Origin of the sequence: Amycolatopsis deserti, assembly GCF_014653945.1 — a bacterium.
Lineage (GTDB): Bacteria > Actinomycetota > Actinomycetes > Mycobacteriales > Pseudonocardiaceae > Amycolatopsis_E > Amycolatopsis_E deserti.
On sequence record NZ_BNAU01000001.1, the window covers coordinates 1 to 56,626 of the forward strand.

General features: G+C 71.8%; 55 protein-coding genes, 1 tRNA gene and 1 pseudogene (1 of these 57 cut by a window edge). 35 read left to right on the forward strand and 22 right to left on the reverse strand.

All coding sequences use genetic code 11. The features are described from left to right. The 10 genes from IE290_RS00005 to IE290_RS00050 form a co-directional block, all read right to left on the reverse strand. The coding region (locus IE290_RS00005) for an MFS transporter (protein WP_191242403.1) at positions 1–770 on the reverse strand (770 nt) is incomplete at its 3' end. A 133-nt stretch (positions 771–903) separates the two neighbouring features. Continuing rightward, complete coding sequence (locus tag IE290_RS00010) at positions 904–2,604, reverse strand: VanW family protein (RefSeq protein ID WP_229873960.1); 1,701 nt, start codon at positions 2,602–2,604, stop codon at positions 904–906. Positions 2,605–2,739: 135 nt separating this feature from the next. After that, positions 2,740–4,995, reverse strand: a complete 2,256-nt coding sequence (locus IE290_RS00015; protein ID WP_191242405.1) for a heavy metal translocating P-type ATPase — start codon at positions 4,993–4,995, stop codon at positions 2,740–2,742. 20 nt (positions 4,996–5,015) lie between these two features. Continuing rightward, a complete protein-coding gene (locus tag IE290_RS00020) occupies positions 5,016–5,948 on the reverse strand; it encodes a DUF8832 domain-containing protein (protein WP_191242406.1) in 933 nt (310 codons plus the stop codon). Positions 5,949–5,974: 26 nt separating this feature from the next. After that, positions 5,975–6,181, reverse strand: a complete 207-nt coding sequence (locus IE290_RS00025; protein WP_191242407.1) for a heavy-metal-associated domain-containing protein — start codon at positions 6,179–6,181, stop codon at positions 5,975–5,977. Between the two features lie 22 nt (positions 6,182–6,203). Next, complete coding sequence (locus IE290_RS00030; protein WP_191242408.1) at positions 6,204–6,485, reverse strand: metal-sensitive transcriptional regulator; 282 nt, start codon at positions 6,483–6,485, stop codon at positions 6,204–6,206. 417 nt (positions 6,486–6,902) lie between these two features. Beyond that, entirely contained in the window at positions 6,903–8,273 is a 1,371-nt protein-coding gene (locus IE290_RS00035) for a flavin monoamine oxidase family protein (RefSeq protein ID WP_191242409.1), read from the reverse strand. A 5-nt stretch (positions 8,274–8,278) separates the two neighbouring features. Next, positions 8,279–9,343, reverse strand: coding sequence for an alpha/beta hydrolase (locus tag IE290_RS00040; RefSeq protein WP_191242410.1), 1,065 nt, complete (start codon positions 9,341–9,343; stop codon positions 8,279–8,281). After that, on the reverse strand, positions 9,340–10,869 hold the full coding sequence (locus tag IE290_RS00045) for a flavin-containing monooxygenase (RefSeq protein ID WP_191242411.1): 1,530 nt from the start codon (positions 10,867–10,869) through the stop codon (positions 9,340–9,342). The genes IE290_RS00040 and IE290_RS00045 overlap by 4 nt, the downstream gene beginning before the upstream one ends. A 14-nt stretch (positions 10,870–10,883) precedes the next feature. Continuing rightward, on the reverse strand, positions 10,884–12,305 hold the full coding sequence (locus tag IE290_RS00050) for an APC family permease (protein ID WP_191242412.1): 1,422 nt from the start codon (positions 12,303–12,305) through the stop codon (positions 10,884–10,886). A gap of 236 nt (positions 12,306–12,541) precedes the next feature. On the opposite strand from IE290_RS00050, the gene IE290_RS00055 reads away from it, so the two are divergent. Genes IE290_RS00055 through IE290_RS00080 form a run of 6 tightly spaced genes read left to right on the forward strand, consistent with a single transcriptional unit; the run spans position 12,542 to position 20,348 of the window. Then, on the forward strand, positions 12,542–13,210 hold the full coding sequence (locus tag IE290_RS00055) for a hypothetical protein (RefSeq protein WP_229873961.1): 669 nt from the start codon (positions 12,542–12,544) through the stop codon (positions 13,208–13,210). After that, positions 13,200–14,546: a glutamine synthetase family protein gene (locus IE290_RS00060; protein ID WP_191242414.1), complete on the forward strand. Its 1,347-nt coding sequence runs from the start codon at positions 13,200–13,202 to the stop codon at positions 14,544–14,546. The genes IE290_RS00055 and IE290_RS00060 overlap by 11 nt, the downstream gene beginning before the upstream one ends. Positions 14,547–14,569: 23 nt before the next feature. After that, the gene (locus tag IE290_RS00065) at positions 14,570–15,352 is read left to right on the forward strand and encodes a gamma-glutamyl-gamma-aminobutyrate hydrolase family protein (RefSeq protein WP_191242415.1); all 783 of its coding nucleotides are present in this window, start codon (positions 14,570–14,572) and stop codon (positions 15,350–15,352) included. After that, positions 15,349–17,715 (forward strand): AMP-binding protein, encoded by a 2,367-nt coding sequence (locus tag IE290_RS00070; RefSeq protein ID WP_191242416.1) that lies wholly within the window; start codon positions 15,349–15,351, stop codon positions 17,713–17,715. The genes IE290_RS00065 and IE290_RS00070 overlap by 4 nt, the downstream gene beginning before the upstream one ends. A 46-nt stretch (positions 17,716–17,761) precedes the next feature. Next, complete coding sequence (locus tag IE290_RS00075) at positions 17,762–18,859, forward strand: Zn-dependent alcohol dehydrogenase (RefSeq protein WP_191242417.1); 1,098 nt, start codon at positions 17,762–17,764, stop codon at positions 18,857–18,859. Positions 18,860–18,884: 25 nt separating this feature from the next. Continuing rightward, positions 18,885–20,348 (forward strand): aldehyde dehydrogenase family protein, encoded by a 1,464-nt coding sequence (locus IE290_RS00080; RefSeq protein ID WP_191242418.1) that lies wholly within the window; start codon positions 18,885–18,887, stop codon positions 20,346–20,348. A 4-nt stretch (positions 20,349–20,352) separates the two neighbouring features. Here IE290_RS00080 and IE290_RS00085 read toward each other — a convergent pair whose 3' ends face one another. Beyond that, positions 20,353–20,961 carry a TetR/AcrR family transcriptional regulator gene (locus tag IE290_RS00085; RefSeq protein ID WP_229873963.1) on the reverse strand — a complete coding sequence of 203 codons (609 nt, stop codon included), beginning with the start codon at positions 20,959–20,961 and terminating at the stop codon, positions 20,353–20,355. Positions 20,962–21,147: 186 nt separating this feature from the next. On the opposite strand from IE290_RS00085, the gene IE290_RS00090 reads away from it, so the two are divergent. Both IE290_RS00090 and IE290_RS00095 read left to right on the forward strand, forming a co-directional pair. Then, positions 21,148–21,834: a transporter gene (locus IE290_RS00090; protein WP_191242420.1), complete on the forward strand. Its 687-nt coding sequence runs from the start codon at positions 21,148–21,150 to the stop codon at positions 21,832–21,834. An 11-nt stretch (positions 21,835–21,845) separates the two neighbouring features. Beyond that, positions 21,846–23,204, forward strand: a complete 1,359-nt coding sequence (locus IE290_RS00095; RefSeq protein ID WP_191242421.1) for an NAD(P)/FAD-dependent oxidoreductase — start codon at positions 21,846–21,848, stop codon at positions 23,202–23,204. Here IE290_RS00095 and IE290_RS00100 read toward each other — a convergent pair. Further along, a complete protein-coding gene (locus IE290_RS00100; RefSeq protein WP_191242422.1) occupies positions 23,180–23,824 on the reverse strand; it encodes a response regulator in 645 nt (214 codons plus the stop codon). The genes IE290_RS00095 and IE290_RS00100 overlap by 25 nt on opposite strands. Beyond that, on the reverse strand, positions 23,821–24,357 hold the full coding sequence (locus IE290_RS00105) for a sensor histidine kinase (RefSeq protein WP_229873964.1): 537 nt from the start codon (positions 24,355–24,357) through the stop codon (positions 23,821–23,823). Before IE290_RS00105 ends, IE290_RS00100 begins: the two co-directional genes overlap by 4 nt. Positions 24,358–24,796: 439 nt before the next feature. Between IE290_RS00105 and IE290_RS00110 the strand changes: the two genes are divergently transcribed. After that, complete coding sequence (locus IE290_RS00110; RefSeq protein WP_229873965.1) at positions 24,797–25,387, forward strand: alpha/beta fold hydrolase; 591 nt, start codon at positions 24,797–24,799, stop codon at positions 25,385–25,387. A 289-nt stretch (positions 25,388–25,676) separates the two neighbouring features. Here the strand turns inward: IE290_RS00110 and IE290_RS00115 are convergent, their stop codons facing one another. Beyond that, on the reverse strand, positions 25,677–26,450 hold the full coding sequence (locus tag IE290_RS00115; protein WP_191242423.1) for an SDR family NAD(P)-dependent oxidoreductase: 774 nt from the start codon (positions 26,448–26,450) through the stop codon (positions 25,677–25,679). Between the two features lie 86 nt (positions 26,451–26,536). Between IE290_RS00115 and IE290_RS00120 the strand changes: the two genes are divergently transcribed. Next, complete coding sequence (locus tag IE290_RS00120; protein WP_191242424.1) at positions 26,537–27,151, forward strand: TetR/AcrR family transcriptional regulator; 615 nt, start codon at positions 26,537–26,539, stop codon at positions 27,149–27,151. Between the two features lie 34 nt (positions 27,152–27,185). Here IE290_RS00120 and IE290_RS38450 read toward each other — a convergent pair. From IE290_RS38450 to IE290_RS00130, 3 genes and pseudogenes are all read right to left on the reverse strand, one after another. Then, a pseudogene (locus IE290_RS38450) lies at positions 27,186–27,272 on the reverse strand (hypothetical protein); the annotation flags it as partial. 60 nt (positions 27,273–27,332) lie between these two features. Next, positions 27,333–27,968, reverse strand: coding sequence for a fasciclin domain-containing protein (locus tag IE290_RS00125; RefSeq protein WP_191242425.1), 636 nt, complete (start codon positions 27,966–27,968; stop codon positions 27,333–27,335). 14 nt (positions 27,969–27,982) lie between these two features. Then, a complete protein-coding gene (locus tag IE290_RS00130; protein ID WP_229873966.1) occupies positions 27,983–29,557 on the reverse strand; it encodes a molybdopterin-dependent oxidoreductase in 1,575 nt (524 codons plus the stop codon). 125 nt (positions 29,558–29,682) lie between these two features. Here IE290_RS00130 and IE290_RS00135 point away from each other — a divergent pair, with 125 nt between their 5' ends. The 7 genes from IE290_RS00135 (at position 29,683) to IE290_RS00165 (ending at position 34,954) form a co-directional block, all read left to right on the forward strand. After that, complete coding sequence (locus IE290_RS00135; RefSeq protein ID WP_191242427.1) at positions 29,683–30,252, forward strand: dienelactone hydrolase family protein; 570 nt, start codon at positions 29,683–29,685, stop codon at positions 30,250–30,252. 139 nt (positions 30,253–30,391) lie between these two features. Continuing rightward, positions 30,392–31,366, forward strand: coding sequence for an L-threonylcarbamoyladenylate synthase (locus IE290_RS00140; RefSeq protein ID WP_191242428.1), 975 nt, complete (start codon positions 30,392–30,394; stop codon positions 31,364–31,366). 14 nt (positions 31,367–31,380) lie between these two features. Next, entirely contained in the window at positions 31,381–32,010 is a 630-nt protein-coding gene (locus IE290_RS00145) for an IMPACT family protein (protein ID WP_191242429.1), read from the forward strand. 54 nt (positions 32,011–32,064) lie between these two features. Then, entirely contained in the window at positions 32,065–32,292 is a 228-nt protein-coding gene (locus IE290_RS00150) for a type II toxin-antitoxin system Phd/YefM family antitoxin (protein WP_191242430.1), read from the forward strand. Then, the gene (locus IE290_RS00155; protein WP_229873968.1) at positions 32,289–32,687 is read left to right on the forward strand and encodes a type II toxin-antitoxin system VapC family toxin; all 399 of its coding nucleotides are present in this window, start codon (positions 32,289–32,291) and stop codon (positions 32,685–32,687) included. The genes IE290_RS00150 and IE290_RS00155 overlap by 4 nt, the downstream gene beginning before the upstream one ends. Positions 32,688–32,742: 55 nt before the next feature. After that, complete coding sequence (sigJ, locus tag IE290_RS00160) at positions 32,743–33,687, forward strand: RNA polymerase sigma factor SigJ (protein ID WP_191242431.1); 945 nt, start codon at positions 32,743–32,745, stop codon at positions 33,685–33,687. A gap of 85 nt (positions 33,688–33,772) precedes the next feature. Continuing rightward, on the forward strand, positions 33,773–34,954 hold the full coding sequence (locus IE290_RS00165; protein WP_191242432.1) for an NAD(P)/FAD-dependent oxidoreductase: 1,182 nt from the start codon (positions 33,773–33,775) through the stop codon (positions 34,952–34,954). A gap of 164 nt (positions 34,955–35,118) precedes the next feature. Here the strand turns inward: IE290_RS00165 and IE290_RS00170 are convergent, their stop codons facing one another. After that, positions 35,119–35,709, reverse strand: a complete 591-nt coding sequence (locus IE290_RS00170) for a TetR/AcrR family transcriptional regulator (RefSeq protein ID WP_191242433.1) — start codon at positions 35,707–35,709, stop codon at positions 35,119–35,121. A gap of 56 nt (positions 35,710–35,765) precedes the next feature. Here IE290_RS00170 and IE290_RS00175 point away from each other — a divergent pair, with 56 nt between their 5' ends. Then, entirely contained in the window at positions 35,766–36,707 is a 942-nt protein-coding gene (locus IE290_RS00175) for an alpha/beta fold hydrolase (RefSeq protein ID WP_191242434.1), read from the forward strand. A gap of 58 nt (positions 36,708–36,765) precedes the next feature. On the opposite strand, the gene IE290_RS00180 is transcribed toward IE290_RS00175, so the two are convergent. From IE290_RS00180 to IE290_RS00190, 3 genes are read right to left on the reverse strand one after another with little or no spacing between them, the layout of a single operon-like run. Beyond that, on the reverse strand, positions 36,766–36,990 hold the full coding sequence (locus tag IE290_RS00180; RefSeq protein WP_191242435.1) for a hypothetical protein: 225 nt from the start codon (positions 36,988–36,990) through the stop codon (positions 36,766–36,768). Continuing rightward, positions 36,987–37,445, reverse strand: a complete 459-nt coding sequence (locus tag IE290_RS00185) for a cupin domain-containing protein (protein ID WP_191242436.1) — start codon at positions 37,443–37,445, stop codon at positions 36,987–36,989. Before IE290_RS00185 ends, IE290_RS00180 begins: the two co-directional genes overlap by 4 nt. Then, complete coding sequence (locus tag IE290_RS00190) at positions 37,445–38,107, reverse strand: hypothetical protein (protein ID WP_191242437.1); 663 nt, start codon at positions 38,105–38,107, stop codon at positions 37,445–37,447. Before IE290_RS00190 ends, IE290_RS00185 begins: the two co-directional genes overlap by 1 nt. Positions 38,108–38,248: 141 nt before the next feature. Between IE290_RS00190 and IE290_RS00195 the strand changes: the two genes are divergently transcribed. The 12 genes from IE290_RS00195 (at position 38,249) to IE290_RS00250 (ending at position 50,593) form a co-directional block, all read left to right on the forward strand. Beyond that, a complete protein-coding gene (locus tag IE290_RS00195; RefSeq protein WP_191242438.1) occupies positions 38,249–40,852 on the forward strand; it encodes a helix-turn-helix transcriptional regulator in 2,604 nt (867 codons plus the stop codon). Between the two features lie 127 nt (positions 40,853–40,979). Then, entirely contained in the window at positions 40,980–41,354 is a 375-nt protein-coding gene (locus IE290_RS00200; protein WP_229873970.1) for a DUF190 domain-containing protein, read from the forward strand. 14 nt (positions 41,355–41,368) lie between these two features. Beyond that, a complete protein-coding gene (locus IE290_RS00205; protein ID WP_191242440.1) occupies positions 41,369–41,704 on the forward strand; it encodes a DUF190 domain-containing protein in 336 nt (111 codons plus the stop codon). A 326-nt stretch (positions 41,705–42,030) separates the two neighbouring features. Then, a tRNA-Arg gene (locus IE290_RS00210) sits at positions 42,031–42,090 on the forward strand. A gap of 453 nt (positions 42,091–42,543) precedes the next feature. Next, positions 42,544–43,668, forward strand: coding sequence for a CaiB/BaiF CoA transferase family protein (locus tag IE290_RS00215; RefSeq protein WP_191242441.1), 1,125 nt, complete (start codon positions 42,544–42,546; stop codon positions 43,666–43,668). A gap of 231 nt (positions 43,669–43,899) precedes the next feature. Continuing rightward, the gene (locus tag IE290_RS00220) at positions 43,900–45,444 is read left to right on the forward strand and encodes a serine hydrolase domain-containing protein (protein WP_191242442.1); all 1,545 of its coding nucleotides are present in this window, start codon (positions 43,900–43,902) and stop codon (positions 45,442–45,444) included. 43 nt (positions 45,445–45,487) lie between these two features. Beyond that, positions 45,488–46,705 carry a serine hydrolase domain-containing protein gene (locus IE290_RS00225; RefSeq protein WP_191242443.1) on the forward strand — a complete coding sequence of 406 codons (1,218 nt, stop codon included), beginning with the start codon at positions 45,488–45,490 and terminating at the stop codon, positions 46,703–46,705. A 155-nt stretch (positions 46,706–46,860) separates the two neighbouring features. Further along, positions 46,861–47,478, forward strand: a complete 618-nt coding sequence (locus IE290_RS00230) for a TetR/AcrR family transcriptional regulator (protein WP_191242444.1) — start codon at positions 46,861–46,863, stop codon at positions 47,476–47,478. Between the two features lie 40 nt (positions 47,479–47,518). Then, positions 47,519–48,484 carry an amidohydrolase family protein gene (locus IE290_RS00235; protein ID WP_191242445.1) on the forward strand — a complete coding sequence of 322 codons (966 nt, stop codon included), beginning with the start codon at positions 47,519–47,521 and terminating at the stop codon, positions 48,482–48,484. 80 nt (positions 48,485–48,564) lie between these two features. Further along, positions 48,565–49,308: an SDR family NAD(P)-dependent oxidoreductase gene (locus IE290_RS00240; protein ID WP_191242446.1), complete on the forward strand. Its 744-nt coding sequence runs from the start codon at positions 48,565–48,567 to the stop codon at positions 49,306–49,308. 29 nt (positions 49,309–49,337) lie between these two features. Beyond that, complete coding sequence (locus tag IE290_RS00245; RefSeq protein ID WP_191242447.1) at positions 49,338–50,198, forward strand: SDR family NAD(P)-dependent oxidoreductase; 861 nt, start codon at positions 49,338–49,340, stop codon at positions 50,196–50,198. Between the two features lie 65 nt (positions 50,199–50,263). Next, on the forward strand, positions 50,264–50,593 hold the full coding sequence (locus IE290_RS00250) for a hypothetical protein (RefSeq protein ID WP_191242448.1): 330 nt from the start codon (positions 50,264–50,266) through the stop codon (positions 50,591–50,593). Here IE290_RS00250 and IE290_RS00255 read toward each other — a convergent pair. After that, positions 50,506–51,726, reverse strand: a complete 1,221-nt coding sequence (locus IE290_RS00255; RefSeq protein ID WP_191242449.1) for an acetyl-CoA acetyltransferase — start codon at positions 51,724–51,726, stop codon at positions 50,506–50,508. The genes IE290_RS00250 and IE290_RS00255 overlap by 88 nt on opposite strands. Positions 51,727–51,897: 171 nt before the next feature. Here IE290_RS00255 and IE290_RS00260 point away from each other — a divergent pair, with 171 nt between their 5' ends. The 5 genes in view from IE290_RS00260 to IE290_RS00280 are tightly spaced (at most 9 nt apart) and all read left to right on the forward strand, a layout consistent with a single transcriptional unit that may run on beyond the window. Next, positions 51,898–53,133, forward strand: a complete 1,236-nt coding sequence (locus IE290_RS00260; RefSeq protein ID WP_191242450.1) for an ABC transporter substrate-binding protein — start codon at positions 51,898–51,900, stop codon at positions 53,131–53,133. Further along, positions 53,130–54,014, forward strand: coding sequence for a branched-chain amino acid ABC transporter permease (locus IE290_RS00265; protein ID WP_191242451.1), 885 nt, complete (start codon positions 53,130–53,132; stop codon positions 54,012–54,014). Before IE290_RS00260 ends, IE290_RS00265 begins: the two co-directional genes overlap by 4 nt. Then, on the forward strand, positions 54,007–55,794 hold the full coding sequence (locus IE290_RS00270; RefSeq protein WP_191242452.1) for a branched-chain amino acid ABC transporter ATP-binding protein/permease: 1,788 nt from the start codon (positions 54,007–54,009) through the stop codon (positions 55,792–55,794). The genes IE290_RS00265 and IE290_RS00270 overlap by 8 nt, the downstream gene beginning before the upstream one ends. Beyond that, positions 55,794–56,555, forward strand: a complete 762-nt coding sequence (locus IE290_RS00275) for an ABC transporter ATP-binding protein (RefSeq protein WP_191242453.1) — start codon at positions 55,794–55,796, stop codon at positions 56,553–56,555. The genes IE290_RS00270 and IE290_RS00275 overlap by 1 nt, the downstream gene beginning before the upstream one ends. Before the next feature lie 9 nt (positions 56,556–56,564). Beyond that, positions 56,565–56,626 carry the beginning of an AMP-binding protein gene (locus IE290_RS00280; protein ID WP_191242454.1) on the forward strand. The gene runs 1,528 nt beyond the window's last position, so only the first 62 of its 1,590 coding nucleotides appear in the window; the start codon lies at positions 56,565–56,567; the stop codon falls past the right edge of the window.

Here is a 56,626-nt window from a genome sequence, read left to right on the forward strand (position 1 = left end):
CCCAGCCGCACCAGCGGGACCCGGCGGGCGCGCTGGATGGCCAGGAAGATGCCCAGCAGCGCGATCCCGCCGGCCAGCGCGCCGAGGGTGGCCGCCGATCCCCAGCCCTGCTCGGGGGCGCGCACGATGGCGAACACGGTCAGTGCCAGACCGGCGGTGACCGCCACCGCGCCCGCCACGTCCACCACGCCGCGCCGTGCGGGGGTGGCGGGCATGAGGGCGGGGGTGGCCGCGATCGCGATCAGTGAGATGGGGACGTAGAGCCAGAAGATCCACGGCCAGGACAGCCATTCGGTGATCACGCCGCCCAGGAACACCCCGGCGGTGCCACCGGCCGGCGCGGCCGCCCCGTACAGCGCCAGTGCCTTGGTCAGCTCCTTCGGGCGGGCGCCGAACAGCACCATCAGCAGGGTCAGGGCCGACGGCGCGATCAACGCCGCTCCGGCGCCCTGCAACACGCGACCGGTCAGCTCCACCCCGGCGCTGCCCGCCAGCGCCGCGACCACCGAGCCGCCCAGGGTGATCACCCAGCCGGCGGCGAACATCCGCCGCGCGCCGAGCAGGTCGGACAACCGCCCGCCGAGCAGCAGCAGCCCGCCGAAGGCGACCACGTAGGCGTTGAACACCCAGGACAGGCCGTCGGGGGAGAAGCCGAGATCGGACTGCATCTTCGGCAGCGCGACCCCGATGATCGAGGTGTCCATGATGACCATGAACTGGGCGAGCGCGAGGAACCCCAGCGCCCACCAGCGGCGGGAATCGGTTCTCATCACCGGTCCACTCCAATACCTATAGGGGGTATCTGTATGACCGAGAAGTTAGCCGCGGTCGAGGTTGTCGCGCAAGTACCCCTAGGGGGTATTCATGTGATCCGGCTCCCGTCCCGTTCGGAGACGCGTTCGGTCAGCCCACGCAGCGCACCGTGGGTTCCGGGTCGTAGTGGACGGTCCGCGTCGTGCGGCTGAGCTCCGTGCCGCTCAGGTCGCGGACGACCCGGGTGTCCGAAGTCGTGAAGCCCGGCTTGCCCCGGGCCGCTTTGCACGAGGGGCCGGCCGGTTTGGTGACCGTGTACGGGTTGACGTAGTCACCGCGCGGGCCGGTCACGGATTCGACCGCGACGTGCTTGGTGCCCCACAACCGCACGGTGATCGACTTCGGCGTCCAGATCGTCTGGATCGCCACCCCGGTGGGGTATTCGTTGCCGAACTTCAGGTCGATCACGCTGCTGCCGTCCGGGTTCTGGAACACCGTCGCGTCGCGTGCGACCGGGTAGCGGCTGATGTAGAAGCTGTGCTCCTTGTGCTCGACGTCGGTCATCCCGGCGAAGTACGCGGCGTTGTACAAGGTGGTCGCGAACTGCGAGATCCCGCCACCCACCTCACGGTCCGGCACGCCCTCCTCGATCACACCCGCTTCCACGTACCCCTGCGCGGCCTCGCGCGGGCCGGTGTATCCGTTGAGGCTGAACGTGTCCCCTGGCAGCACGATCGCGCCGGCCACCTCCTCGGCGACCACCCGGATGTTCACCCCGGAATCGGGGGCGAAGCCGCTGGTGGTGAACTCGCCGATCACCTCGGTGATCCCGAGCTGCCCGGCCCGCTCGGTGGTGATCCGGGCCGGCACCGCCCTGTACCGCGCGTCGGTGGTCCGGCTGCCGCCGGGCCCGATGGCCTGCAGCAGCCCGGCCAGGGTCTGGTCCCAGTCGACCGCCCGGCCGTCAACGGACGGCACGACCATCGGCCGGTCGTTGTCGAACCGCATCCGCGCGTCCTGACCCGGCTTCTCCGTCGGTGCGAGCTGATCGGCCAGGGCGCCGAGCTTCGCCCGGTCCAGGCGGGGGACGAGCGTGCCGGTGTCGCCGGGCTGGAACGTCAGCGCGGCCGCGATCTGCGGGGGCTCGACCGTGGCGTCCCGGCCGTCGCCCCGGACCGTCGCGGGACCGGCCACGGCGGGCCGGGCGACCTGATCGAGTGCCGCCCGCACACCCTCCGGGGTGGTCTTCGGCGCCAGCGGCAGCACCGGAAGCGGCAGCCGCGGCGAGATGGCCCACCCGGTGCGCAGCACGTCCTCGGCCCGCGCGACGTCGAGTGTCTGCCCGGCCTGGGGATCAACGGGGACCGGGGTGGTGCCGTCGAACCGGATGCCGCCCTCCACGGCCGGGCGGTCGACCGCCGCCCTGGCCTGGTCGAGCGTGGTGGTCAGCGAGCCCGGGTCCGCCTCGGCCACGAGTGGGGCTTCGCGGTCGCGGAACAGCGACACCAGGCGGGTCCACGGGTTCAGCGGCTGCGATCCGGCTCCCGCGACGGTCGCCGCGAAATCGACGCGCACACCGGCGTCGGCGGGCACGAACGGGATCTCCCGGTCCCCGGCCAGCACCTGAACCGGCCGCTCGAGCCGGGGCGTCAGCTCGTCCCGCAGCTTCTGCTCGGCCGCGGACTCGCTCAGCCCGCCGATCGGCACACCCGCCACCGTCGTCCCCCGCGGCACGTCCCCCGAGCTGAGCGCGAGGTCGAGCACGTACAGGACGGCGAGCGCGAGCAGGACCGCCGCCACGGCGATCGTCCCGGGCCGCCGCCACCACGGCTTCGGCCGCGAGGGTTCCACCTCACCGACGCTCGGGAGGTACTCGGTGGGATCGGGCGTCGAGGAAACCACCAGGTCGTAGTTGACCGAAACGGACGGTTCAAACCAGCGGCGGCCGGCGCTCACCTGCCGTGAGCGCCGGCCGCCGCCGGTGGATCATCCGATGGTGCTGCGGAAGGCACGCAACCGCAGGCTGTTGCTGACCACGAAGACCGAGCTGAACGCCATCGCGGCGCCGGCGATCATCGGGTTGAGCAGGCCGGCCGCGGCCAGCGGGAGGGCGGCGATGTTGTAGGCGAAGGCCCAGAACAGGTTGCCCTTGATGGTGCGCAGGGTGCGGCGGGACAGGCGGATCGCGTCCGCGGCCACCCGGAGGTCGCCGCGCACCAGGGTCAGGTCGCTGGCCTCGATGGCGACGTCGGTGCCGGTGCCCATCGCCAGGCCGAGGTCGGCCTGGGCGAGCGCGGCGGCGTCGTTGACCCCGTCGCCGACCATCGCCACGACCTTGCCCTCGCCCTGCAGCCGCTTGACCACGTCGACCTTGTCGGCGGGCAGAACCTCGGCGATCACCTGGTCGATGCCGACCTCCGCGGCGACCGCCTTGGCGACGGCCTCGTTGTCCCCGGTGAGCAGGACCGGGGTGAGGCCGAGCCCGCGCAGCTGCCGGATGGCTTCGGCGGAGGTGGGTTTGACGGTGTCGGCGACCACCAGCACCGCCCGCGCCTGCCCGTCCCAGCCGACCGCGACCGCCGTCTTGCCCTGCTGTTCGGCCGCGGCCTTGGCCGCGGCGAGATCGGAGGAGAGGTGCTGGCTCCACTCGGCCAGCAGCGCGGTCCGCCCGACGAGCACCGCCTTGCCGTCCACGATGCCTTGCACGCCGAGGCCTTCGACGTTGGTGAAGCCCTCGACGGCTGGCAGGTCGCCGACCTTGTCCCGCGCGCCGGTGGCGATGGCCTGGGCGATCGGATGTTCGGAGGCGTTCTCGAGCGCCCCGGCCAGGCGCAGCACCTCGGTGGTGTCGACGTCGTCGGCGGTGTGGACCTCGGTCAGGGCCATCTTGCCGGTGGTGACGGTGCCGGTCTTGTCCAGCACGATGGTGTCGACGCGGCGGGTGGATTCCAGCACCTCCGGGCCCTTGATCAGGATGCCCAGCTGGGCGCCCCGCCCCGTGCCGACCAGCAGCGCGGTGGGGGTGGCCAGGCCCAGGGCGCAGGGGCAGGCGATGATCAGCACCGCCACCGCCGCGGTGAACGCCGCGGACACGGTGCCGCCCGCGCCGAGCCAGAACGCCAGGGTGCCGGTGGCGAGGGCGATGACGATCGGCACGAACACCGCGGAGATCCGGTCCGCCAGCCGCTGCACCGCGGCCTTGCCGGTCTGGGCCTCCTCCACCAGTTTCGCCATCTGCGCCAGCTGGGTGTCCGCACCGACGCGGGTGGCCCGCACGATCAGCCGGCCGCCGGAGTTGACGGTGGCGCCGGTGACCGGGTCGCCCGGCCCCACCTCGACCGGGACGGATTCGCCGGTGAGCATGCTGGCGTCGACCGCGGAGCTGCCTTCGGTGATCACCCCGTCGGTGGCGATTTTCTCGCCGGGCCGGACCAGGAAGGTCTCGCCCACGGCGAGCTGGTCGACCGGGATGCGTTCCTCCCGGCCGTCCCGCAGCACGGCCACGTCTTTGGCGCCGAGTTCGAGCAGGGCGCGCAGCGCGGCCCCGGCGCGGCGCTTGGAGCGGGCCTCGAAGTAGCGGCCGGCGAGGATGAACGTGGTCACCCCGGCCGCGACCTCGAGGTAGATGTTGCCGTCCCCGCTGAGGCGTTGGATGGTCAGCTCGAACGGATGCGTCATGCCGGGCACCCCGGCGCTGCCGAACAGCAGCGCGTAGAGCGACCAGGCGAACGCGGCCAGCGTGCCCAGGGACACCAGCGTGTCCATGGTGGCCGCGCCGTGCCGCAGGTTGGTCCACGCGGCCTTGTGGAACGGCCACGCGGCCCAGACGATCACCGGCGCGGCCAGCGTCAGCGAGATCCACTGCCAGTAGGTGAACTGCAGGGCCGGGACCATCGCCAGCGCGATCACCGGCACCGACAGCACCAGCGAGCCGATCAGCCGCTGCCGCAGCGGCGCCGTCGGGTCCTCCTCGACGGCCTCCGGCTCCACGGCCTTGGGCTGGGGGACGGTGGCCGTGTAGCCGGCCGCCTCGACCTGGGCGACCAGGGTGGCCGGGTCCAGGTCGGCGGGGAAGGTGACCTTCGCCTTCTCGGTGGCGTAGTTGACGGTCGCGCTGACCCCGTCGAGCTTGTTGAGCTTGCGCTCCACCCGCATCGCGCACGAGGCGCAGGTCATGCCCCCGATCGCCAGCTCGATGTCGCGCGCCGCGGTCGCCGGGGAGTTCTGCACATCCGAAGTCATCGTGGTGTCCCTTTCCTGGATCAGCCGTGGCTGTGGCCGTGGCCGTCGGCGGGCGCCGGCGGGGTGGCCGGCTGGGGCCCGGTGGGGACGGTGAATTCGGCGGTGCGGACGGTGCCGGCGTGCTGGAAGTCCAGGAACAGCCGGTAGGTGCCGGCCGAGGGGACCTCGGCGTAGAAGGTCACGGTCGGGCCCGGCCGGGTCACCCCGTCGCCGGGTGCGCCGACGGGGTGCACGTGCAGATAGGCCAGATCACCCTCGCGAAGGGCCACCAGGTGGCCGTAGGCGCCCAGGTAGGGCTGCAGGTCGGTGACCTCGTGGCCGTCCTTGCTGACGGTGAGCGTGAGCTTCGACGTCTGTCCCGGGGCGAGGTCGCCGTCCAGGCGCACCTGGTAGCCGTCCACTTCCGCCACCCGCGAGGGGGCGTAGGTGCGGGGCTGGAAGTCGCCGGCCGCGGCCAGGTCGACGCCCAGGGTGGTGGCCTGACCGCCGGTGGGCGTGAAGTCGGCGAAGGCGCGGTAACTGCCCGCGTCGGCGACGTCCAGCGGCACCGTCCAGGTGCCATCGGGCGCCATCTCCGGGTGCACGTGCTGGAATCCGGCGGTGTCGCGGCGCACCACGATCAGGTGCATGCGCTTGTCGTGCTCGACGTCGAACGCGGTGACCGCGTTGCCGTCGGGGCCGGTGATCCGGAAGGCGAACTGGTTGGTGGTCCCGGTGGTCAGCGTCGCGTGGGTGGGCGTGAGGGTGTAACCGCCCCTGGACGACGCCAGCCCCGCGGGCAGGCCGGTCTCCGCGACAGTGCCGCTGTGACCGTCCCCGTGCGCGGCGTCCTCGCCGCCGTGCGCGCCAGCTTCGCTGGTGACGGGACCGACAGCGGTGCCGATCGCCCAGGCGCCACCGGCGACCAGGACGAGCGCCGCACCGTAGGCGGAGAGCTTCGTGGCAGTGTTCATGACAATCCTGTCCTCGGGCCGCCGCGCTACGCGGTCAGCTGGTATCCGGCTTCTTCGACGGCGGCGCGCACCGCGTCGGTGGTCAGCTCCTGCTCGCTGGTGACGGTGACCTTGCCGGTGGGCAGATCCACCGCGACGTCGGTGACGCCGGGGATCTCACCGACCTCTTCGGTCACCGAAGCCACGCAGTGCCCGCAGGTCATGCCGGTCACGGTGTAGGTCTGCTGAGTCATCTCTGTCTTCCCTTTCTCCTGGTCAGGAACGCACCAGCCGGGCGATGGCCTCACTGGCCTCGCGCACCTTGGCGTCGGCGGTGTCGCCACCCACGGCGATCGCCTCGGCCACGCAGTGCTTGAGGTGCTCGTCCATCAGCCCCAGCGACACCGACTGCAGCGCCTTGGTCGCCGCCGCGATCTGCGTCAGCACGTCGATGCAATACTCGTCGTTCTCGACCATCCGCTGCAGCCCGCGGATCTGCCCCTCGATCCGGCGCAGCCGCGTCAGGTAGCCGTCCTTGTCGCTGGCGTATCCCCGCATGTCCCTCTCCTCAATCCGGTCGACGATTCCGACTATACCCCCTACCCGTATGCCTCGGGTCGAGGTCGCCGTCGCCGCCGATGAGGAATGTATACCCAAGGGGGGTATCCTTGGTCAAGGGGGATACCCGCAAGGGGTAGGAGGCATGTGATGACGGCGGAGAAGTCCCGCGCGCTGAGTGAGAAGCTCGCGATCGCGGTGCGGGAATGGATCGGCTGCGCCGCCTGCCTGGAAGCGCACATCGAAGCCGCGACGGACCGGCGCGACGCGGCGCTCGAACCGGCGTCACTGACCGACGACGACGTCGCCGGACTCCGGGCGCACGGCTGGAGCGAGCGCGTCATCGCCGAGGCGTGCCCGGGCCGGTCCGCCAATCGGACCGGCCCGGGCAGGGCTGACTCGCCGGGGCGGGGAGGGTCAGCCGCGGCGGGACAGGCTCGCCAGAACCTGCCGCGCGGCGCGCTCACCCGAGGCGGCCGCGTCGGCGAGGGAGGGCATGTCCAGCTGGTAGTCGCCGGCCAGGTGGACCGGGCCGAGGTGGTCGCGCAGCGTCGGCAGGGTCGCGCGTCCGCCGGGCGCCCAGAACGGCACGACCCGGGGGTGACGCCGCACGAACGTTTCGCCGAGCTTTCCCTCGAGCTCGGGGTAGAGCGCGAGGAGGTCGGCGGTGAACCGGGCGAGGATCTCGGAGTCGCTGAGTTCGAACAGCCGGTCGGCCACCGCGCCGCCGGCGAAACAGGCCAGCGCGCCGCCCGGCTTCCGCGGGCCCGGACCGCGCAGGGCGGCGGCGTGGTTGAACATCGCCTGGAACGCCATCCGGGGCGTCGACACGGCGATGAAGTCGTCCCACCGCTGCGGGCCTTCCTCGTGGGTGAAGAAGCCCACGACCACGTACCGTCCGTAGTGGATTTCGTCGAACGCCGCCCGGTACTCCGGCGGCAGGCCGGGCATGATCTTCACCGCGACGTCACCGGGCACGGTCACGATCGCCCGGCGGGCGCGGATCCGCGCCGGTCCGTTGTCGTCCTCGTAGTCCACGACCACGCTGTCGTCGGTCCACTCGACCGACCTCACCGGGGAGTTCAGCCGCAGGCGGTCACCGAGGTCGGCGGCCAGGATGTCGGTGAGGGTCTGGTTTCCGCCTTCGGGCAGGGTCAGGTTCGGCACCTTCGCCGGATCGGTCAGCAGGATCCCCATCGAGAGGGCGAACTGCGTCGCGGCCGTCTCCTCCGGCTCGCACCCCATCCACTGCCCGGACCAGGACCGGACCATGTCCCGGGCGACCTCGGAGCCGACTCCGCGGAGCACGTACGACGCGGATCGGGCGTCCAGCTTGGCCCGGACCCGCTTCGCCAGGCGGTTGTCCGGGTTCATCGCCAGGAACGGCACCGCCGCGAGGATGCGGGCGCCGACCGCCGCCAGCCCGGCCCGGTCCGCCCAGCTCATCCCGGAGCGGAACATCAGGGCGAACGGGTTGGAGGTGTCGACCTGCTTGCCGTTCAGCGCCAGCGCCACCTTCTTGCCCGCCAGGGACCCCATCGCGACCCGGTGGCGTTGGAGGGCTTCGATCAGCGGCCCGGTTCCCTCGGTGAACTGGGTGCCGAGGTTGATCCAGTATCCGCCCCGGCGAACCGACTCCACCCGGCCGCCGGCCCGGCCGGCGGCTTCGAGCACGACGACGTTCTGCTCGGCCAGGGTGGTGGCCGCCATCAACCCCGCCATGCCGGCGCCGACCACGACGACGTCCGCTTCGAACTCGTGCCGGGTGTTCTTGCGTGATGCGGTCACGGCACTCAGCCTGCTTTCGTGATGGTGGTGGAGTAGGAACGGTCGAGCGCGGCGGCGATGGCCCCGACCAGTCGCTCGGTCGCCTGCCGGCTGCTGGGGCTGATGCCCGTGTAGGAGAGGTATCCGTGCACTAAACCCGCCTCGCGCGTGACCTCGACCGGCACGCCGGCCTCGAGCAGCGCGGTCGCGTAGGCCAGCCCGTCGTCGTGGAGCGGGTCGAAGCCCGCCAGGTTGACGATCGCGGGCGGGAGCCCGGTCAGGCTCGGCGCGCGGTACGGGGAGACGCGGGGGTCCGCGGGGTCGGTCCCCTCGGGGAGGTAGTTCTGGGCGAACCAGGCGATCTGCTTGGCCGAGAGGGCGGGTGATCCCGCGAACTCGTCCTGGGAGGGACGGTGCTCCACGAGATCGGTCACCGGCTGGATCAGCACCTGGAGCAGCGGCTGCACCGCCTCGCCCCGCACCTGCTGGCACAGGACGGCCGCGATGTTGCCCCCGGCGCTTTCCCCGGCCACGACGATCCGATGTGGACTGATGCCCCAGCCGGCCGCGTGCTCGGCGGCGTACCGCCACGCGGCGAGCGCGTCGTCGTGCGCGGCCGGGAAGGGGTGCTCCGGAGCGAGGCGGTACTCGACCGAGACGACGTCCGCACCGGTGCCGTGCGCGAGCATGCGCGCCGGCGCGGTGTAGCTGGCGCGGCTGCCGATCACGAAGCCGCCACCGTGGAAGAAGAGGATCAACCCCCGCGAGGGCGTGCCGGTGCTGTAGCGCGTGGCGAGCACGCCGTCCGCGACCTCGATCTCCTCCTCGATCGCGCAGGCCGGAACCCGGGCCGCGAAGAGGGCCAGGTCGCTTTCGGTGACCTCGCGGGCCTCGGCGGCCGGCAGGTCGCTGTAGTCGGGGCCGGACTCGCTCAGCTTCATCAGGAGCGCGACGTCGGGTGCCATGCCCTCGCCCGCGCTGTTGACCGGCGGCCGGGCGAGGAGCCGCTGGACCGCGGCCGGCAGGCGGCTCAGGCTGATCAGGAAGGCCCGCTGGAACCGCTGGGCCAGGGTGAACCGCGGGGCGCTCATGACGCGGCTTCCACGCTCGCGAGCCGGTCCGGGGTGGCGATCCGGGTCGAGAAACGAATGTGGTCGTCGTCGACGAGCCGGCCCTTGAACAGCCGGTTGTCCTTGATGAACGTGGTGTGCATCTTCCACGGCAGTTCCGTGCCCTGGCGCGGAAGCTCGTGCTTGGCCCGCTGGATGTAGCCCGCGCTGAGGTCGAGCAGGTCCACTGTGGGCATGCCCTCCGGCGGGACCGGCACGGCGATGTCGTAACCCTTCGCGTCCATCGTGCGGATCACCTCCGCGGCGAGGCGGCACACGTTGCGGATGCGCAGGGTCCACGTCGCCTTGGTGTAGCCGAGCATCATGGCCCAGTTGGGCACGCCCGAGATCAGGGCGCCGCGGTACAGCACCGTGTCGCCCAGGTTGACCGGGGTGCCGTCCACCGTCGGCTTGATGCCGCCCAGCATCTGCATGACGAGGCCGGTCGCGGTGACGATGACGTCGGCCTCGAGCGTCCGGCCCGACTTCAGCAGGATGCCTTCGCGGGTGAACCGCTCGATCTGGTCGGTCACCACGTCGGCTTTCCCCTCGCGGATCACCTGGAAGAACTCGTTGTCCGGCGTCGCGCACAGGCGCTGGTCCCAGGGGTTGTAGGGGGGTGCGAAGTGGGTGTCGACGTCGAATCCGGCCGGCAGCTGCTTGGCCGTCCACTTGCGCAGCAGGTTGCGGCCGAAGTTCGGGAACTTGCAGAGCACGCTCACGATCAGGTGGTCGGACCACATGTTCTTGAACCGCGTGGCGGCGTACCCGCGCTCGACGCCGAAGAGCTTCATGAGCCGCTGGGCGAGCTTGTCCACCCTGGGGACCGACGCGACGTAGCTCGGCGTGCGCTGCAACATGGTGACGTGGGCTGCCGCGCCCTCGCCCGTCAGCATCGCGGGGAGCATGGTGACGGTGGTCGCGCCGCTGCCGATGATGACCACGCGTTTGCCGCTGTAGTCGTAGTCCTCCGGCCAGTGCTGCGGGTGGAGGATGTCGCCCTGGAAGTCCTCCCGGCCCTCGAAGCGGGGCTCGTAGCCCTTGTCGTAGCGGTAGTAGCCGGTGCCGCTGACGACGAACCTGGCCCGGATGGACTTGTGGGTTTCGTTGCCCGCCTCGTCCGTCGCGGTGACCCGCAGCGTCCACCGCGCCTCCTCGCTGGACCAGTCGGCAGCGGTGACCCGGTGGCGTAGCCGCAGGATCTTGTCGAGACCGAACTCGGTGACGGTCTCGGCCACGTAGTCGCGGATCAACGGGCCGTCGGCGATCGCCTCCTTGTGCAGCCACGGCTTGAACTCGTACCCGTAGGTGTGCACCGAGTCGTCGGACCGGACGCCCGGGTACTTGAACAGGTCCCAGGTGCCGCCGACCGCGCCGCGGCCCTCCAGCAGGAGGATCTTCTTGTCGGGGAAGTCGCTGGTCAGGTACTTCGCCGCACCGATGCCGGACAACCCGGCGCCGATGACGACGATGTCCGCCGACTCCGTCCTGTGGTCGTGGTGCTGCATGCTGCGCATTCCTCTCAGTGATGGGTGTCGTCCGAGGCCGGAGCGCTCGTCAGACGGTGGGTGATCAGGAAGACCGCGAAGACCGCGGCCAGGGCGACGAGAGCCACGTACGACATCGCGTCCAGCGGTGCGGCGGGCGGATTGATCAGGCCGTTCAGGTACATCCAGGCCATGGCCGCCGCACCGGCGACGGCGCTGACGACCGCGGTCACACCGAGCCGGCCCTCTCGCGCCAGCAGCTTCACGGCACCGGCGCAGATCAAGAGGTAGGGAATCACCCAGAAGTAGACGATGAGCGTCGCTACCGAGTTGTAGACGTCGACGATGTCGTCCGGGTTCGCGGCCGCCATGACGAGGATCGCGCCGAGACCGAGGACGCTGATCGTGACGACGGCTGTCGCGGGACTCCGGTGGCGCGGGTGGATCCGGCCGGTGCGCGCGGGCAGCAGCCGGTCGGTGGCGAGCGTGGCGACGAACCGGGAACCGTAGTTGACGAAACCGATCAACGCGGCGAACGTCGCGATCGCGAGGACCAGGTCGGTGGCCGTGGCCACGGTGCTGCCGAGGCCGCCTTCGATGGCCAGTGCCGCCGCGGGGGAGGTTCCGGCCGCCAGCGCGTCGCTCGCGGCGGTCAGGGCAGGCACCTGGAGGAAGGTCGCGACCACGTACAGGGCGCCGAGGCCGGCCGGGACGCACATCACGGCGAGCGGAACCGCGCGCTTGGCGTCGCGGGTCTCCGCGGCGAGTGCGGTGCTGCTCTCGAATCCGACCAGGAAGACCGCGCCGGCGGCGACGCCCTGGAAGATGCCGCTGGTGGTGGCTCCCTCGAACGACAGCTGCGCGCCGAGGTCGAGGCCGGAGTGCGCGGCGGCGGCCACGGTGACGACCACCATCAGCGGGACCGAGACGGTCGCGAGCGTGACCGCCGACCGCACGGACGTGCCGAGGCCGCGATAGGCGATCGCCGCCGCGATCAGCACGGCACCGCTGTAGATGATCATCTGGACGCCGATGTCGAAACCCGATCCGACGCCCACGGAGAGCAGGAAGCTTCCGGAGAAGAGCCCGACGAGGAAGGCGATGGCCCCGACCTGGGCGACGTAGCCGAGGAACAGCGCGGCGCCGGTGAGGATCCGCGCCCACGGGCCGAACACGTGGGAGATGTAGGAGTAGAGCGAACCGGTGACCACGTAGCGCCGGGCGAAGCTGATGATCGACAGGCCGACCAGGCTGGTCCCGAAGGCGGCGATCAGCGCGCCGAGCCAGCTTCCGTTGCCCGCCGTGGTCAGGATGAGGGCCGGGACGGCGGCCAGGCCGACCGGCGGGACGTAGGAGGCCAGCGCCAGGCCGACCAGCTGGCTCCGGCTGAGGTGGCCGGTCACCTCGGGAGGTTCGTCGGGTGCGGGGCGGCTGGTGGCCTCGAGGTGGTCGCTCATCGTTGGGGACCCTTCTGGCGGCACATGCATTAATCGGTCATCTGATTAAGTCAAGCGATTCAGTGAGTGTGTGCGAAGTTGCCCGAGTCGTCAAGAGAGGGCCTCGCCTGCCGTCGGAGACCGGTGTTGACACGGGGCGACCCGGCACCCATCATCTTCGTCAAGCGATCGAGTCAACTGACTAACTACGGTCGCGCGATGCCACCTGGCCGAGAGGGTCAAGGATGACCGAAATCATGACGTTCCCGGAGGTGCCCGCGAGGCGCCCCGGAGTGTCCGAACGGGACGGCTCGGCCTTCCCCATCACGATCGAGGACGATGCGACTCCGCTCGTCCGGCTGATCGGGCGCACGTTGCGTGACTCGTCGCGAACCGGGCACGCCCACGAGGTCCTGGGCCGGTCCGCCGGCACCGTGGCGGTCCGCTCCCACGACACGCCGCAGGCCGCGACGATCGTCTTCGGCGGCGACGCCGCTGCGGTGACCAGCGGAGTCCGGGCCGAGCCGGACGCGACGGTCGTCGTCGATCTGCACGCACGCTTCGCCCCGGTGGGGGAGCCGTCCGGTGATGCCGCCCTGGCCGCCGGCGCCTTGCGCGCGTTGCGGCCGCCGCTGCCCCACTGGCGCGAGGCCGCCCAGCGCTTCTGGGACGCGACCCGCGACATCCCGGGCGTCCCCGAGGTCCTGATCGTCGACGCCGACGGCGCCGAAGGCCCGGAGCGTGGTCAGTTCGGCGCCGGTTCGACCGAGTACCTGATGGCCGGACCGGCCGACCTCCTCGCCGGTGTCTTCACCGGGGCCGACGACTTCCTCGCCTCCTTGGCGGCCGGCCTGCGGGTCAAGGGCACGTTGGCGCAGGCGTCGGTCATGACCGCCGCGTCCTGGAGGGTTCGTTATGGGATCTGACCTCACCCGGCCCGCCCGCGCCGTCCGCCTCGAAGCGACCAACCACGACGGCAGCTTCCTGGGCAAGACCGTGTCGGACGCGAAGTTCGCCGCGGGCAAGGATGCCGGGTTCGCCTTCGCCGACATCCTGTTCGCGATCGACCTGGGCACCGAGATCGTCTTCGGGGACGCCTACCCGGACTGGCGCGGCAACCTCTACGACATCCAGATGATCCCGGACCCCTCGACGCTCGTGGAGTGGAAGCCGGGCCTGGACTCGGTCATCGGCGACTACTGGCTCAAGGACGGCACACCGGTGCCGATCTGTCCGCGGAACCTGGCGCGGAAGATGGTGGACCGGCTGGCGTCGCTGGGATACACCGCGACCACCGCCGTGGAGATCGAGGCGACCCTGTTCGAGGAGTCCATCCAGGAGGCGCGCAAGCTCGGGTACCGGGATCTGACGCCGCTGGGCGGCAGCACGGGTGCCACCTACCACCTGGCGAGGTCCGCGGACTGGGGCGGGTACATGGAAGCGGTTGTCGAGCGCCTCGATCGCGTCGGCATCGCGTGGGAGGCCTGGACCGACGAGGCCGCCCCCGGGCAGACGGAGCTGAACCTGGCGCCGGCGGATCCCATCACCCTGGCCGACTCCTGGGCCCGCACCAAGCAGATCATGCGTGAGGTCGCGTTCGACCAGGGCCACACGGTCACCTTCATGGCCAAGCCGACGGCCGGCTTCGGACAGGGCGCCCACCTCAACCTGTCGCTCCACAGCGGTGGGGTGAACCAGTTCTTCGCCGCCGACGGCCCGTCCCCGCTCATGCGGCACGCGGTCGGCGGACTGCTGGCGACGATGCCGGGCAACACCTCGATCGCGTTGCCGCAGATCACGTCCTACCGGCGGCTGGTGGACCTGACCGGACCGCCCACCACCGTGACGTGGGGCGTCAACAACAAGACCGCCGCGGTGCGCGCCATCACCGGCCACCCGAAGTACTCGCGCCTGGAGTACCGGCTGCCCGGCGCCGACGTCAACCCCTACCTCGCTGTGGCCGGCGTCCTGGCCGGGGTGCTGGCCGGCATCGAGCGGAAGATCGAGCCACCGGAGCAGGTCACGGACATGGCGTGGTGCCTGCCCGACGGCCACGGCGTGACCCGGATCCCGGACACGATGTCGAAAGCGGCCGCGGCCCTGGACGCCGATCCGCTCCTGCGGGAGTACCTCGGTGACGAGTTCGTGGACTTCTGGGTCGCGTCCCGGCGCTGGGAGTGGATGGAGTTCCACACCAAAGGCGGCGATCCGTTCGCCGAACTCTCCCAGTGGGAGTCCACCCGCTACTTCGAGTTCCCGTGAGCACGCCCGAGGAGACCACGCTGATGAAACCACTGATCGGCATCACCGGGCGGCGGTTCCGGCTGGCGCTGCTCCGGGGAGCCGACGAGCGGTACGGCGACCGCTGCATCGACACCGCCATGTCGGACTTCGCGACGCGGATCGCCGACGCCGGCGGGCTGCCGGTGCACCTGTCCTACGACACCGGCGCGACGGACGTGTGCCAGTGGCTGTCCGGGGTCGTGATCACCGGCGGACAGGACGTCCACCCGGCGTGCTGGGGACGCGAGGTGTCGGTGGTCCGCGAGGTCGATCCCCGCACCGACCCGATGGTGCACGACGCGGCCCGGGACACCTACGAGCTCGCGCTCGTGCGGGCCGCGCTGGAGCAGGGGATTCCCGTGCTCGGCGTGTGCCGGGGCCTGCAGGTGCTCAACGTCGCGCTCGGCGGCACGCTCGTCCCGGATCTCGCGCCCGGCTCCGTGCGGCACCTGTCGGCCGAGGCCGCGCCGACCGACGGCACCGCCGATCACGTGGTGACCTTCGAGCCCGGCTCGCTCGCCGCCGGCCTGTTCGGCGAGCAGGTGATGACCAACTCCTGGCACCACCAGGCCGTCGACCGCTGCGGCACCGGACTGGTGGTGACCGGGCGGACCGGTGACGGCGTGATCGAGTCGGTCGAGCTGCCCGGGGCGCCGGTGCTCGGCGTCCAGTGGCACCCGGAGTGGATGAAGAGCACGGACCCCACGCTGACGTGGATCGTCCGCGCCGCGGCGGAGCGGCTCGCCGCCGGCCGCGGCGACGAACAACAGAGGAGCTTGCGATGACCGCGAACGTGGCCCGCCCGGAACCGGTCGTGCCGGCCGGGCGGATCGGCGACGATCCCGCCATCCCGACGCTGACCGGACTGCTGGCGCGGCGCGCGCAGGACTCACCGGACCGCGAGTTCCTGCGCTTCGGCGAATGGTCGTGGAGTTTCGCCGACATCGACGCCTGGACCTCCCGGCTGGCGCACCGGATGATCGACACCGACGGCGTCCGGCCGGGGGACCGGGTGGCGATCATGCTGCCGAACGTCGTGCACTGGCCGGTCGTGTGGCTCGCGGCCCTGAAGGCCGGGGCGATCGCGGTGCCGGTCAACTGCTCCTACCAGCGGGCCGATCTCGCCTTCGTCCTGCGGGATTCCGGTGCGCGCCTGGTGTTCACCGACGCCGAGCGGTCCGGGCTGGTCGCCGACGTCCGGGCGGCCGAGGCCGACCTCGCCGACGTTCGCGTCGTCGACGTGGCCGACGACGGGTCCGAACCGTTCCCGGCGACGGCGCCCGCGGTGCCGGTCGAGGCAGGTACGCTCGCGAACCTGCAGTACACCTCGGGAACCACGGGCTTTCCGAAGGCGTGCATGCTCACCCACGACTACTGGGCCCGGCTGGGTTGGGTGTGCGCCGCGGCGGCCGGGCTTTCGCGCGAGGACGTGATCCTGACCGCGCAGCCGTTCTCCTACATGGATCCACAGTGGAACGCCGCGCTCGCCCTCACGGTCGCCGCGCCGCTGGTCGTGCTGCCCCGGTTCTCCGCGTCGACCTTCGTGGCCGACGTCCGCCGCCACCGCGCGACCTTCTGCTACGTCCTCGGATCGATGCCGACGCTGCTGTTCAAGCAGCCACCCACCGACGAGGACCGCGACAACGACCTCCGGCTGGTGTTCTGCTCGGGCATCCCGGCCGGTCTGCACGCCCGGCTGGAGGAGCGGTGGGGCGCCCCGTGGCGGGAGATCTACGGGATGACCGAGTCCGGAGTGGACCTGTTCAGCCCGCCGGGCGACACCGGCGCCGTGGGCAGCGGGAGCCTCGGACGGCCGTTGCCGTCCAAACAGGTCCGCATCGTCGGCCCCGACGGCACCGAGGTGCCCGACGGTGAGCCCGGCGAACTGATCACCGCGGGCAAGCCGATGATGAACGGCTACTGGAACCGGCCGGAGGACACCGCCCGGGTGCTGCGGAAAGGTTGGCTGCACACCGGCGATCTCGTCGTCCGCCACCCCGGCGGCGGCATCCAGCTGGTCGGGCGGATCAAGGACATGGTGCGGCGCGGCGGTGAGAACGTCGCGAGCGTCGAGGTCGAGACCGTGCTGGAACGCGACGACAGGGTGGTCGCGGCCGCGGTCGTCGCCGAACCCGACGAGATCCTCGGCGAGGAGGTCAAGGCGTTCGTGCAGCTGGCGCCCGGGGTGCCGGCCGAGCGTGCGACGGCGGAGGAGATCGTCGAGCGGGCCGGCCGGGAACTCGCCCGCTTCAAGGTGCCGCGCTACATCGAGTTCGTCACCAGCTTCCCCCGCACGCCGTCCGAACGCATCTCCAAACCGGCCCTCAAGGCCCGCGCCGCGGCCGAGCCGGGCGTCACCTACGACTTCGGTAAGCGGCGCACCAGCACGGCCGCGTCCGGATTCCTCGACGCCGAGGTCGTCCGGGACGTCGCCGTGCTGACGTTCCGGCGTCCCGACAAGCTCAACGCCCTGGACGTGCCCACCCGGCTCAAGCTCGCCGCGGCCATCCGCGAGTACGGCACCGGCGAGCGCGTGCGCGGGATCGTGCTCACCGGCGCCGGCCGGGCCTTCTCCGCCGGGCAGGACCTGCAGAGTCCGATGTCCACCGATGCCGAGGTCGAAGAGGCGTTCGCGAGCTTCCACGACATCACCCGGGCCATCCTGCAGACCCGGGTTCCCGTGGTCGCGGCCGTCAACGGTCTCGCCGTCGGCGGAGCCTCGGAGATCACCCTGTGCTGCGACGCCCGCATCGGAACCCCGGCGACGGAGTACTACCAGCCGGAGAACATGCGGGGCCTCACGATCTCCAACGCCTCCAGCGTGCTGCTCAGGCGCCTCGTCGGCAACCACGCGATGCGCATGGTCCTCGGGTCCCCGCGGATCGGGTCCGCGGAGGCCCTGCGGATCGGGCTGCTGGACGAGATCGTCGAGCCCGGCACGTTGATCGACCGCGCGATCGACACGGTCCTCGAGTGGACCCCGGAGGGCAACACGACAGCCCTGCACCTGGAGCTCCTCCGGCCGGAGAGCGAGGAGATCGAGAAGGCGTTCGCCCGGGAGGACGCGGCCGCGAAGGCGGCGTGGGAGAGCGGAGCGCTCACCGCCGGCGTCCAGAGCTTCCTGGCGGCCAGGAGCGCCGGCGCGTAACCCGGACTCGCACCACCCGCACCACAACGACGAGAGACGAGCCGAGATGATCGACACCCAGGCCGCGGTACTGACCGCGTTCACCAAGCCACTCGAGCTGACCACCATCCGGGTGGACGACCCCGAACCGCACGAGGTGCGGGTCGCGGTCACGAACGTGGGGCTGTGCCACAGCGACCTGCACTACCTGAACGGGGCGGTGCCGACCGGCCTGCCCGCCGTGCTCGGGCACGAGGTGGCCGGCGTGGTCGAGTCCGTCGGCTCCCAGGTGACCGGGCTGCGGCCCGGCGACCGCGTGGTCGGCGCGCTGACTCCGCCCTGCGGCAGCTGCACCAACTGCGACGCCGGATGGTCGACCCAGTGCCTGCGTCTCGAACAGGTGCGCCGCCGCCGGCGGCCCGCCTTCCAGAGCGCGGACGGGCGGCCGATCGAACGGCTCGCCGGCATCGGGGCGTTCTCCCAGCACATCCTCCTCCGCGAGAACGCGCTGGTGAAACTCCCGGACGACGTGCCGCTGCACGTCGGATGCCTGCTGGCCTGCTGCGTCATCACCGGCGTCGGCGCCGTCTTCCGCGGCGCACGCGTGCGGCCCGGCAGCACGGTCGCCGTCATCGGCTGCGGCGGCGTCGGATCGGCCATCATCCAGGGCGCCCGGCTCGCCGGCGCCTCGGCCATCGTCGCGATCGACCTCGACGAGGCGCGCCTGGAAGCCGCGCGCGGCTACGGCGCCACCCACGTCATCAACGGCGCGGACGGCGACCCGGTCACCGAACTCCACCGCCTGCTGGGTGACGGGGTGGACTACTCCTTCGAAGCGGTCGGCTCCGCCGGCACCGCGGAAACCGCCCTCGCGCTGGTGCGCCCGACGGGCACCGCGTGCCTGGTCGGGATCGCGCCCGATGGCGCCCGGCTCAGCATCCCGGCGTCGGACTTCTTCTTCGAGGAGAAGCGGCTCATCGGCTCCTACATGGGCTCGGGGCAGGCGCGGCAGGACATCGGCCAGCTCGCGCTGCTGTACCGGCAGGGACGCCTGCTGCTCGACGAGATGGTCACCCGCGTCATCCCGTTCGCCGAGATCAACGACGGCTTCACGGCGATGAAGTCCGGCGACGTGACCCGGATCGTCGCCGATCTCCGGTCCTGACCCCCTGAGCGCGGAGGGAATCCCCATGGCGAGCAACGAGATGACGATCCCGCGGCCGGTGAACTACATCGCCGACGAGTGGAGCGAATGCGCGGCGGTCGAGGACACCTGGAACCTCGACCCCAACACACGCGAACCCCTGCACCGCACGGTCACGACCGCACCCGCCGACCTGGAGCGCGCGCTGCGGCACGCCGAGCGCGTGTACGACATCGGCCGCTGGGACGACGACGCCCGGCGCGAGCGCGCCGAGATGCTCGACCGCGTCGCCGCGATCGTCGAGACCCGCGCCGAGGACATCGCCCGCACGGACTCGCTGACCAGCGGCACGCCCATCAGCGTCACCCGCGCGGTCGCGGCGTTCCTGCCGGCGCGGATCCGGGCCGCGGCGGCGGATCTGGTGACCATCCCGCGCGTCACCGCGCTGGCGGCCGGCGGCCGCGACGTCCGCCTGCACAAGGTGCCGTGGGGGCCGGCCGCGATCCTCACCCCGTGGAACGGCCCGAGCTTCATCCCCGCGGCCAAGGTCACCAGCGCGATCGCGGCGGGCTGTCCCGTCATCCTCAAGCCCTCGGAGCACGCGCCGAGCAGCGCGCAGATCATCGTCGAGTGCTTCGTCGAGGCCGGCCTGCCCAGCGGCGCGCTGCAGCTGGTGCACGGCGGCGGTGACGTGGGCGCCCGGCTGACGGCCGACCCGCGCGTCAAGATCGTGTCGTTCACCGGCGGACCGGGGGCCGGCCGGGCCATCGCGCGGGCCGCCGCCGAGGACTTCAAGGTCCTGCAACTGGAGCTGGGCGGCAACAACCCGGCGCTGGTGCTGGACGACGCCGACCTCGACGTCACCGCCGACGGGATCCTCGACGGCATGACCAAGCTCAACGGCCAGTGGTGCGAGGGGCCGGGCAAGGTCCTCGTCCACCGCACGCTGGCCGACCCCCTCCTCGAGGCGCTGACCGTGCGGATCGCCAAGCTCGTGGTCGGTCACTCCCTGGACGAGGGCGCCGAGATCGGCCCGATCTCCAACGCGCCGCACTTCCAGACCCTGCGGAGCCGGATCGAGGGGCTGCGTGCCCTCGGGGCGAGCATCCGGCAGCCCGCCCGGCTGCCCGGCCTCGGCGGTTTCTTCCTGTCGCCGACGATCGCCGCCGGCGCCGATCCCGCCCGGGCCACCGCGGAGCTGTTCGGTCCGATCGTCTCGCTGCACGCCGTGGACTCCGCCGAGGAGGCGTTGCGCATCGCCAACGCTCATCCCTCGGGCCTGGACGCCTACGTGTTCGGCGCCGACACCGACCGCGCGATCGACATCGGCTCCCGCATCGTGGCCGGCGAGGTGCGCGTCAACGGCGCCAAGCTCGCCGACCTCGGTGACGACTCGGCGCAGAGCTTCTGGGGTCCGGCCGGCATCGGCGGGCACGGACCGGCCGAATCGGTGCGGGTCTTCTGCGGCGACCGGGTCGTCGGCGTCGACTCGCCCGATCTGCCGCTGTGACGGTTCAGGTGGCCGCGGGTGCGGTGCCGAGCCGGGCCGCGAGCCAGCTGTCGAGCACCGAGACGGTGACCTCCATCTGCTCCACCGCGACGGCGCGATCCCCGTAGGTGTACCAGTTCACGGCGAAACCGTCGGCCAAGGTGGCGATCACGTACGCGATCTGCTCGATCGTCTCCGGTTCGACCGGGTGGTCCGAGCGGGCGGCGCGGAGCGTGGCGCGCAGGGTGTCCAGTGCCTGGTCGTACACCGCGATGCCGCGGCTTCCGTGCTGGCGCCGCGCCCAGGTGACCAGTTCCATCGCCGCCGCGGCGAAGTTGGGGGAGTCGAGGTAGAACTCCATGATCCCGCGCAGCACCCGGCGGGCGGTGTCCGTCAGGTCGCCGTGCGGGTCGTTGGCGATGATGACCTCGCGGTACTGGCCGGCCACGTAGTCGTAGACGTCGGCGAAGAGGTCTTCCTTGGAGTCGTAGCAGTAGTGCAGCATCGCCAGGTTCGCCTGGGCCTGCTCGGCGATCCGCCGGGTCGTCGCGCCCTCGATGCCGTGGGTCGCGATGACTTCCACGGCGGCCTTGATGAAGTCGCTACGCCGTTGTGCGGCGGAGATCCGTGGCACGAGGCCCTCCCAAGTGCGCGCCCACATAGTTGGACGTTTGATTAAGTCAACGCCAGCCTACCAGCCGCAGGGGCGGCACATTCTTAGTCAAACAACTTGATCGGACGACTAACTTCGTCTACCTTATGAGGTGGATCACAAACCGCCTCGCGTACCCGAATTCACGAACCCGAAGGAATCACTGCCATGAAGGACCTGCTCTTCATGCTGGCCGATCTCTGGATGATCTTCGCCGGCTTCTTCTTCGGCTGGAAGTTCATCCGGCGCTTCGGCAACTACCTGCTCGGTCTGGAGTGGATGGTCGTCGCCACGTCGGGCTCGAACTTCCTCCTCTGGGCGCTGCTGGGCGGACACGAAGACAGCGTGCTGTACGACATCGCGTACTTCTTCGACGCCTTCTCGCGATCCGTCGGCATCACGCTGATCCTCGTGATGGGCCTGATGCGGGTGACGCACCGGTACAAGCCGAGCGTCGCGGTCGATGTCGGTGTGTTCGCCCTGGCCGCCGTGGCCGGGCTGTACCTCCAGCAGTTCCGTCCTCCCGTGTTCCACGCCGGCCCGGCGACGTTCTACGTCGTGGTCAACGCCCTGACGACCCTCTTCCTGGCCTACTTCACGTGGCGGGTCTGGAAGGCCGGCGCCGCGGGGCACGCGTTCGCTCTCGGGCTGGTGTCCCTGGCCGGCTCGGCGATCGCGATCATCTACGACTTCTTCCCGCTCGCCGGCGACGACGCGCACCGGACGATCTTCTACACCGCCGCACTCGCCACGTGGGGCACGCAGATGTGCGTGTGCTACCTCGCTTACCGCGCCCTGCACGTCCGCACCGTGGCCACGGGCGTGGAACCGGCCGCGCACGCCGCCCGGGCCTGAGGAGCACCGACATGAAGACCGGCAACGTTTCCTACGCCACCTTCAGCGGCTGGGTCGATCCGCCCGCGGACGTCCGGCCCGCCCTGGCCGGTGATCTCTCCTGCCGGATCGCGGTCGTCGGCGGCGGCCTCGGCGGCATGTCGACCGCACTCCGGCTGACCGAACGCGGTCACGACGTGGTGCTGCTGGAGGGCGAGTTCTGCGGACACGGCTCCAGCTCCCGCAACGCCGGGCAACTGGCCGGCGCTCCGGGCGGCGACCTGCAACTGCTCAACCTGCTCTTCCGGCGGAAGATGCCCGGCATGGTCCGGCTCGCCGAGCACGCCGCGCACCACGTGGAAGACCTCATCAAGACGCACGGCATCGACTGCGACTACGAACCGGTCGGCAACTGCTTCGCGGCCGTGTCGCGCGGACAGCTGGGCCGGGTGCGCCGGGTGGCCCGGATCCTGGAGCGCGCCGGCGGTCACGTGGAACTGGGCACCAGCGAGGAACTCGGCATCCCGCGCGGGTTCCTCGGCGGGATGCGCGAGGTGGTCGGCGGGATGATGAACCCGGGCAAGTTCACCCTGGGCGTGCGCCGGGCACTGCTCGCCTCGTCGGCGCGGGTCTTCGAGCAGACCAAGGTCACCGACGTGGCCCGCGACGACGGTCGGGTCGTCCTCACCACCCCGCACGGGCGGGTCCGGGCGGAGAAGGTGGTGCTGGCGACCAACGCCTTCGCCGGCGAATGGGACATCACGCCGAAGCACCTGTCCGTGCCCATCTGGGTCGCCGAGGCCGAGACCGAGCCGATCGACCGCGACCGCCTGGCCGCGCTGGGCTGGACCAGCCGGTCGGGACTGGTGACGCAGCACGCCATCATGGAGAACTACCGGCTGACACCGCGTAACACCATCGTGTTCGGCGTCCGGCGGCTCGAGCGGGGCACGACCTACCCGCTGCCGCGGAAGACGCCCGACCCGGCGCTGGTGGCGGAACTCGCCGAAGCGTTCGCGACGCGGTTCCCGGCACTGGCGGATGTCGCCGTGGAGCGCGCCTGGGGCGGGTGGATCGCGATCACCCCGACGATGCTCCCGGTCGCCGGGCAGATCGGCGACAGCGTCTTCTACTCGATCGCGTGCAACGGCCACGGCCTGGCGCAGGCGCCGTACGTCGGTTCCCTCCTCGCGGACCTGATCGTCGACGGAAAGCGGCCCGCGGACCTGGACGTCCTGTGGGCGCGGGAACCGAAGTTCCCGCGCCCGATGATGATGAGCCGCCTGGGACTGCGCGCCATCTGGGCCATCGACCGCTTCAACGACCGCATCAACGGAAGCCGCCGCAACGCCCGGCGCGGTGCGGCTCAGCTCACCAGCCCCTGGCGGTAGGCGTGGACGACGGCCTGCAGGCCGAGTTTGGCGAGGATCCGCGACACGTAGGTCTTCACGGTTTCCGGGCTGATCACCAGCGCCGCGGCGATCTCGCTGTTGGACAGGCCCTCGGCGATCAGGCGCAGCACTTCCCGTCCGCGCGGGGTCAGCGGTGACTCGCCCGGTTCCTCCGCGGGCCGGATCCGCGCGGCGAACCGGCCGACCAGCCGGCGCGTCACCTCGGGCGCCAGCAACGCCGCTCCCGAGGCCACGGTGCGGATGCCGTGCAGCAGCTGGCCCGGCGGGGCGTCCTTGAGCAGGAACCCGCTGGCGCCCGCGCGCAACGCCTCGTACACGTACTCGTCGAGGTTGAACGTGGTCACCACGAGCACCTTGACCGGGTGGGCCACGCCGGCCCCGGCCAGCAGCCGGGTCGCTTCGATACCGTCCAGCCCCGGCATCCGCACGTCCATCACCACCACGTCCGGGCGAAGCCGGCCGGCGAGGTCGACGGCGGTGCGCCCGTCGCCGCACTCGCCGGCCACCTCCAGGCCGGGCTGGGCGTCGATGATCGTGGTGAACCCGGTGCGGATCAGCGCCTGGTCGTCGCACACCAGGACGCGGACCGGTGCGGTCACGACGCGCTGCCCACGGGAATGCGGGCCCGCACCACGAATCCGCCGTCGTCGCGCCCGCCGGCCGTGAACTCGCCGCCGAGCACGCCGACCCGTTCGCCGAGCCCGGCCAGACCGCGGCCGCTGCCGCCGACGGTGCCGGGTGACCCCGCCCCGTCCTCCACGGTGATCTCCCGGTCGCTGTGTCGCACGTGGACAGTGGTGCGGCTGCCGTGCGCGTACTTCAGCGCGTTCGTCAAGGCTTCCTGCACCACACGGTATGCCGTCGCGCCGGCGGCGCCGGTGGCCGGGCCGCCGTCTTCGGTGAACTCCACCGGCTGGCCGGCTCGCCGGGTCCGCTCGACGAGGGTGCGCAGATCGCCCGCGGTTCGAGGCTCGGGGTCGAGCACGTCGAGCAGCTGACGCAGGTCGGCGATGGCCCGCCGGCCCGAGCCGGTGACCGCGGACAGGGCTTGGTCGAGGCGCTCCGGCGAGCCGGTCAGGTACCGCGCCGCCTCGGTCTGCACGACCATCGCGGTCACGTGGTGGGTCACCACGTCGTGGAGTTCGCGGCCGATGCGCGTGCGTTCCGCGGCGCGGGTGGTCTCGGCGACGTGGCGGCGGCGCTCCGCCTCCGCGGCCCGGGACTGCCGCAGCCAGCTCCCGACGCCCCACGCGAGAACCAGGGCCAGGCACGTCCCCGAGCTGGGTGCCGTTGCTGTGCAGCGCCGGCAGCGAAGCCGCCGCCAGCAGCAGCGCGACGGGGGCGTCCCGGACCGTGACGTCGAACCGTCGCCACCGCTCGGTGCTGCGCCGAATTACGGGAGGAGGTTATCGGCCAGGGCGCCGCCCCCGGCGCCGGGTCGTCGTCCCCCGTGCGAGCTACCCGCGGATGTCCACGCCGTGGTGACGACACCGGGCCCCGGAAGCCCTAGCTTTCCAGGCGCCCGCGGCGGTTCGCTGCGGCGCCTCGGACGAACCACCACGGAGTGACGCATGTTCCGCACTGTCAAGGCATCCGCCGCCGTCGCCGTGTTGTGCGCCGTGGCCGGATCGGTGCTCGCCGGATGCGACGAGGCCCCGGATTCCGCGGAGCCGGCGCCGATCTCCGGCACCGTGAAGATCACCGTCGAGGGCCGGTCGGTGAACGTGTCGTGCTCGGGAACCGCGGCCGGGGACCGGCCGGTCGTCGTGCTGATGGCCGGGCTGGGCGATGGTCTGGACAAGATGGCCGGCCTCCAGCAGACGCTGAGCGCGCGGGGCCGGGTGTGTTCCTACGACCGGCTCGGGGAAGGCGCGAGCGACCAGCCGGCGGGCCCGCAGACCTTCGACAGTGCCGGGAAGGTGCTGACCGGGGTGCTGGAGCAGGTCGCCGGCGGGCAGCCGGCCGTGCTGGCCGGGCATTCCCTGGGCGGGCTGATCGCCGCCCGGTACGCCCCCGCGCACCGGGACCGGGTCGCCGGGCTGGTCCTGGTGGACGCCACCCCGTCGACCATCGTCGCCGACACCACGACGATCATCCCGGAGTCCGCCCGGGAGGTCGCCGGCGGAACCGACCGCCCCGTCCTGGATGGGCGGTGGAGGTGATCCAGCACGGGCAGCCGTACCTGGCCGCCGCCGTACCCGGCTACGGTCCCGCCCTGGAGCAGGCGTAGGCGGACGGGCAGCGCAAGTGGCTCGACCTGTCCACGAGCAGCAACGCCACCACGGCGACCGGCAGCGGCCACTACGTCTACGTCGACCAGGCCGACGTGGTGGTGCAGGCGATCCAGCGCGTGACCGCGGAGACGCAGGGCTGAACCGCACCGCAGGACGCGCCACGGCAGCTTCCCCCGGGCGGGAGGTCACCGTCGGGACTCCCGCCCGGGGCGCGGGCTCACAGGCCGGAGCCGCCGGTCGCGTCGATCACCTTGCCGGTCACCCAGCGCGCGTCGTCCGAGGCGAGGAACGCCACCACGTCGGCCACGTCCTCCGGCCGGCCGACGCGGCCCAGTGCGGCCACGGATGCCGCGTGGGCCTCGGCCTCCGGGTTGCCCCGCAGCCACCCCGCGTTGACGTCGGTGTCGATGATCCCGGGCGCGACCGAGTTCGCGGTGATGCCCCGGGGGCCCAGCTCCTTGGCGAGGTTGCGGGTGAAGTTGTCCAGGGCGCTCTTGGTCGCGCCGTAGGCGATGGCCTCCGGCATGGCGAGGTGAGCCGCGCCGCTGGAGATGTTGATGATCCGGCCGGCGTCGCGCAGCCGCTTCAGTCCTTCTTGGACGATGAAGAACGGCGCCCGCACGTTCACGGCGAAGACCTCGTCGAACCCGTCCTCGGTCAGCGATGCCAGGTCCGCGCTGCGTCCGATGCCGGCGTTGTTGACGATGATGTCGACGACCGGCTCGGGTGCGTGGTGGCGGATCTGGGCGTCGAAGCCCGACCACAGGGCGGCGGCGTCGCCGCGACGGCCCAGCGGCGCGTGGAGGGCGAAGGCCTGGCCGCCGTCCTTGCGGATGCGCTCCACGATGTCGTGCGCCGCGGCCTCGTCGCGGGCGTAGGTCAGCGCGACGACGGCGCCGTCCTGGGCCAGCCGCTGCGCGATCGCCCGCCCGATGCCCCTGCTGCCCCCGGTGACCAGCGCGATCTTGCCCTCGAGCCGCTGCGTTCCCATGGTCGTTGACCGCCTTCCTTTGTTGAGTGATCGACCAACAAAGACGATAGCACGATTTTTTGGTCGGTCACTCTAAAATGTGACGCATGGCTGAGAAACCGAAGCGCGGCCGCCCGCGCACCTTCGACCGCGCCGCCGCGGTCGGCGCCGCCATGCGCCTGTTCTGGGAGCGGGGCTACGAAGGCGTGTCCATCGGCGAGTTGACCGAGGCGATGGGCATCCGGTCGGGGAGCCTGTACGCGGCCTTCGGGGACAAGAAGTCCCTGTTCGAGGAGGTCGTCGAGGCCTACGGGCGGACAGCTGTCGGCGGCTTCGCGGGTGCGGCCCTGCGCGAGGAGCCCACCGCGTACCGGGCGTTCGCGCGCATCCTCCGGGAGGCCGCGGTCATCTACCCCGACCCCGAACACCCGGCCGGCTGCCTGGCGATGAGCGCGGCGATCAACGTCACTCCCCAGGACACCGAAGTGCGCGCGTTCCTCCGCGATCTGCGCAACCGGAACGTGGCGGGGTTCGAGGCCCGGCTGCGGGAGGCGCAGCGGGCGGGGGAGCTGCCCGCCGAGGCGAGCCCGCGCGACCTGGCGGAGTACTTCGCGACCGTCCTCCAGGGACTCTCACAACGAGCCCAGGACGGCGCGACCGCGACCCAGCTGACCGCGGTGGCCGAGCTGGCGCTGGCCGCCTGGCCGGCCGCGCCACGCTGAGCAGCCCATCCGCACCGACTACGACCGCCGCTGTGCTCCGGGCCCGCTGGACCGGCGACGCCGAACAACCGGTGGTGATGCCTGGCACGAAGCCGAGCACGCCGACGAGGAGGAACACGGCGCCGACGGCGTGGCGCCCGGCCTGGAGTGCCGGCCGGGCGCCACGCGGTCGGTGCCGTGATCAGCTCGCGCTGGGCATCAGGACGCGGTCGATGATGTAGACGGTCGCGTTGGCGGTCCGCACGTTGCCGCAGACGACCTTGGCCGAGCCGTTGACGGTGAAGTCCTCGCCGCTGCCGGAGGTCTTGACCTGCTGCCCCTCCAGCGTGGTGAACTCGCCGCCCGCCAGCTGCTCGGGGCTGATGCGCTGCGCGACGACGTGGTACTGCAGCAGCTTGGCCAGCGCCGCGTTGTCGCTGAGCACCTTGTTCAGGTCGGCCTCCGGGATCTTGCCGAAGGCGGCGTTGGCCGGGGCGAACACGGTGATGTTCTGGGCGCTGTTGAGCGTGTCGACCAGGTTGGCCTTCTGCACCGCCGACACCAGGGTGGACAGCACGGGGTTGTTGCCCGCCGCGGTGGCGACCGGGGCGGTGGACATGCCCTGGAAACTGCCCGGGCCGGTGGCCGGGACCTGGCCGCAAGCCGGCCCGAACTCCCCGCTCATCGCCGCGGCGGGGGCGCTGCTGCTGGGCATCGGCGCGGCCGGGGCGGACGTGCCGCCGCCGCTGCCGCTGGAGTCGTCCGAGCTGCCGCAGGCGGCCAGACCGGTGGCGGTGCCGGCGATCACGACGGCGGCCAGGGTGCGCTTGAACTGCATGGGGTGTTCCTTTCTCAGGTGGTGACGGTCACCACGATCGATTCCCAGCCGTCTGCTCCGCTGGGAAAAACCGGCGCCCGGGTTTCGGGCTGGAGCCGGCCGGCGCCGTCGGCGGCGCGGACCTGGATGCGGTGGGTGCCGGGCGCGGCGCTCCACCGGTAGCGCCACTGGCGCCACGTGTCGGGCGTGACCTGCGTGGTGAGGTCGGCGTCCTGCCACGGGCCGCCGTCGAAGCTCAGCTGGACCGCGCTGATGCCGCGGTGCTGGGCGTAGGCGACCCCGGCCACGACCACCTCGCCCGCCCGGACGCGGGACAGCGGTTTCGGAACGTCGATGCGGGATCCGGTCTTGGCGGGCCCGGTCCGGTCGTAGCCGCGCTGGATCCAGTAGGGCTGGGTGGCGTAGGTGGTCAGGTTCAGGTCGGTGACCCACTTGGTCGCCGAGGCGTACCCGAACAGGCCGGGCACGATCAGCCGGGCGGGAAAGCCGTGTTCGACCGGCAGCGGCTCGCCGTTCATCGCCACCGCCAGCAGCGCGTTCCGGCCGTCCAGGATCAGTTCGGTGGGGCTGCCGATCGTCATGCCGTCCGCGCCGGTGGACACCAGCTGTTCCGCACCGGGCCGGATGCCGGCCTCGCGCAGCAGCGACGCCAGCGGCACGCCCACGAACCGGGCCGTGCTCACGTAGGGCCCGCCGACCTCGTTGGACACGCAGGACAGGGTCAGGTCGCGTTCCACCAGGGGCCGGGCCAGCAGGTCGTCGAAGGAGAGTTCGATCTCCCGGGCGGCCATGCCGTGGATGCGCAGGGACCACTGCTCGGCCGGGACCCGCGGCAGCACGAGCGCGGTGTCCACCCGGTAGAACCCGGCGTTGGGGGTGAAGAACGGGACCAGGCCGGGGTCCCGGAACTGGTAGCCGGCCGGCAGGGCCGGGGCCGGGCTCGCCGGCGCCGGGATCCGGACGCGGGCCCGGGACCGCGCGAGGGAACCGCCGCCCTGCAGCAGCCGGCCCGCCCCGCCGGACAGGACGGCGAACCCGGCCACCGCACCGCCCGCGAGCAGTACGGTCCGGCGCCCGGTTGTCTGGTGTGGACTGTCTGTAGTGGACGGCTCCGTGCGGCCGTTGCGAAGGCGGACCAGCACGACGAGCGTGGCGACGCCGGCCAGCAGCGCGGCCAGCGACGGCAGCACCGACGTCGGGCCGGCGACCGGCGCGGTGGCCGCGGCGACCATCCCGGCCACACCGAGCGCGACCACGACGGCGATTCCCGCCCACAGACGGCGCAGGGCCAGCACGCCGGCGGCCATGCCGAGCAGCACGAGGGCGAGCAGCACACCGCCGACCAGGACGACCTTGTCGTTGGTACCGAACCGCTGGACGGCGAAGTCCTTGAGCTCGTGCGGGGCGAGGTTGATCAGCGCGGTGCCGACGGCCGTCCCGGGGGCGGTGGCCGCCCCGGTGAACGCGGCGACCAGCTCGCCGACGCCGAGCGCGGCGGCCGTGGCGAGGAGCCCGAGCAGCGCCCCGGACCCGATGCGGGCCAGCCGCCCGGTCCAGCCGCGCGGCCGCGGTTCCTTGGTGGTGGTCACGCCGGGCATTCGGGCCCGTCGCCGGAGCGGATTGGGCGGATGTGGATTTTTTCGCTCGCCAGGTGGCCGGACAGACTAGCGTCGCCGATGTTCCAGGCGATCGGATCGACAGAGGGGTGCCCGACATGGCCGAGGTCGTGCTGTACCACCACATCCAGGGCTTGACCGAGGGCGTGCGCAGCGTCGCCGACGGCCTGCGCCAGGCGGGGCACACGGTGCATACCCCGGATCTGTTCGGGGGCCGGACGTTCGGCAGCATCGAGGAGGGATTCGCCTTCGCGCGACAGGCCGGGTTCGACCAGCTGCGGGAGCGCGGGATCACCGAGGCCGAGGCGCTGGGGGTGGAGCTGGTGTACGCCGGGTTCTCCTTCGGGGTCACCATCGCGCAGCGGCTCGCGCAGACCCGCCCCGGCGCGCGCGGCGCGGTGCTCATCGACTCCTGCCTGCCGGTCACGGAGTTCGGCGAGACGTGGCCGGCCGGCGTGCCGGTGCAGATCCACGGCAAGCAGGAGGACGAGTTCTTCGGCGAAGACCTCCCGGCGGCCCGGGACCTGGTCGGCTCCACGCCGAACGCGGAGCTGTTCCTCTACCCCGGCGACCAGCACCTCTTCGCCGACGCCTCACTCCCCGCCTACGACGCCGAGGCAGCCGGGCTGCTCTTGGAACGGGTGCGCTCGTTCCTCGCTTCGGTGTGACTGGTGCGAGCATTGACCGCATTCGAGGTGGCAGCGTGGCGACGTTGACGACCAGGCCCTCCGCCGGGAGGAGCCGGGGCCCGCCGCCGACTCCACCACCGTGCGTTGAGCGAACGGCGCGGGTGGGACAATCGGGCCCGTGACGGCGAGTACCAGTGACATCGACAAGGCGGCCGGCCTGCTGCGTGCCGGGCGCTTGGTGGCCTTTCCGACCGAGACGGTCTACGGCCTGGGCGCCAACGCCGAGGACGCGGCCGCCGTCGGGCGGGTGTACCAGGCCAAGGGGCGCCCGTCGTCGCATCCGTTGATCGTTCACCTCGGTGGTGCGGGGCAGCTGGGGGACTGGGTCGAGGACGTGCCCGAGACGGCGCGCCTGCTGGCCGAGCGCTTCTGGCCCGGGCCGCTGACGCTGGTGCTGCGCCGCGCTCGCCGGGTGCCGCTGGAAGCGACCGGTGGCCTGGAGACCGTCGCGGTGCGCGTGCCCGATCACCCCGTCGCGCTGGCGCTGCTGTCGGCGTTCGGTGGCGGTGTCGTGGCGCCGTCGGCGAACCGGTTCGGCTCCGTCAGCCCCACGACGGCCGAGCACGTGCGCACCGAACTCGGTGACGCCGTCGACTTCGTGCTCGACGGCGGCCCCTGCCACGTCGGGGTGGAGTCGACCATCGTCGACGTCACCGGGGACGAGCCGAGCGTGCTGCGGCCGGGCGGGGTCACGCGCGAAGACCTCGAAGCCGTGCTGCAGCGCCCGCTCGCGGTCCCCACCACCAGCCACATCCGCGTCCCGGGCCAGCACCCTTCGCACTACGCGCCGCGGGCGCGGGTCGTGCTCGTCGAGCCGGAGAAGGTCGTCACCGAAGCCGAGCTGGCGGGGGAGCAGGGGCACCGGGTGGGCGTCCTGCTGCCCCCTGCCGCAAGCGACGGCCCGGTGAACGCACACGCCGTGGTGGAGATCCCCGGCTCGATGGCCGCCTACGCGCGCAGCCTCTACGGCTTCCTGCGCGAGCTGGACCAGCGCGGCTGCGACCTCATCGTCGCGTCCCTGCCGCCGGAGGAGGGGCTCGGGCTCGCGATCGCCAACCGGCTGCGCCGCGCGGCCGGGCCCCGCGCGGACTGATCAGCACAGCCGGCGTGACCAGTGTCATCGCCCGCGACGGGGTGCACGAAGTCGAGATCAAGCGGTCCCGGTTCCGGTGCACCGTCGCGCGGGTCGGGGACGCCGAGGCCGCGGCGGCGGTGATCGCGCGGGTGCGCAAGGCCGGGCCGGGCGCGAACCACCATTGCACCGCGATGCGGATCGGCGACCCGGAAACCGGCGAGATGACCGTGCGCAGCAATGACGATGGTGAGCCCTCGGGCACGGCGGGCGTCCCGATGCTCGAGGTGCTGGCGCGCCGCGACCTGACCGATGTCGTCGCTGTGGTGTCCCGGTGGTTCGGCGGGACCAAGCTCGGGGCGGGCGGGCTGGTCCGCGCCTACTCCGGCGCGCTGGCCGAAACGCTCGACGCCGTCGGGACGCTGCGCCGGGTGCGGCACCGCGAACTGCTGCTCGCTGTGCCGCACGACCTGGCCGGCCGCCTCGAGCACGACCTGCGCAACTCGCCCTACCGGCTGCTGGGCATCGACTACGGCGCGGACGTCACGCTGACCGTCGCCGTCACCGAGGACAGCCGGGAGGCGTTCGGGGCGTGGCTCGCCGAACGATCCGGCGGCGCGGTCGAGGCGCTGGACGCGGGACCCCGGGACCTCTACCTACCCTGAGCGGAACCAGAACCAAGGTTGACCAACCCTGGTTGGTCAAGTACTGTCGACCCTGTGGAGCGGACGGTGAAGGTGCAGGAGGCCAAGACGCGGTTGTCCGCGATCTTGGCCGACGTCGAGCGCGGCGAGGAGGTCGTCATCGCGCGCGGAGACGTCCCCGTCGCCCGGCTGGTTCCGATCCAGGAGCCGTCGGAACGGGAGCTGGGCTTCGTGCCCTACCGCGTTCCGGACTCGTTCTCCGAGCCGCTCCCCGACGATGAGCTGGCGACGTGGGAGGCGTGACTCCGCGAAGGCTGATGCTCGACACGCACGTGCTGCTGTGGGCGTTGACCGAGCCCGCCAGGCTGTCCGAACCAATTCGCGCCGCCGTCGCCGATCGTCGCACCGAGCTGTTCGTCTCCGCGGCCTCGGCGTGGGAAATCGCGACGAAGCAACGTCTGGGGAAGCTGCCGCAGGCCGAGGTGCTGACGCGGGCGTATCGCCAGCACCTCGCGCGGCTGGCGGTGGACAGCATCCCCGTGACGGACGAACACGCTCTCCTCGCCGGCTCCCTGGAATGGCAGCACCGGGATCCCTTCGACCGGATGATCGCCGCGCAGTGCATGACCGAGTCACTGCCCCTCGCCACCGCCGATGAGGCGTTCCGCACCGTGTCCGGAGTGCAGGTGCTGTGGTGACCGCCCCGGCCGGCCGCGCGTGACCAAGCTCCACCGCGGACGGTAGGTTCACCCCATGCCGGTCGCTGCGCACGAGGTCGAGGTGTTCGAGCGGGCCAGGGCCCGGCTGGAGGCCATCGCCTACCGCCTCCTCTCCTCGGCCAGCGACGCCGAGGACGTGGTGCAGGACACGTACTTGCGCTGGCAGTCCGCCGACCGGGAGCGCATCGAGACGCCCGAGGCGTGGCTGACGAAGGTGCTCACCAACCTCTGCCTCAACCGGCTCACCGCGGCGCGCGCCAAGCGGGAGACCTACGTCGGCCAGTGGCTGCCCGAGCCGGTCTTCGCCGGGGACCCGATGGCCGGTCCGTCCGAGACCGTCGAGCAGCGGGAATCCGTCTCGATCGCGATGCTCACGCTGATGGAGCGGCTCTCCGGCAAGGAACGCGTCGTCTACGTGCTGCGCGAGGCGTTCGGTTACTCGCACGGCGAGATCGCCGAGGTTCTCGACCTCACCGAGTCCAACTGCCAGCAGATCTACCGGCGTGCCAAGCAGCACCTGGCCGCCGACCGGCGCCGGGTGGCGGTCGACGCGGCCGCTGCCCGCAAGATCGTCGAGGAGTTCCTCGCCGCGGCGCTCAGCGGCCGGACCGACTCCCTGGTGCGGATGCTCACCGACGACGTGATCAGCGTGGGTGACGGTGGCGGCGTGGTCTTCTCGCTGCCGTGGCCGGTCACCGGCGTGGTGCGGGTGGCGAGGTTCCTGCGCGGGCTGGTCGAGCCCAGCGAGGCCAAGTGGAAGATGATCGGCGGCCGGCCCACCCAGTTCGCCGCGGTCGCCAACGGCCTGCCCGCGCTGGTGCTGATCGTCGGGGACCGGGTCGCCGCCGTCGCCTCCCTGGACGTGACCACCGACGGCATCGCGGCCGTCCACATCCAGGCCAACCCCGCCAAACTCGAACGCGCGACGCGCCAGTGGGCCACCTTCGACCACGGGGAACCGCTCGCCGACCGCCAGTGACCCGGATCACAACTCTCTCCTGTCAGGTTTCGCGCCGCTGCCCGGTTCAGGAAGCGCCACCAGCCAAACCGGAGTGGGAGAGACCATGAAGCACCAGATCGTCGTTCTCGGAGCCGGATACGCCGGAGCCAACGCCGCCGCGCGCCTGGCCAAGCGGCTGCACCCCGCCGACACCGAGATCACGCTCGTCAACGCCGACGCCGAGTTCGTCGAGCGCGTCCGCATGCACCAGCTCGCGACCGGCCAGGACCTCAAGCCCCGCGCGCTGACCGACGTCTTCGCCGGTACCGGCGTGCGGGTGCGGCTGGCGCGGGTCACCGCCGTCGACGCCGACCGCAAGACCGTCGACGTCATCGGCGCCGACGGCCCCGGCGAGATCGCCTACGACACGCTCGTCTACGCGCTCGGCAGCACCGCCGCCGACTGCGGCGTCCCCGGCGTCGCCGAGCACGCCCACGACATCGCCGGCAAGCAGTCCGCGTTGCGGCTGCGCGGGCGTCTGGACGACCTCGCCGGCGGGACCGTGCTGGTCGTCGGAGGTGGCCTCACCGCCATCGAAGCCGCCACCGAGATCGCCGAAGCCCGGCCGGACCTCGACGTCGCACTCGCCGCCCGCGGCGGCGTCGGCGACTGGCTGAGCGAGAAGGCCCAGCAGCACCTGCGCAAGGCCTTCGGCCGGCTCGGCATCACCCTGCACGAGGACACCGACATCGTGCGCGTCGAACCGGCCGGCGCGGTCACCGCCGACGGTCGCACCATCCCGGCCCAGGTGACCGTCTGGACGGCCGGGTTCGCCGTCCACCCCATCGCCGCGGCCACGACCCTGCGGGTTTCGGCGACGGGGCAGATCGTCGTCGACGAGACGATGCGGTCGGTCTCGCACCCCGACGTCTACGCCGTCGGTGATGCCGCGCTGGCGCCGGGCGGGAACGGTGCGCCACTGCGGATGTCCTGCGCCTCGGGAGTTCCTTCGGCCCACCTGGCGGCCGATGTGATCGCCGCCCGCCTGACCGGACGCGAGATCCCCGAGAACAAGATCGGCTACACCGCCCAGTGCATCAGCCTCGGCCGCCGCGACGCCGTCATCCAGTGGGTGACCCCGGACGACCAGCCCAAACCGTCTGCCGTCACCGGGAGGATGGGCGCCCGCCTCAAGGAGATGATCTGCAAGAGCGCGGCCTGGAGCATCAGCCACCCGACCGGGATGATGCCGAGCCGTCGTCGGCACACCGTCCGGGCCGGGGATTCGCACGCGGTCACGGCGTGACACCGGACGCGATGACGACGCCGTTCCTCGGGGGCGTTCTCCGGAGCGTCCCCGAGGACGAGGTCCCTCGCCGCCTGCGCCTGAGCGATCCGGCCCTCGAGGGCGGCTACGTGACGGCGGAGCGCCCGGAAAGCGCGGCCTGCACTGAGCGGGCGCAAGGAGACCTAGCTCCGGGCCGACAACGCCTGCGCGAGCGCGCTCACGCTAACCTCGACGATCGCGCGGAGCTGCTCCGGCCCCGCCCCGGCCCGGCTCATCACCGCCAGCGACTGGTTGACCGCCGCGAGGTGGACGGCGAAGTCGTCGGCGTCGCGGTCGGGCAGCTTCGCCGCGGTCAAGGCGGTCCGCAGCCGCGCCCGCTGACGGTCCAGAGCTTCGATCGCGCGCGCGGCGATGCCCGGGCTCAGCGCCGGTATCGCCAGCGCGGTCTGGGCGACCAGGCATCCGTCCGGCACGTCCGGGTCGGCGATGCGCCGCAGGGTGACGTCGAAGAACTCCCGTACCGCCCGCAGTGGCTCCGTGGACGCGCGGGACAGGGCCTGGTCGTACTTGTCCCCGTAGCGCGTGGCGTAGCGGTCCAGGCAGCGCAGGTAGAGCGACTCCTTGTCGCCGAGCGAGGAGTAGATGGAACTGCGGTTCAGCCCGGTCGCCCTGGACAGGTCGTCGACAGACGTGTCGGCGTACCCGGCTCGCCAGAACTGGACCATCGCCGCGTCGAGCGCGATGTCCACATCGAACTGTATCTTCCCGGCCATCTCATGACCCTACCCCATCTTGAACTGAACAGTCCAAGATGCGTTAGGGTCGTGAGATGACTGACGCTGCCCACCGCGCTCGCGACCAGAACCCGATCTCCGGGTTACCGCTGCACGACCTCGCCGGATTCACCCACCGCTGGGTCGACGCGGACGGCATCCGGCTGCACGCCGTGGACGGCGGTCAGCCGGCCGGTCCGGCCGTCGTGCTGCTCGCCGGTTTCCCGCAGACCTGGTGGGCCTGGCGCAAAGTGATGCCGGGCCTCGCCCGGCGATTCCGCGTGATCGCACTCGACCTGCCCGGACAAGGCCACTCCGAGCGCCCGCACGACAGCTACGACACGCACACCGTCGCCGCGCGCGTCCAGGCCGCGGTGACCGCGCTCGACGTGCCGGAGTACTGGCTCGTCGCCCACGACATCGGCGCCTGGGTCGCCTTCTCGCTGGCCCTGACCTACGAGGAGCACCTGCACGGTGTCGCCCTGCTGGACGCCGGCATCCCGGGGATCACGCTCCCGGACGCCATCCCGACCGATCCCGACCGGGCCTGGAAGACCTGGCACTTCGCGTTCCACCTGGTGCCCGATCTCCCCGAGACACTGCTCGCCGGACGCGAGCGGGACTACGTCGACTGGTTCCTGACGGTCAAAGCGCTGTCCCCCAACACGTTCCACAGTGCCGAGATCGACCATTACGCCGCCGCCATCGCCGCCGAAGGAGGTTTGCGCGCGTCTCTCGCCTACTACCGCGACACCGCGGAATCCGCGCGCAAGAACCACGACGCACTCGGCCGAGGGCACTTGACCGTTCCGGTCCTGGGGATCTCCAGCTCCCACGGCTCCATCCCGGACATGGCCGCTTCGATCAGCCCGTGGGCGGACAACGCGACCGGCGTCGTCATCCCGGACGCCGGGCACTTCATCCCCGACGAACAGCCCGGCGCGGTCGTGGACGCGGTGACCGCCTTCATCGACCGCGAACGCGGCGGCGTGGTCTGACCCCCGCATCGACATCGGCTTCCCCGGACTGCGTACCGCACCAGTGCGGGCCCCGGGATCACGTCTCGTCGTCGAGGAGCGTGCCGAGCTTCGCTTCGGCGATCGCGAACAGGGCGTCCAGCGCCTGGGGTTCCACCCGCAACCGCGCGGCGATCCGTGCGTGGGGCACGCCCGCGTCGCGCAGTCGCAGTGCCCGGGCGTAGGCCCGCGGCAGCCGCGCGATCGCCGCGTCCCGTGCGGACGACCGGCCGTCCGCACGGGAGCCCCTCGCGGCGTTGTTCACCTGCCCGGCTCGGCGACGCTCACGCCGTGCCGGCGGGTCACCTCCAGCAGCCGCGGCAGGACCTCGTCGAGCGGCCGGTCGGCCGGGACAGCCGCGGCGAAGTCGGCGAAGAACCGGCCCGCTCCGTCGCCGCTGGTGACGGCCAGCATCCGCGCGGACTCGCTGGTCACCTCGAAGGTGAAGGCGCACTGCGCGGGGATCGTGATGGCCGCGCCCGGACCGAGGTCGTGCTTCTCGTCATCGACGTGCACCAGGACCGTGCCGTCGAGGACGTACAATGTCCCCGCCCACGGCGACCGGTGCGGCGGCGCCGCCGGGGCCCGAGGGGCGTCGACCTCGAACACTTCGTACGCGCCGCCGGTGTGCTCGGCCCCGGCTTTGACCGTGTGGATTCCGTCGGTCATGGCGTGGGGCCGGCCCTCGCCGGGCCGGGCGAGGTGGATCTTGCCGGTCATCACGCCTCCCGGTGGGTGATCAACGCCTGCGCGCACCCGGCGAACCCCGCGGCGAGCACGAGCCAGGAGACCAGCACCGCGATCCCGGAACCGGCGAACCACGAGACCGGCACGGCCACCGCGGCCAGGATCAGCGCGACACCCGCCCACGGCGGCGCCGCGTGCCCGCGCAGGATGGCGACGCCGAGCAGGATCAGCCCGATGAGCCCGGCGAAGAAGACGAAAAAGACGCTCCAGTGCGGGGTGTTGTCCGCGGTGTCCATCATGGCCACCGTGACGGGCATCGGCACGCCGTTCTTCAGCGCGACGTAGGCCAGTGCCTCGGTGTCCAGTCCGATCGGGATCGCCATGCCGAACGCCAGCACCGTGCCCGTCAGGCCGAGCCGCGGCGAGTTCCACCGGGCCACCCGGCCCGCGGTGAGCACGGCGGGCACCCACAGCAGCGCTGACACCGCGGTCAGCCACGCCTGCGTCCGGTAGTCGCCGAGGTTGTCGGCCACCTGCTGGGCGATCGCGGTGTTGGTGGTGCCGGCGATGTCCAGGTTCAGCGCCACGCCGACGGCGACGAGCAGCGGGGCCAGCACGGCGCCCGCACCCATCAGGTATCTCGCCACCGGCGGCAGGTAGAGGCCGGACCGTGGCTCGGTGTTCACAGCAACCATGACGTCCCTCCTTCGGAACGGCGGAACCTTTGCCGCTCAGCGTCATCCCGGCCCCGGCGAAGCACACGAGTAGTGCGCTACTCGGATATCGCCCGCCGGGTGGAAGACGCCGGGGGCGGTGAGCGTCTACCGTCCCGTGTCGTGGGCCTGAACTGGCCGTTGACCGGCCGGGTGGAAGAGCTGCGGTTCGTCGACGCCGTGGTGCGGCGCGGCGCCGGGAACGGCGTGGTGCTGGCCGGCGCGGCCGGGGTCGGCAAGACCCGACTGGCGCGCGAGGCGCTGGCGGCCGCCGCCCGTCGGCACGCCGGGACGGTGTGGATCGCGGCGACCGCGTCGGCCCGTGCCGTTCCGCTCGGGGCGTTCGCCACCGTGCTGACCGAGGTCAGCGGCGACGTGACCCAGCTGCTCCGCCGGGCCACGGAAGTGCTCACCGGCGCCGGCCGCGGCGGTGTCGTGGTGGGCGTGGACGACGCGCACCTCCTGGACGCGCTGTCCGCGTCGCTGGTGCACCAGTTCGCGCTGCGCCGGATCGCCACCCTGGTGCTCACGGTGCGCAGCGGGGAGCCGGCGCCGGACGCGGTGACCGCGCTGTGGAAGGACGGCCACCTGGACCGGCTGGAGGTCCAGCCGCTGTCCGAGGCCGAGACCGTGGCCCTGCTGGAGGCGGTGCTCGGCGGCCCGGTGGACAGCGCCAGCGCGGCCCGGCTGTGGACGCTGTGCCGCGGCAACGCGCTCTACCTGCGTCAGCTCGTCGACGGCGAGGTGGCCGGCGGTGGTCTGCGCGAGGTGCGCGGGGTGTGGCGCTGGTCGGGCCACCCCGCCCTGTCGCCGGGCCTGGCCGACCTGGTCACCACCCGCATGGGACGGCTGTCCGGCGCGGTCCGCGACGTGGTGGACGTCCTCGCGCTGGGCGAGCCGCTCGGCGTACCCCTGCTCGGCGCGCTGACCAGCGCCGCGGGCGTGGAGCGGGCGGAAGCGGAGGGCCTGGTCGTCGTCGAGCCGGACGGGCGCCGGCTGGAGGCCCGGCTGGCGCACCCGCTCTACGGCGAGGTGCGTCGCGAGGCGCTGGGGGTGCTGCGGGCGCGGCGGCTGCGGGGCCGGATCGCCCGCGCGCTCGAGGACACCGGCGCCCGGCGCGCCGACGACACGATGCGGCGGGCGGTGCTCGTCCTGGAGTCCGACCTCGATCCGGATCCCCGGCTGCACACGCTCGCCGCGCAGCGGGCCATCGCGCTGCTCGACGTCCCGCTCGCCGCCCGGCTGGCCCAGGCGGCCGTCGACGCCGGCGGCGGGTTCGAGGCGCAGCTGACGCTCGGCTTCGCGCTGTCCTGGATGACCCGCGGGGACGAGGCGGAGGCCCAGTTGTCCGCACTCGCCCCGCTCGCTACCGACGACTTCCAGCGCAGCCTGGTTGCCGTGCCCCGCGCCGGGAACCTGTTCTTCTCCTGCCGCCGCCCGGCCGACGCCGAGGCCGTGCTGGACCGGGCGGAGGCCGGCATCGACCGGCCGGAGGCCCTGGCGCCGATCCTGGCGATCCGCGCGCTCTTCCGCGCCCTCGGGGGACGATCGCGGGAGGCGGTCGAAGTCGCGGCCGCGGCGCAGTCGGGCGCGCTGCCGCCGCACGCGATCCTGCTGGTGGCGTGGGCGGTGGTCGGCGCGCTGGGGCCGCTCGGCCGGGCCGGTGAGCTGGAACGTGCCGCCGCGCCCGGTTACGCCGCCGCCGAGCGGTCCTTCGACGCGGTCGTCCCGTCGTTCGGGCTGTGCTCGGCGCACCTGCTCGGGCTGCGGCTCGCCGGGGACCTCCGCGGCGTGGAGGACATCGCGCGGACCCGGTACCGGCAGGGCGCCGAGATCCCCGGGCCGCTGCAACTGCTCGGCGTGGCGCTGCTGGGCTATGCCGCGCTCTACCGGGGCCGGCTGGGCACGGCCATTCGCAGGCTCCGGGAGGCGGAGGCCGGTCTGGGGCCGGTGCGGCAGCAGGGGCCGGGGTACAGCAACCTCGTCGCGCTGACCCAGGCGCTGGCCATGTCGGGGGAGGCCGGCGAGGCGGCGGTGGCGCTGGCCGCCGCGGAGGAGGAGCGGCACCCGTCGGCGGCGCTGTTCGACCCCGAGCTCGTGCTCGCCCGGGCGTGGGTGCGGGCGGCCGAAGGCTCGGTCAGCTCGGCGATCCAGGTGGCCCGCGAAGCCGCCGACCTCGCGGCCGCGCGCGGTCAGCCCGCGTTCGAGGTCTTCGCGCTGCACGTCGCGGTGTGCTTCGGGGACCGGACCGCCGCACCCCGGCTCACCGAACTCGCGGAGCAGGTGGACGGACCCCGCGCGGCGGCCGCCGCCACCCAGGCGACCGCACTCGCCGGCGACGACGCCGATGCGCTGCTGGCGGTGTCCCGGGCGCTGGAGGACATGGGGGAGGTGTTGGCCGCCGCCGACGCCGCCGCCCAGGCCGCCGCCACGCACTGGCGGGCCGGCCGTACGGCGGCGGCCCGTGCCGCCGCCACGCGCGCGCACCAGCTGGCCGAAGCCTGCGAAGGCGCGCGAACGCCGGCCCTGGCGGCGGCGGAGCAACCGTTGCCGCTCACCGACCGCGAGCGGGAGATCGTGACGCTGGCCGCGCGGGGGCTGTCCAACCGCGAGATCGCCGACCGGCTGGTCGTCTCGGTCCGTACGGTGGAGGGACACCTGTACCGGGCGAGCACGAAACTGGGCGTCACCGAGCGGACAGCGTTCGCCGCGCTGCTCGGCATCTGAGCGCCGTACCCGTGGCCAGTGTGGTGGTTCCGCAAGCCCGCCAGGAGAGCTCCCCGATCGATTCTTGACCCCCGGCACGGGCGGCGATGTACTGGGCGTGGTGATGGATCCCGCGGGAGGCGATCCAGTGAAGAGTTCCGGCCGGGCGCTCCGCTTGTCGATCTTCATCGGAGAGAGCGACCACTGGCATCACAAGCCCCTCTACACCGAGATCGTGCGCCGCGCCCATGACGCCGGCCTGGCCGGTGCCACCGTCATCCGCGGCATCGAAGGGTACGGCGCGAACTCCCGCATCCACACCGCACACGTGTTCCGGCTCAGCGACGACCTCCCGCTGGTGATCGTCATCGCCGACACCGAGGACCGCATCCGCGGCTTCCTGCCGCAGCTGGACGACCTGGACATCAGCGGGCTGGTCACGCTCGACGAGGTCGAGACCGTCCACTACACACAGTCCGAGCACAAGCGCGCACACTGGTGGTCCACCGGTGGGGCCGGGTGAGCAGCGAGATGCAAATGACCGGGAACGCCCTCCGCCTGTCGATCTTCATCGGCGAAGACGACACCTGGCACCGCAAACCCCTGTACCACGAGATCGTCAACCGCGCCCGGGAAGCGGGCCTGGCCGGCGCCACCGTCCTCCACGGCTGCGAAGGATTCGGTACGTCCTCGCTGATCCACACCGACCGCATCCTCGACCTCACCGAGGACCTGCCCATCGTCGTGATCATCATCGACACCGAGGACCGCGTCCGCACGTTCCTGCCCGAACTCGACGAACTCGTCGGGGAAGGCACCGCGCTGATCGACGAAGTCGAGGTCCACCGCTACCGGGGAAAGCCAACCGCATGACGGTTGCGCTCGCACACGATCAACGAGGGAGAAGTTATGACGGACATGCGACATGGGTGCGCCCCAGCATGACGTCGTGACGAGGGCGCCGCCCATCGGGAAACCCGATCCGGGCGGCTTTCGCTATTTCGCGCACCCTTGAAAACATCTCTGCGAATCGGCGAGCTTGTGGAAGTGCTGGCCCATTTTCCGGCGCGGCGTGGTTCTTTGACATCTACACCGCGGAGCAGACATTTCCTTCGCTCGCTCCGGCCGCTCGTGTGCGGTCGAGGCGAACAGGGGCCCGGCCCGCGGCAGGTGGGTGGCCGGGCCCGTCGGACCCCTGTAGCTCAGAAGGACAGAGCGCCGCGCTACGAACGCGGAGGTCCCAGGTTCGAGTCCCCGGAACCGCATGCGGTTCACCGCAGGTGGCGAGACCCTGTGGTGTAGTCGGCAGCACGGCGATTTGGATCCGAACGGCCAGATCCGACCCCTTGGTCGGGCAGCCCCGTGGAGAAACCCTGCTGTGCCGAGGAGGATTGGCCGAGTCCGGATTGAGCGACGGGTGAGGGGTTCGAGTCCCAGCGCCTTACCTTGCCGCTGTGGTTAGCTCCAGTCCGGGCCCCCGCGGCGGGGTGGATACCGGGCCTCGGGTTCTCCCCGCAACGGCGGCGGCGATCGGTGACCCCCCATCCCCGCTTGCCCGCGCGCGCTCGGACTGGTAGTCCCGAGCGGATTGCCGACAGTGGCCGGCGGACGGACGATGAACGGCGGGTCTCCGGCGGCGGCGACACGACGTCGCTGCTGCGGTTCGCCTGACGTGTGCCCTCCCGCCGGCCGGACCGAGGAGGAGGACCGCCGTGGCGGGACCGTTGTACGGGTTGCGCGTTCTGGAGCTGGGAGGGATCGGCCCGGGACCGCACGCGGCCATGCTCCTGGCCGATCTGGGCGCCGAGGTGGTGCGCATCGAGCGGCCCAGGGGTGGCCTGCGGGTGGTGCCCGAGGACGCCGCTGACTGGCTGATGCGCGGTCGGCGCTCGATCTCGGCCGATTTGAAGCAGCCGGAGGGTCGCGAACTCGTGCTCGCGCTGGTCGAGAAGGCCGACGTGCTGATCGAGGGATTCCGCCCGGGGGTCACCGAGCGGCTGGGCATCGGCCCCAAGGAGTGCCTGGACCGCAACCCCGGCCTGGTCTACGGCCGCATGACCGGTTGGGGTCAGGACGGGCCGCGCGCCACCCAGGCCGGGCACGACATCAACTACCTCGCCGTGACCGGCGTGTTGCACGCGATCGGCACGGCGGGCGCGCGCCCGACGCCGCCGCTGAACCTGGTCGGGGACTTCGGCGGCGGATCGCTGTACCTCGTCCTGGGTCTGCTGTCGGCGCTGTGGGAACGCGGGCGCTCGGGCCTCGGGCAGGTGGTCGACGCGGCGATCGTGGACGGCGTGACGTCCCTGGCCCAGGGCGTGTGGGCGCTGCGCGGGGCCGGCCAGTGGCGGGACGAGCCGGCGTCGAACCTCGTCGACAGTGGCGCGCCCTTCTACGACACCTACCGGTGCCGCGACGGCCGGCACGTCGCGGTGGGCGCGATCGAGCCGCAGTTCTACGCCCAGCTCGTCGGCGGTCTCGGCCTGCACGACGCCGATCTTCCGGACCAGCTCGACCGTTCCGGGTGGCCGCGTCTGCGGCAAGCGTTCCAGCAGGTGTTCCGGACGCGGAGCCGCGACGAGTGGGCCGAGCGGTTCGCCGGCACCGACGCGTGCGTCACCCCGGTGCTCGATTTCGCGGAAGCGGTCCAAGAACCACAGCTAGCCGGGCGCGACACGATCGTCGAGCTGGGCGGGGTCCGCCAGGCCGCTCCGGCGCCGCGGTTCTCCCGCAGCGCACCCGATCTGCCGGCCGCGCCACGAGAGCCCGGTGCCGACACCGAGGCCGTGTTGCGTGATTGGGGCGTGCGTTCACCCGGCTGGGTGAAACCCTGCTAGGACGGCCGAGCGCCGTCACCTGATCGAGCGGACGTCATTGCCGCTATCTGCCAGGTTCGTTATGAACGTTCATACAGCTAAGACCTGTCGCGTGCCTCGATGCGCGTCCAGTGCGGCATTGCACGTGCCGGTCTTTGTCTGCATCCTTGTATATGAACGATCATTGACATGGTCGGCCTGGTCCGGTTGAGTACCGGCCAGACCGACCTGTCAGGAACCGGAGAGGCATCGATGAAGCTGTCACTCGCACGCCGGTGGGCCGCGCTCGCCGGCGTGTTGTCCGTCGCGCTGCTCGCGACCGCGCTCCGAGCGCCGGATCCCGCAACGGCGACCGCCGGAACCGTCTGCGCGGACGCCGGGGACCGGTACGAGACCGCGCGCCCCGAGCAGGTGGGGCTCGACCCCGCCACGCTCGGCCACGCGCTCAACCTCATGTCGGTGAACGGGTCCGAGACCGTGCAGGTCTACCGGCACAACTGTCTCGTCGGGACGGGGATCTTCGACCCGCTGCTCGGTAACGTCCCGGGCAACAACTGGAGCCAGACCAAGACGATCACCGCCCTGCTCGCCGGCCGGGCCGTCACCCTCGGCCGCCTCTCCGTGGACGATCCGATCGGGAAGTACCTGCCAGCGGGCCTCGGGGACGCGGCGCATCGCGGGGTCACCGTTCGCCAGCTGCTGACCCAGACCAGCGGCGTCCGGGCGAACTGGACGCGCGAGCTGAACCTGGCGATGCCCGACCGCGTCCAGGAGTTCCTGTCCCTGCCGTTCGACCACGAGCCGGGCACCTTCTACCGATACTCGCAGACGGGGCCGTCCGTGGTGGCCTATGTGGTGCAGCGCGCCGTCGGCGAGGACCTCCAGGAGTTCGCCCAGCGCGAGCTCTTCGAGCCGCTCGGCATCCCGCGGGACCGCTGGTTCTGGCTCCGCGACCGCAGCGGCAACACCGACGGCTGGTCGAACCTGTTCCTGCCGGGCAACGAGTTCGGGCGCATCGGCCAGCTGCTGGCCAACGACGGCACCTTCCGCGGCGAGCGGCTGATCGCCGAGAGCTACCTCCGTGAACTGCGCACGCCGAGCCCGGCCAACCCCGGCTACGGCTACCTCACCTGGCTCAACGCCGGCCCGTACTGGATCACCCCGTCCGCGTTCGCCGCCACCCGCAACCCGGCGCCGATGATCGCCAGCGCACCGGCCGACATGTACTTCTCGTACGGGTTCTTCGGCCAGCACGTCTTCGTGATCCCCGGCCTGGACATGGTGGTGACCCGCTCCAGCGGGACGCTCAACTGGCCACCCAGCCGGCTCGACGCGGGCGATCCGCTCACCGCGGTCGCCCCGGGCCAGACCACTCGCATCGAGTACGAATTCTTCCGCCTGCTGATGCAGTCCGTCGTCACGCCCCGGCAACCCGCCGCGCCACCCTACGTCGCGCCGAAGCCGGGTGCGGTCGACCCGAGCCTGTTCGTCAGCGTGCCCGACAACCTCGCCGTGGCACAGGTCGGTCCGAACGCGCCAAAGGGCTGCACGATCTTCGGGTGCGGCGGAAATCTGGCCGCCGCCGGCACCATCCGGTCCCTGATGGACGTTCCGCGCACCGGATTCCCCGCGCTGACCGCGCTTCCGGCCGGGACCACGCAACTGGCACAGCAGGTGCCCGATCTGCTGCCGCGCCTGCTGGACGGCTGGCAGCAGACGGCCCGCATCACGGGTGAGCAGCTTCCGGCCGCGCTTCCGGCGCTGCTGGCGTCCCTCCAGCAGTCGGTTGGGGGATGAACACGGGGCGCACGACGAAGTGCGTGCGAGGAAAGGAAGTCCGATGATCGGTGGTAGCTGTGCGGAAGAGTTCTCGCGCGTCCGGCAGGAGTTCGAGCGGAACTTCGCCGACCGCGGCGAGGTAGGCGCGTCGGTTTGCGTCATGATCGACGGTGAACCGGTGGTGGACCTGTGGGGCGGTGTCGCCGACCGGGAGACCGGCCGCCCGTGGGAGAAGGACACCGCGAGCGTGGTCTTCTCCTGCACCAAGGGGGCGACCGCGTTGTGCGCCCACGTGCTCGCCTCCCGCGGGCAGCTGGACCTGGCCGCACCGGTCACGCGCTACTGGCCGGAGTTCGGCCAGTCGGGCAAGGAGGACATCACCGTCGGGATGCTCCTGAACCACCAAAGTGGACTTCCGGTGATCAGTGCGCCGTTGCCCGACAGCGCCTTCTTCGACTGGGAGCGGATGATCGCCGCGCTCGAGGTCGAGAAGCCGTTGTGGGAGCCGGGCAGCAGGCACGGCTACCACGCCCTCACCTTCGGCTGGCTCGTCGGCGAGGTCGTTCACCGCGCGTCCGGGAAATCACTCGGCGAGTTCTTCCGGGACGAGGTCGCCGGCCCGCTGGGCCTGGACTTCTGGATCGGGTGCCCGGAGGAGGTCGAGCCGCGGCTCGCACCGATGATCTTCCCCGAGCCCCGCGAGGGCGACGAACCATCGCTCTTCATGACGATGGCGGCCACCGAGCCCGAATCCATCCCCGGCCGGATCTTCGCCAACTCCGGTGGGTACATGCTGCCCGGACCGACCGGGTTCGACTCGCGGAACGCGCACGCGGCCGAGATCGGCGCCGCGGGCGGGATCAGCAACGCCCGCGGTCTGGCCGGCATGTACGCGCCGCTCGCCTGCGGTGGCCGTCTCGGCGGGGTGGAGCTGGTGGACCGGCGCGCCCTGGCACGGATGTCGACCACGATGTCGGCAGGCCACGACGCGACCTTGCTGATCGGCAGCCGGTTCTCCGCCGGCTACTTCCGGTCGATCGACAACCGGCACCGGCCCTACGGTCTGCGCGACAGCGTCATCCTGTCCCCGGACGCGTTCGGCCACCCCGGTTTCGGCGGCAGCATCGGGTTCGCCTCACCGGCCAACCGCATGTCGTTCGGCTACACGATGAACAACATGGGGCCGGGCACCCTTCTCAACGACCGGGGGCAGAGTCTTGTCGACGCCGTGTACCGCTCGCTCGGCTACACCGACGACAGCACCGAGGTGTGGTGCTGATCGCCGTGCGCCAGGCCACAGATCGCCGCGCCGGCCGGTTCCGGTAAGGTGGGCGACACGGTCAATGTATGAACGATCATACATCCCGGTGGCCGGGCTCGACGGGCGCGACCACCGGGCGCACGGCCCGAACGCATGGAAGTCGGTGGGAAGCGATGGGGACGCCGGTCAGGTCGCGGAACAGGAACGGGCAGCACCCGCGGGTCCGGCTGCAGGAGGCCGGCACGCGCCTGTTCTACAACAAGGGCTTTCACGCGACCTCGGTGCGGGACATCACGGAGGCCTGCGGCCTGACCCCCGGCGCGCTCTACAACCACTTCGGCTCCAAGGAAGAGCTGCTGTACTCGATCATCATGGACGGGCACGCCGCGCTCGACCGCTTGCTCGACGCGGTCCGCACGGACGCGCCCGCGCCGGAGCGGCTGCACGGGTTGATCGAGGCCTTCGTGCTGCACCACACGCGCTACCGCAAGGAAGCCGTCGTGGGCGACGAGTGGCGCGCGCTCGGCGAGGAGCACCGCGACGAGGTGCGCCGGCTTCGCCTCGGCATTCGGGCCAGGGTTCAGGACGTGATCCGGGACGGTGCCGCCACCGGGGCGTTCGAACTGCCCAAGGTGCCCAACGGGGACCCCGTGCGGATGGCCGCCACGGCCGCGCTGGACATGTCCTTCCGGGTGGCCGGCTGGTTCAGCCCGGACGGCCCGGTCTCGGACACCGCGTTCGCGAGTTTCTACGCCGATCTCGTCCTCCGTTCCATCAGCAAGGTTCGCTGAGACCGGTCCCCGGCCTCTTCGCGAACCGGAGAGGTGATGCATGGCCGTCCACCCGCACCCGATCGTCGACATGTCGGGCATGGTGCTCGACCGCGACTGCTGGCGTGCCTACCTCGGCGGGTTCGCCGAGTACGCGCCGGACTACTTCCGCCTGTTCGGCCAGCGGCTCGCCTCCACCGCGGGCATCGATCCGCGGGACTTCGCCGCGGCGAGCAAGGATCCCGGCGCCGCGCTCGACCTGCTCCTGGCGAGCCCGGCGTTCGACTTCGACCTGGACGCCTACGTCGCCCGGCTGGCGGAGGAAGGCGTGCGGTACCAGGTCCTCCACTCGAGCATGCGGCCGCTGCCGGACGGCCGGATGGTGAGCGACCGGATCGCCGAGTTCGCCGCGCGCCACCCCGACCGCCTGCAGGCGTGGGGGAGCGTGAACCTCGCCGATCCCGGTGCCGCCATCGCCGAGGTGCGGCGCTGCGTGCTCGAACTCGGCATGCGCGGGGTGTCGGTGACCCACTTCCTGGACGTCGCCGACCCGTTGTCGGAGGGGGCGCACGAGTTCTACCGGACGGTGAGCGAGCTGGGCGTTCCGCTGTGGCTGCACACCGGGCACAACCTGTCCACGCGGGTGCCGATGAACTGGTGCACGTGGCGGGAGCTGGACGAGATCGCGCGGCGGCACCCGGACCTGGTGGTGATCGCCGGGCACGGCGGCTGGCCGTGGGTGCTGGAGATGATGGCGCTGTGCCAGCGGCACCGCAACGTCTACCTGGAGTTCTCCACGCACCGTCCGCGCCACATGGCCCGGCCCGGATCCGGGTGGGAGCCGTTGCTGCTGCACGGGGCTTCCGCGGTCCGGCACAAGATCCTCTTCGGCGGGATCGAGTGGGTGCACGGCATGACCACCGGCGCGCTCGCCGCGGAAGTCTCCATGCTGGCGCTCGACGAGCGCACCAAGTGCGCGTGGCTGCACGACAACGGCGCGCGCCTGCTCGACCTGGACCGGAGCTAGTCCCACCGGGTGTCGCGGCTTGACCCCGCGGTCCGCCGTCATAAAAATGAACGTTCATATATAAGGAAGTGGAGCAACCCATGAACCTCGCAGGACGTGCCGCGCTCGTGACCGGCGCCGGACGCGGCATCGGCGCGGCGATCGCCGAACGCCTCGCCGCGGACGGGGCCAGCGTCGCGGTGAACGATCTGGACGCCGAGGCCGCCCAGGCCACGGTCAAGCGCATCCAGGCGGCGGGCGGTGACGGGGTGGCGCTGGCCGGCGACATCGCGGACACCTCCTTCGCCCGTGAGCTGGTCGCCACCGCCGCGGACCGGTTGGACGGCCTGGCGATCCTGGTCAACAACGCGGGCACCATCCACCGCCTGCCGCTGCGCGAGCAGACCGAACAGCACTGGGACCGGGTCATCGACGTCAACCTCAAGGCGCCGTTCGTGCTCAGCCAGGCCGCGGCCGACCACCTCGCCGGCTCCGGGCACGGTGCGATCGTCAACATCTGCTCGGTCGCGGTGATCGGCTTCTTCCGCCAGATCGCCTACGACGCCTCGAAAGGCGGCCTGCTCACGATGACGCGGTCGCTGGCCGTCGAACTCGGCCGGGAAGGGATCCGGGCCAACGCGATCGCGCCGGGCTTCATCGACACCGACACCGGGCACGCCGCCGACCTCGGCCGCATCGGGGAGAAGACCGTGGCCACCCTGCCGCTGAGCCGGACCGGGCAGCCGGACGAGGTCGCGGGCGCCGCGGTCTGGCTGGCCTCGGACGAGGCGCGGTACGTCACGGGCCAGGTGCTGTTCGTCGACGGCGGCTGGGTGCGGAACTAGACACGGCAACGGGAAGGGAACCGACGAACATGGGAAACGCTGACGCTGCACGGCTGGACGGCCGGGTCGCACTGGTGACCGGCGGCGCGTCCGGCATCGGGCAGGCGACCGCACGGCGCCTGAGCCGGGACGGCGCGACCGTCGTCATCGCCGACATCCACGGCGAGGGCGCCGAAGCCGTCGCCGAGGACATCCAGAACGCCGGCGGCCGGGCCGAGGCGGTGCCGTGCGATCAAACCGACCCGGACCAGGTGGCGGCGTTGTTCGACCGGCTGGACCGGTACGACCGGCTCGACATCTGCGTGGCCAACGCCGGCTGGGGACGGTTCGGGCCGTTCCTGGAGATCCCGGAGAAGACCTGGCGCCGCACGTTCGACATCAACGTGACCGGGACGTTCCTCGTGTGCCAGGCCGCGGCGCGCCGGATGGCCGACCTGGGCGACGGGGGAGCGGTGGTGGTGACCTCGTCGTCCGGCGCCGTCGAACCGGTCGCGCTGTTCAGCGCCTACTGCTCGGCCAAGGCGGCGCTCAACATGATGGTGAAGATCATGGCCTACGAACTGGGCCAGTTCGACATCCGCGTCAACGCGGTGATGCCGGGCGTGACGGAGACGGCGATGACCGGTGGGCTGCTGGCCACCGGGGCGCGCAGCTACAACGAGGCCGAGTCGCCGCTGGGCAGGCTTGCCAAACCCGAGGACATCGCCAGCGCGATCGCCTACCTCGTGTCCGACGACAGCGGTTACGTCAACGGCGCCGCGCTGCTCGTCGATGGCGGTGGCAGCGCGTACAACCCGGGCTGGTTCGGCACCGACTTCCGCCGGCGGGGCGAGGCCTCCTGGACACTCCGGCACGAGCAGACGCCCGTCCAGGTCGCCGGAAAAGCCTGACGCAGCAGTAATTCCCGACACGGCCACCCGGGTGCTCGCGGCCCGGCGGCTCCCCAACTGGAGGGGTGGCCGCCGCGATCCGCGAGCACCTGGACCGCCCGGGTGCCGGTGATGAGCTGGTCGACGACGCGCAGCTGAGCGCCGATCCGGCGTTCGTCACCGCGTCGCTGCGGAGGGATCCCGGCCGGCGGTTGTGCGATCCCGAGGGCATCGCCGCGGCGGTGGCGAACCTGATCAGCCCGGCGTCCGCGATGGTGGACGCCGGGCTGCGGGCCGGCCAAGCCGCCCCGGTGGTGGGCGTGCCTGCTCAGCCGGTGACCACGAAGCTCACCGCCGTGCTGCAGCTGCCGCCGACGTTGAGGGTCGCGGCGGTGCGCGCCCCCGGCACCTGGTAGTCGCCGGCGGTCCCGGTCACCTGCCGGTGGGCGTCCAGCAGCATCCGGACCCCGGTGGCTCCCACCGGGTGCCCGGCGCCGATCAGGCCGCCCGACGGGTTCACCGGCAGCCGTCCGTCGAAGTCGATGTACCCGCTCTCGACGGCCCGCCAGGCTTCCCCGGGCGCGGTCAGTCCGAAGTGGTCGATCGCCACGTACTCGGTGATCGTGAAGCAGTCGTGGGTCTCGATCACGTCGAGGTCCTCCGGCCCGCGCACCCCGGCCCGGCCGTAGGCGTCGGTGATCGCCTGCCGGATGTTGGGGAAGAGGTAGCGCCCCTCGTGCGCGAACTTGGCGCTCAGCGGTAGTGGTGCGGTGTGGTGGCCCCATCCGCTGATCCGGCTGGCCGTGCGATCCGGCGAGCCACGCAGCCAGGACTCGGTGAACCGGCTGCCGGCCAGCACGATCGCGCTCGCCCCGTCGGTGATCCGGCCGCAGTCGCTCTTGCGGGTGCGGCCGGTCACGATCGGGTTGGCGATGTCGTCGGCCTCGAAGTGGCCGGGGCCGGCCGTCCAGCCGCGGGTCTGCGCCAGCGGGTTGCGGCGGGCGTTGGTGCGGTTGAGCTCGGCGATGCGGTTGAGGTGGGTCTGGTCGAGCCCGTACCGGCGGTCCACCTCCTGGCTGATGCGGTCGAAGAGGTGGGGCCAGGGCAGCTCGTCGGCGTCCAGTTCCTCGGGCGTCCACGCCGCCGATCCGAGGTTGCGCGCCGCCTCCTCGCCCGCGACGTTGCGCATCAGCTCGACTCCGGCGACCAGGACGACGTCGTACCGGCCGGCCTCGATCTCCGCCATCGCGGCCAGCGCGGCGGCGCTGCCGGACGCGCAGGCGGCTTCGTGCCGGCTGGTGGGCAGCGTGGCCCAAGCCGGGTCCAGCATCGGGATCATCGCGCCGAGGTGCGACTGTCCGGCGAAGCGTTCCCCGCCGAAGTTGCCGACGTGGGCGGTCGCGATGTCGGACGGTTCGAGCCCGGTCGCGCCGAGGCAGTCCCGCACGGCCTGTTCCAGCATGTCGAAGAGCGGGTTGTCGCTCTGTTTGGACCAGTTGACGGCGAAGTCGGTCTGCGCGCCGCCCAGGACGTGGACTGCGTCGGCCATGGCTTCACTCCTCCTTGATGTGAATGAACGTACATGCAATATGACCCTTGTCAGCACGAGAGGCAAGGGCTCCGGCCTGTTCCGCTCGTCTCTTGACGCACGGGAGGAAAGATGTATATAAACGCTCATACACATCCTGATTCGGGTGATCCGACGCCAACGGAGGCGCACATGGAGACCAGCCTGAGCCGCGGCCGACCCGGCTTGTCCCGCCGGACCGCCCTGTCGGGGGCACTGGCCCTGGGAACCGCACTCCTTGGTGGCGGGCTGTCGGCCTGTGCCGGCCGCGGCGCGGGCAGCCCGGACGGACAGGCCGAGCTCGGCTGGATCCAGCCCAAGACCGGGCGCCTGGCCAGCGCCTACGCGCCGACCTTCATCGGCGCCCAGCTGGCGTTGCAGGAGATCAACGCCGCGGGCGGTCTGCTCGGGGCCGCGATCCAGGTGCACGAAGAGGACGACGAGGGCTCACCGGCCACGCAGTCGACGGTCGCCCAGCGGCTGCTCAGCGCACGACCGGACTTCGTGGTCGGCCCGACCGGCAGCTCCCAGGCGGTCGCGTCGGTCACCGCGCTCGCCCGCGGCAACGCGATCCAGTCCGCCTGGGGCGGCGCGGACATCCTGGGCGACGGGAACCGGTTCCCCGCGCACTACCAGCTCGTCTTCAACACCAGCAGGCAGGGCGCGGCCGCCGCGAGGTTCCTCTTCGAGACCCGCGGTATCCGCCGGATCGGCCTGCTCACCGAGAACTCCGAGTTCGGCAAGTCCATGCAGGAGTCGTTCACCCGCACCCTGCGCGACCGCTACCGCACCGAACTCGCGGGCGTGCAGGTCTTCGAGCCGAACGCACCCGACATGGCGCCCTACCTCAACCAGCTGGCGCGCGCCGGGGGCGAGGGCCTCGGTATGTTCAGCGGGCAGCCGCAGGCGGCTGTGCTGTCCCTGCGCGCGATGGCCAACAGCGGCTTCGCGCCGGTGATCGTGGCGCACGACCTCAACTACATCGACGCCTACAACGAAATCCCGGTGGAGCTGCTGCGGAACTTCTACGGCACCGCCTACCGCTCGCTGACCTACCCCAAGGGCAGCGCGCCGTCCGGCCCCGCCCTGGAGTACGCCACCAAGATCCGTACCCAGGCCGGGCAACTGGCGTTCTCGGCCGCCAACAGCCCGTACTACGACTTCCTGAAGCTTCTCGCGGTGGTCGTCGAGCAGGAACGGACGACCGACCCGGAGCGGCTGCGGGCGGCGCTCAACGGAGTGCGCGGGTACCAGGGCGTGCGTGCGCCCATTTCGTTCACCGCGACCGACCACTGTGGAATCGGTGACGACGCCATCGCGATCGCGACGCTGCTCTCCGCCAAGGACGAGACGTCCGCGGGCGGCATCTTCCGGGAGCTCGCGTCGTGACACCGGTCAGCGAGATCCTCGTTCCCGGGCTGACGTTCGGGAGCCTGTACGCGCTCGTCGCGATCGGCTTCAACGTGCTCTACCGCCCGACGAACGTGCTCAACTTCGCCCAGGGCGACCTGGTGATGGTGGGCGCGATGCTGATGGCCGCGAGCGGCCTGGGCGCCCTGCCGTGGCCGATCGCCCTGGCCTGCGTGGTGGTGGTCGTCGGCCTGGTCGCGCTGCTCGAGGAACGGCTCGCGGTGACACCCGTGCTGCGCCGGTCCAGCCACGCCGCCGGCTGGGTCATCACCACCCTCGCCTTCTCGCTGATCCTGAGCCAGGTCGCGGGCCGGATCTGGACCGCGGAACCCCGGTCGGTGGCGCCTCCCGCGCCGCTGTCGCTGCGGCCGATGGACCTGTGGGGGCTGCAGATCAGCAGCTACCAGCTCGTGGTGATCGGCGTGGTCGTGGCCCTCGTCATCGCGCTCGAGCTCGTCGACCGGACGCGGTTCGGGTGTGCGGTGCGGGCGGTCGCCGCGGACCGGGACGCCGCCCGCCTGCAGGGCATCCGGCCGGACCGGATCGGCCGCATCTCGTTCCTGATCGGGGGAGCGCTGGCCGGGCTCGCCGGAGTGCTCGCCGCCCCGCTCCTGCTGGCCTCGGTGACCATGGGGTTCGGCCTGCTCATCCGCGGGTTCTTCGCCGCCATCGCGGGCGGGGTCGGCGACCACCGGGGCGCACTGGTGGCGGGGTGGCTGCTCGGCATCGTGGAAGCGGTGGGGGCGCGGTACATGTCGCCGGGCCTGCAGACCGCGGTCCTCTTCGCGGTCGTCGTGGTCGTGCTGATGGTCCGGCCCACCGGGCTGCGGCGCTCGGGAGGGGTGCTGCGGCATGTCTGAGGCCACGCTGACCGCACGCCGCCCGTGGGCCGTCGGCGGACCGCGGACCCGGGCGGCCGGCATCGTGCTCGCCGCGGCGGCCGCGGCCGCGCTGCCACTGGTCGCCGGCGACCCGTACGTCGTCTACCTGGCGACCCTGGTGGGTATCTACATCCTGGTCGCGATGGGTCTGAACCTGCTGTTCGGCTACACCGGGCAGGTCTCGCTCGGCCACGGTGCGCTGGTCGCCGTCGGCGCCTACGTCGCGGCGGTGCTGACCACGGCGCACGGGTGGTCGTTCTGGGCCGCGCTGCCGGTCGCGATGCTCGGCGCGGGGCTGGTCGGCAGCCTGATGGCGTTGCCCGCGCTGCGCCTGACCGCCTGGTACCTCGCCCTCATCACGCTGGCGTTCGGGATGGTGGTCAACGGCCTGCTGGTCGAGATGCGGGAGATCACCGGCGGCTTTTCCGGGATCTTCGGCGTGCCCCGCCCGGAGTTCGGCGGCCTGCCGTTGGACGATGCGGGCTTCTTCTGGCTGGTGCTCGTCTTCGTCGTCGTCACGTACGTGGTGATGCGGAACCTGGTGCGCTCGCGGATCGGCCGCGCGATGATCAGCGTGCGCGACGCGGAGGAGGCGGCCCGCTCGGCGGGGGCGGACACAGTGCGGCTCAAGGTGTTCGCGTTCTTCCTCAGCGCGGTCCTCGCCGGGGCGGCGGGGGCGTTGCTCGCTGGGCTCAAGGGCATGGTGACGCCGGACGACTTCACGATCGACTTCTCGGTGTTCTTCCTGCTCGTGGTGATCGTCGGCGGCGCCGGCCGGCTGGGCGGCCCGATCGTCGGCGTGCTGGCGTTCTTCGTGCTGCCTGAGCTGCTCGGGGCGCTGGCGGAATGGCGCCTGCTCGTCTACGGCGCGGTGCTCCTCGTGGTGGCCGTCTACGCCCCGCACGGCATCGCCGGCGCCTGGTCGCGCTGGTGGCGCTCCCGCCGGCCGTCAGTTCCGGTCGACGAGCGCCTGCCGCAACCATCCGAGCCACCGCACCGGGACGCCCTGAGCCTGTCGGCGCGCGGCCTGGCCAAGAGCTTCGGCGGGGTGAGTGCGCTGCGATCAGCCGATCTGGACGTCCCCGCGGACACCATCCACGCGGTGGTCGGCCCCAACGGGTCCGGCAAGACCACGCTGCTCAACACCATCACCGGCTACGTCCGTGTGGACAGCGGCACGGTCCACCTGGGCGGGCGCGGCACCGGCCGCCGCTCACCCCATCGGGTGGCGCGCGCCGGCGTCGGCCGGACCTTCCAGACCCCGCGCCTGCTCCCGGACCTGAGCGTGCTGGACAACGTCCTCCTCGGCGCCTACGCGCGGGAGCGCTCACCAGCCGTGGCGATCGCGGCCGGCTTGCCCCGGGCCCGCCGGGAGTCCGCCGCGCTCACCGCCGAAGCCATGGCCTACCTGCGGTTCGTCGGGCTGAGCGACGTCGCCGGACAGCAGGCGGGTGCGCTCCCGCACGGCAAGCAGCGGCTGCTGGAGATCGGCCGGGCGCTGATGGCGCGTCCGCGTCTGCTGCTCCTCGACGAGCCGGCGGCGGGTCTGTCGATGACCGAGCTCGAAGCGCTGGGACGGCTGCTGCGGGAGATCCGCGCGCAAGGCGTCACCGTCGTGCTCATCGAACACCACATCGAACTCGTGGTCGAGGTGGCCGACGCGGTCACGGTGCTGCACGAGGGCGCGACGCTGCTGTCCGCGCCGCCGGCGACGGCTCTGTCCGACGACCGTGTTCTCGACGTCTACCTGGGGCGCTGATGACTTCTCTCCTCGAACTGTCCGAGGTCACCGCGGGCTACGGCTCGGCGCCGGTGGTCGAGGACGTCACGCTGGCCGTCGGGCCGGGTCAGGTCTGCGCGCTCGTCGGGGCGAACGGCGCGGGCAAGAGCACGCTGCTCGGCACGATCTCCGGGTTGCGGCACCCCAGCCGCGGGCGGATCACCTTCGACGGGACCGACCTCAGCCGCGCGGCACCCGAGATCGTCGTGCGACGAGGACTCGTCCACGTCGCGGAGGGACGGCGGATCTTCCGCGGCCTGACCGTGCGCGAGAACCTCGACCTCGGGCTGTGGCGATCCGGGCTCGGCAAGACCGAGCAGCGGGACCGGCTGGACCGGGTACTCGGGCTGTTCCCGTTCCTGCGCGCCCGGATGTCCGCGCAGGCGGAGGTGCTGAGCGGCGGCGAGCAACAGATGCTGGTCATCGGGCAGGCGCTCATGCGCGAGCCGCGGATGCTGCTGCTCGACGAACCCTCCCTGGGGTTGGCTCCGGTCATGGTCGACCGCGTCTTCGACACGATCGAGGTGCTGCGTGGCGAGGGGCTGAGCATCCTGCTGGTGGAACAGGTGGTCGAGCGGGCGCTGAGCATCGCCGACCGGGGGTTCGTTCTGCAGAACGGCCGCATCGTGGCCGAGGGACCCGGGCCGGACCTGCTCCGGGGACCCGCCTTGCGCCAGGCGTACCTGGGCGCGTTCGCTGGGGGAGCCCGTCCAGCCACCCCGCTGATTCGACGGAAGTGAGGCAGTGACATGGATTGGTGGAGTGCGACCGTGCCCTCGCCGGAGGAGTGCGTGCTGGGACCGCTGTTGCG

Bases quoted from the DNA above. Each gene is read 5' to 3' on its own strand.
- IE290_RS00015 (WP_191242405.1), bottom strand. From the start codon at position 4,995: ATGACTTCGGATGTGCAGAACTCCCCGGCGACCGCGGCGCGCGACATC.
- IE290_RS00020 (WP_191242406.1), bottom strand. From the start codon at position 5,948: ATGAACACTGCCACGAAGCTCTCCGCCTACGGTGCGGCGCTCGTCCTG.
- IE290_RS00025 (WP_191242407.1), bottom strand. From the start codon at position 6,181: ATGACTCAGCAGACCTACACCGTGACCGGCATGACCTGCGGGCACTGC.
- IE290_RS00030 (WP_191242408.1), bottom strand. From the start codon at position 6,485: ATGCGGGGATACGCCAGCGACAAGGACGGCTACCTGACGCGGCTGCGC.
- IE290_RS00040 (WP_191242410.1), bottom strand. From the start codon at position 9,343: ATGAGCGCCCCGCGGTTCACCCTGGCCCAGCGGTTCCAGCGGGCCTTC.
- IE290_RS00045 (WP_191242411.1), bottom strand. From the start codon at position 10,869: ATGCAGCACCACGACCACAGGACGGAGTCGGCGGACATCGTCGTCATC.
- IE290_RS00050 (WP_191242412.1), bottom strand. From the start codon at position 12,305: ATGAGCGACCACCTCGAGGCCACCAGCCGCCCCGCACCCGACGAACCT.
- IE290_RS00055 (WP_229873961.1), top strand. From the start codon at position 12,542: ATGACGTTCCCGGAGGTGCCCGCGAGGCGCCCCGGAGTGTCCGAACGG.
- IE290_RS00060 (WP_191242414.1), top strand. From the start codon at position 13,200: ATGGGATCTGACCTCACCCGGCCCGCCCGCGCCGTCCGCCTCGAAGCG.
- IE290_RS00065 (WP_191242415.1), top strand. From the start codon at position 14,570: ATGAAACCACTGATCGGCATCACCGGGCGGCGGTTCCGGCTGGCGCTG.
- IE290_RS00070 (WP_191242416.1), top strand. From the start codon at position 15,349: ATGACCGCGAACGTGGCCCGCCCGGAACCGGTCGTGCCGGCCGGGCGG.
- IE290_RS00075 (WP_191242417.1), top strand. From the start codon at position 17,762: ATGATCGACACCCAGGCCGCGGTACTGACCGCGTTCACCAAGCCACTC.
- IE290_RS00080 (WP_191242418.1), top strand. From the start codon at position 18,885: ATGGCGAGCAACGAGATGACGATCCCGCGGCCGGTGAACTACATCGCC.
- IE290_RS00090 (WP_191242420.1), top strand. From the start codon at position 21,148: ATGAAGGACCTGCTCTTCATGCTGGCCGATCTCTGGATGATCTTCGCC.
- IE290_RS00095 (WP_191242421.1), top strand. From the start codon at position 21,846: ATGAAGACCGGCAACGTTTCCTACGCCACCTTCAGCGGCTGGGTCGAT.
- IE290_RS00110 (WP_229873965.1), top strand. From the start codon at position 24,797: ATGTTCCGCACTGTCAAGGCATCCGCCGCCGTCGCCGTGTTGTGCGCC.
- IE290_RS00115 (WP_191242423.1), bottom strand. From the start codon at position 26,450: ATGGGAACGCAGCGGCTCGAGGGCAAGATCGCGCTGGTCACCGGGGGC.
- IE290_RS00120 (WP_191242424.1), top strand. From the start codon at position 26,537: ATGGCTGAGAAACCGAAGCGCGGCCGCCCGCGCACCTTCGACCGCGCC.
- IE290_RS00125 (WP_191242425.1), bottom strand. From the start codon at position 27,968: ATGCAGTTCAAGCGCACCCTGGCCGCCGTCGTGATCGCCGGCACCGCC.
- IE290_RS00135 (WP_191242427.1), top strand. From the start codon at position 29,683: ATGGCCGAGGTCGTGCTGTACCACCACATCCAGGGCTTGACCGAGGGC.
- sigJ (WP_191242431.1), top strand. From the start codon at position 32,743: ATGCCGGTCGCTGCGCACGAGGTCGAGGTGTTCGAGCGGGCCAGGGCC.
- IE290_RS00165 (WP_191242432.1), top strand. From the start codon at position 33,773: ATGAAGCACCAGATCGTCGTTCTCGGAGCCGGATACGCCGGAGCCAAC.
- IE290_RS00170 (WP_191242433.1), bottom strand. From the start codon at position 35,709: ATGGCCGGGAAGATACAGTTCGATGTGGACATCGCGCTCGACGCGGCG.
- IE290_RS00175 (WP_191242434.1), top strand. From the start codon at position 35,766: ATGACTGACGCTGCCCACCGCGCTCGCGACCAGAACCCGATCTCCGGG.
- IE290_RS00185 (WP_191242436.1), bottom strand. From the start codon at position 37,445: ATGACCGGCAAGATCCACCTCGCCCGGCCCGGCGAGGGCCGGCCCCAC.
- IE290_RS00190 (WP_191242437.1), bottom strand. From the start codon at position 38,107: ATGGTTGCTGTGAACACCGAGCCACGGTCCGGCCTCTACCTGCCGCCG.
- IE290_RS00205 (WP_191242440.1), top strand. From the start codon at position 41,369: ATGACCGGGAACGCCCTCCGCCTGTCGATCTTCATCGGCGAAGACGAC.
- IE290_RS00220 (WP_191242442.1), top strand. From the start codon at position 43,900: ATGAAGCTGTCACTCGCACGCCGGTGGGCCGCGCTCGCCGGCGTGTTG.
- IE290_RS00225 (WP_191242443.1), top strand. From the start codon at position 45,488: ATGATCGGTGGTAGCTGTGCGGAAGAGTTCTCGCGCGTCCGGCAGGAG.
- IE290_RS00230 (WP_191242444.1), top strand. From the start codon at position 46,861: ATGGGGACGCCGGTCAGGTCGCGGAACAGGAACGGGCAGCACCCGCGG.
- IE290_RS00235 (WP_191242445.1), top strand. From the start codon at position 47,519: ATGGCCGTCCACCCGCACCCGATCGTCGACATGTCGGGCATGGTGCTC.
- IE290_RS00240 (WP_191242446.1), top strand. From the start codon at position 48,565: ATGAACCTCGCAGGACGTGCCGCGCTCGTGACCGGCGCCGGACGCGGC.
- IE290_RS00245 (WP_191242447.1), top strand. From the start codon at position 49,338: ATGGGAAACGCTGACGCTGCACGGCTGGACGGCCGGGTCGCACTGGTG.
- IE290_RS00255 (WP_191242449.1), bottom strand. From the start codon at position 51,726: ATGGCCGACGCAGTCCACGTCCTGGGCGGCGCGCAGACCGACTTCGCC.
- IE290_RS00260 (WP_191242450.1), top strand. From the start codon at position 51,898: ATGGAGACCAGCCTGAGCCGCGGCCGACCCGGCTTGTCCCGCCGGACC.
- IE290_RS00270 (WP_191242452.1), top strand. From the start codon at position 54,007: ATGTCTGAGGCCACGCTGACCGCACGCCGCCCGTGGGCCGTCGGCGGA.
- IE290_RS00275 (WP_191242453.1), top strand. From the start codon at position 55,794: ATGACTTCTCTCCTCGAACTGTCCGAGGTCACCGCGGGCTACGGCTCG.